The 56,213-nt window shown below is 65.9% G+C and carries 52 protein-coding genes, 1 tRNA gene and 1 riboswitch (1 of these 54 running past the window's edge); of the genes, 29 read left to right on the forward strand and 24 right to left on the reverse strand.

All coding sequences use genetic code 11. The features are described from left to right. Positions 1-101 precede the first annotated feature (101 nt). Positions 102-178, reverse strand: a tRNA-Met gene (locus tag JDO7802_RS09140). A 101-nt stretch (positions 179-279) separates the two neighbouring features. Between JDO7802_RS09140 and JDO7802_RS09145 the strand changes: the two genes are divergently transcribed. Beyond that, a complete protein-coding gene (locus tag JDO7802_RS09145; protein ID WP_055084879.1) occupies positions 280-1,680 on the forward strand; it encodes an FAD-binding oxidoreductase in 1,401 nt (466 codons plus the stop codon). Between the two features lie 3 nt (positions 1,681-1,683). On the opposite strand, the gene JDO7802_RS09150 is transcribed toward JDO7802_RS09145, so the two are convergent. The 4 genes from JDO7802_RS09150 to trhO form a co-directional block, all read right to left on the reverse strand. Then, a complete protein-coding gene (locus JDO7802_RS09150) occupies positions 1,684-3,018 on the reverse strand; it encodes a short-chain fatty acid transporter (protein WP_306455372.1) in 1,335 nt (444 codons plus the stop codon). Positions 3,019-3,074: 56 nt separating this feature from the next. Further along, positions 3,075-3,518, reverse strand: a complete 444-nt coding sequence (locus JDO7802_RS09155) for a DMT family transporter (protein ID WP_083481116.1) — start codon at positions 3,516-3,518, stop codon at positions 3,075-3,077. Beyond that, the gene (locus JDO7802_RS09160) at positions 3,515-4,231 is read right to left on the reverse strand and encodes an alpha/beta fold hydrolase (RefSeq protein ID WP_055084883.1); all 717 of its coding nucleotides are present in this window, start codon (positions 4,229-4,231) and stop codon (positions 3,515-3,517) included. The genes JDO7802_RS09155 and JDO7802_RS09160 overlap by 4 nt, the downstream gene beginning before the upstream one ends. Before the next feature lie 243 nt (positions 4,232-4,474). Further along, on the reverse strand, positions 4,475-5,374 hold the full coding sequence (trhO, locus tag JDO7802_RS09165; protein ID WP_055084885.1) for an oxygen-dependent tRNA uridine(34) hydroxylase TrhO: 900 nt from the start codon (positions 5,372-5,374) through the stop codon (positions 4,475-4,477). A 67-nt stretch (positions 5,375-5,441) separates the two neighbouring features. Here trhO and pncA point away from each other — a divergent pair, with 67 nt between their 5' ends. The 3 genes from pncA to pncB all read left to right on the forward strand — a co-directional run bounded on the left by pncA (position 5,442) and on the right by pncB (position 9,429). Next, positions 5,442-6,038: a bifunctional nicotinamidase/pyrazinamidase gene (pncA, locus tag JDO7802_RS09170; protein WP_055084887.1), complete on the forward strand. Its 597-nt coding sequence runs from the start codon at positions 5,442-5,444 to the stop codon at positions 6,036-6,038. Between the two features lie 242 nt (positions 6,039-6,280). Next, complete coding sequence (locus tag JDO7802_RS09175) at positions 6,281-8,029, forward strand: BCCT family transporter (protein ID WP_055084889.1); 1,749 nt, start codon at positions 6,281-6,283, stop codon at positions 8,027-8,029. 107 nt (positions 8,030-8,136) lie between these two features. After that, a complete protein-coding gene (gene pncB, locus JDO7802_RS09180; RefSeq protein WP_055084891.1) occupies positions 8,137-9,429 on the forward strand; it encodes a nicotinate phosphoribosyltransferase in 1,293 nt (430 codons plus the stop codon). On the opposite strand, the gene JDO7802_RS17960 is transcribed toward pncB, so the two are convergent. Both JDO7802_RS17960 and JDO7802_RS09185 read right to left on the reverse strand, forming a co-directional pair. Further along, entirely contained in the window at positions 9,426-9,944 is a 519-nt protein-coding gene (locus tag JDO7802_RS17960; protein WP_144430582.1) for a cysteine--tRNA ligase, read from the reverse strand. The genes pncB and JDO7802_RS17960 overlap by 4 nt on opposite strands. Continuing rightward, the gene (locus JDO7802_RS09185) at positions 9,944-11,002 is read right to left on the reverse strand and encodes an AAA family ATPase (protein WP_055084893.1); all 1,059 of its coding nucleotides are present in this window, start codon (positions 11,000-11,002) and stop codon (positions 9,944-9,946) included. The genes JDO7802_RS17960 and JDO7802_RS09185 overlap by 1 nt, the downstream gene beginning before the upstream one ends. A gap of 54 nt (positions 11,003-11,056) precedes the next feature. Here JDO7802_RS09185 and JDO7802_RS18930 point away from each other — a divergent pair, with 54 nt between their 5' ends. Continuing rightward, positions 11,057-11,308: a hypothetical protein gene (locus tag JDO7802_RS18930; RefSeq protein WP_187298119.1), complete on the forward strand. Its 252-nt coding sequence runs from the start codon at positions 11,057-11,059 to the stop codon at positions 11,306-11,308. A 12-nt stretch (positions 11,309-11,320) separates the two neighbouring features. Here JDO7802_RS18930 and JDO7802_RS09195 read toward each other — a convergent pair whose 3' ends face one another. The 4 genes from JDO7802_RS09195 to JDO7802_RS09210 form a co-directional block, all read right to left on the reverse strand. Continuing rightward, positions 11,321-11,617 carry a PRC-barrel domain-containing protein gene (locus tag JDO7802_RS09195; RefSeq protein WP_055084896.1) on the reverse strand — a complete coding sequence of 99 codons (297 nt, stop codon included), beginning with the start codon at positions 11,615-11,617 and terminating at the stop codon, positions 11,321-11,323. Positions 11,618-11,715: 98 nt separating this feature from the next. After that, the gene (gene arfB, locus JDO7802_RS09200; RefSeq protein ID WP_055084898.1) at positions 11,716-12,138 is read right to left on the reverse strand and encodes an alternative ribosome rescue aminoacyl-tRNA hydrolase ArfB; all 423 of its coding nucleotides are present in this window, start codon (positions 12,136-12,138) and stop codon (positions 11,716-11,718) included. 329 nt (positions 12,139-12,467) lie between these two features. Then, positions 12,468-13,070: a queuosine precursor transporter gene (locus tag JDO7802_RS09205; protein ID WP_144430583.1), complete on the reverse strand. Its 603-nt coding sequence runs from the start codon at positions 13,068-13,070 to the stop codon at positions 12,468-12,470. A gap of 71 nt (positions 13,071-13,141) precedes the next feature. Next, on the reverse strand, positions 13,142-14,176 hold the full coding sequence (locus tag JDO7802_RS09210) for an NAD(P)/FAD-dependent oxidoreductase (protein WP_438501646.1): 1,035 nt from the start codon (positions 14,174-14,176) through the stop codon (positions 13,142-13,144). Between the two features lie 52 nt (positions 14,177-14,228). Between JDO7802_RS09210 and mnmC2 the strand changes: the two genes are divergently transcribed. Further along, a complete protein-coding gene (gene mnmC2 / locus JDO7802_RS09215) occupies positions 14,229-14,882 on the forward strand; it encodes a tRNA (5-methylaminomethyl-2-thiouridine)(34)-methyltransferase MnmC2 (RefSeq protein ID WP_055084903.1) in 654 nt (217 codons plus the stop codon). Next, positions 14,879-15,739, forward strand: a complete 861-nt coding sequence (locus JDO7802_RS09220; RefSeq protein ID WP_055084905.1) for a DMT family transporter — start codon at positions 14,879-14,881, stop codon at positions 15,737-15,739. The genes mnmC2 and JDO7802_RS09220 overlap by 4 nt, the downstream gene beginning before the upstream one ends. On the opposite strand, the gene JDO7802_RS09225 is transcribed toward JDO7802_RS09220, so the two are convergent. Then, positions 15,736-17,706 carry a transglycosylase SLT domain-containing protein gene (locus tag JDO7802_RS09225; protein WP_187298120.1) on the reverse strand — a complete coding sequence of 657 codons (1,971 nt, stop codon included), beginning with the start codon at positions 17,704-17,706 and terminating at the stop codon, positions 15,736-15,738. The two genes, JDO7802_RS09220 and JDO7802_RS09225, sit on opposite strands and share 4 nt — an antisense overlap. Positions 17,707-17,845: 139 nt before the next feature. Here JDO7802_RS09225 and dapA point away from each other — a divergent pair, with 139 nt between their 5' ends. From dapA to JDO7802_RS09250, 5 genes are all read left to right on the forward strand, one after another. Next, positions 17,846-18,718: a 4-hydroxy-tetrahydrodipicolinate synthase gene (gene dapA / locus JDO7802_RS09230; protein WP_055084909.1), complete on the forward strand. Its 873-nt coding sequence runs from the start codon at positions 17,846-17,848 to the stop codon at positions 18,716-18,718. Further along, on the forward strand, positions 18,715-19,902 hold the full coding sequence (locus tag JDO7802_RS09235; RefSeq protein WP_055084911.1) for an MFS transporter: 1,188 nt from the start codon (positions 18,715-18,717) through the stop codon (positions 19,900-19,902). Before dapA ends, JDO7802_RS09235 begins: the two co-directional genes overlap by 4 nt. A gap of 9 nt (positions 19,903-19,911) precedes the next feature. Further along, positions 19,912-20,388, forward strand: coding sequence for an SsrA-binding protein SmpB (smpB, locus tag JDO7802_RS09240; protein ID WP_055084913.1), 477 nt, complete (start codon positions 19,912-19,914; stop codon positions 20,386-20,388). Between the two features lie 72 nt (positions 20,389-20,460). Beyond that, positions 20,461-21,129 carry a TIGR02453 family protein gene (locus tag JDO7802_RS09245; RefSeq protein ID WP_055084915.1) on the forward strand — a complete coding sequence of 223 codons (669 nt, stop codon included), beginning with the start codon at positions 20,461-20,463 and terminating at the stop codon, positions 21,127-21,129. 43 nt (positions 21,130-21,172) lie between these two features. Further along, on the forward strand, positions 21,173-22,315 hold the full coding sequence (locus JDO7802_RS09250) for an MFS transporter (protein WP_055084917.1): 1,143 nt from the start codon (positions 21,173-21,175) through the stop codon (positions 22,313-22,315). Here JDO7802_RS09250 and JDO7802_RS09255 read toward each other — a convergent pair. After that, on the reverse strand, positions 22,278-23,459 hold the full coding sequence (locus JDO7802_RS09255; RefSeq protein WP_055084919.1) for an alpha-hydroxy acid oxidase: 1,182 nt from the start codon (positions 23,457-23,459) through the stop codon (positions 22,278-22,280). The two genes, JDO7802_RS09250 and JDO7802_RS09255, sit on opposite strands and share 38 nt — an antisense overlap. Positions 23,460-23,598: 139 nt before the next feature. Here JDO7802_RS09255 and JDO7802_RS09260 point away from each other — a divergent pair, with 139 nt between their 5' ends. After that, entirely contained in the window at positions 23,599-24,702 is a 1,104-nt protein-coding gene (locus JDO7802_RS09260; RefSeq protein WP_187298121.1) for an Acg family FMN-binding oxidoreductase, read from the forward strand. After that, complete coding sequence (locus JDO7802_RS09265) at positions 24,695-25,180, forward strand: MarR family winged helix-turn-helix transcriptional regulator (protein WP_055084921.1); 486 nt, start codon at positions 24,695-24,697, stop codon at positions 25,178-25,180. The genes JDO7802_RS09260 and JDO7802_RS09265 overlap by 8 nt, the downstream gene beginning before the upstream one ends. On the opposite strand, the gene truA is transcribed toward JDO7802_RS09265, so the two are convergent. Continuing rightward, the gene (gene truA / locus JDO7802_RS09270) at positions 25,147-25,923 is read right to left on the reverse strand and encodes a tRNA pseudouridine(38-40) synthase TruA (protein WP_055084923.1); all 777 of its coding nucleotides are present in this window, start codon (positions 25,921-25,923) and stop codon (positions 25,147-25,149) included. The genes JDO7802_RS09265 and truA overlap by 34 nt on opposite strands. Before the next feature lie 131 nt (positions 25,924-26,054). Here truA and JDO7802_RS09275 point away from each other — a divergent pair, with 131 nt between their 5' ends. The 7 genes from JDO7802_RS09275 (at position 26,055) to JDO7802_RS09305 (ending at position 37,501) form a co-directional block, all read left to right on the forward strand. After that, entirely contained in the window at positions 26,055-27,464 is a 1,410-nt protein-coding gene (locus tag JDO7802_RS09275) for a YcjX family GTP-binding protein (RefSeq protein WP_055084925.1), read from the forward strand. A 64-nt stretch (positions 27,465-27,528) separates the two neighbouring features. Next, positions 27,529-28,575 carry a YcjF family protein gene (locus JDO7802_RS09280; RefSeq protein ID WP_055084927.1) on the forward strand — a complete coding sequence of 349 codons (1,047 nt, stop codon included), beginning with the start codon at positions 27,529-27,531 and terminating at the stop codon, positions 28,573-28,575. Then, positions 28,575-30,209, forward strand: a complete 1,635-nt coding sequence (locus JDO7802_RS09285; RefSeq protein ID WP_055084930.1) for an FAD-dependent oxidoreductase — start codon at positions 28,575-28,577, stop codon at positions 30,207-30,209. Before JDO7802_RS09280 ends, JDO7802_RS09285 begins: the two co-directional genes overlap by 1 nt. Positions 30,210-30,331: 122 nt before the next feature. Further along, positions 30,332-33,076, forward strand: a complete 2,745-nt coding sequence (locus JDO7802_RS09290; protein ID WP_055084931.1) for a DUF2339 domain-containing protein — start codon at positions 30,332-30,334, stop codon at positions 33,074-33,076. 379 nt (positions 33,077-33,455) lie between these two features. After that, positions 33,456-36,365 (forward strand): isoleucine--tRNA ligase, encoded by a 2,910-nt coding sequence (gene ileS / locus JDO7802_RS09295; RefSeq protein WP_055084933.1) that lies wholly within the window; start codon positions 33,456-33,458, stop codon positions 36,363-36,365. A gap of 2 nt (positions 36,366-36,367) precedes the next feature. Continuing rightward, a complete protein-coding gene (locus tag JDO7802_RS09300) occupies positions 36,368-37,210 on the forward strand; it encodes an aminoglycoside phosphotransferase family protein (protein WP_055084935.1) in 843 nt (280 codons plus the stop codon). Between the two features lie 60 nt (positions 37,211-37,270). Beyond that, positions 37,271-37,501, forward strand: a complete 231-nt coding sequence (locus tag JDO7802_RS09305; protein WP_083481224.1) for a DUF3253 domain-containing protein — start codon at positions 37,271-37,273, stop codon at positions 37,499-37,501. Between the two features lie 1,111 nt (positions 37,502-38,612). On the opposite strand, the gene cobO is transcribed toward JDO7802_RS09305, so the two are convergent. Next, positions 38,613-39,236, reverse strand: coding sequence for a cob(I)yrinic acid a,c-diamide adenosyltransferase (cobO, locus tag JDO7802_RS09310; protein ID WP_055084937.1), 624 nt, complete (start codon positions 39,234-39,236; stop codon positions 38,613-38,615). 172 nt (positions 39,237-39,408) lie between these two features. Between cobO and JDO7802_RS09315 the strand changes: the two genes are divergently transcribed. The 3 genes from JDO7802_RS09315 to JDO7802_RS09325 all read left to right on the forward strand — a co-directional run bounded on the left by JDO7802_RS09315 (position 39,409) and on the right by JDO7802_RS09325 (position 40,323). Next, positions 39,409-39,708: a hypothetical protein gene (locus JDO7802_RS09315; protein ID WP_055084939.1), complete on the forward strand. Its 300-nt coding sequence runs from the start codon at positions 39,409-39,411 to the stop codon at positions 39,706-39,708. 123 nt (positions 39,709-39,831) lie between these two features. Next, a complete protein-coding gene (locus JDO7802_RS09320) occupies positions 39,832-40,080 on the forward strand; it encodes a hypothetical protein (RefSeq protein WP_055084941.1) in 249 nt (82 codons plus the stop codon). Positions 40,081-40,143: 63 nt separating this feature from the next. Next, positions 40,144-40,323 (forward strand): hypothetical protein, encoded by a 180-nt coding sequence (locus JDO7802_RS09325; protein WP_055084943.1) that lies wholly within the window; start codon positions 40,144-40,146, stop codon positions 40,321-40,323. Positions 40,324-40,359: 36 nt separating this feature from the next. Here the strand turns inward: JDO7802_RS09325 and JDO7802_RS09330 are convergent, their stop codons facing one another. Then, positions 40,360-40,845 (reverse strand): hypothetical protein, encoded by a 486-nt coding sequence (locus JDO7802_RS09330; RefSeq protein ID WP_055084945.1) that lies wholly within the window; start codon positions 40,843-40,845, stop codon positions 40,360-40,362. 100 nt (positions 40,846-40,945) lie between these two features. After that, entirely contained in the window at positions 40,946-44,575 is a 3,630-nt protein-coding gene (gene cobN, locus JDO7802_RS09335) for a cobaltochelatase subunit CobN (RefSeq protein WP_055084947.1), read from the reverse strand. 86 nt (positions 44,576-44,661) lie between these two features. On the opposite strand from cobN, the gene JDO7802_RS09340 reads away from it, so the two are divergent. After that, positions 44,662-45,561, forward strand: a complete 900-nt coding sequence (locus JDO7802_RS09340; RefSeq protein ID WP_055087181.1) for a pseudouridine-5'-phosphate glycosidase — start codon at positions 44,662-44,664, stop codon at positions 45,559-45,561. Here JDO7802_RS09340 and JDO7802_RS09345 read toward each other — a convergent pair. The 3 genes from JDO7802_RS09345 to JDO7802_RS09355 all read right to left on the reverse strand — a co-directional run bounded on the left by JDO7802_RS09345 (position 45,558) and on the right by JDO7802_RS09355 (position 47,771). After that, positions 45,558-46,004, reverse strand: coding sequence for a GNAT family N-acetyltransferase (locus tag JDO7802_RS09345; RefSeq protein WP_055084949.1), 447 nt, complete (start codon positions 46,002-46,004; stop codon positions 45,558-45,560). The two genes, JDO7802_RS09340 and JDO7802_RS09345, sit on opposite strands and share 4 nt — an antisense overlap. Then, positions 46,001-47,062: a cobalamin biosynthesis protein CobW gene (cobW, locus tag JDO7802_RS09350; protein WP_055084951.1), complete on the reverse strand. Its 1,062-nt coding sequence runs from the start codon at positions 47,060-47,062 to the stop codon at positions 46,001-46,003. The genes JDO7802_RS09345 and cobW overlap by 4 nt, the downstream gene beginning before the upstream one ends. Before the next feature lie 64 nt (positions 47,063-47,126). Next, positions 47,127-47,771 (reverse strand): HupE/UreJ family protein, encoded by a 645-nt coding sequence (locus tag JDO7802_RS09355; RefSeq protein WP_055084953.1) that lies wholly within the window; start codon positions 47,769-47,771, stop codon positions 47,127-47,129. Positions 47,772-47,878: 107 nt separating this feature from the next. After that, a riboswitch (cobalamin riboswitch) is annotated at positions 47,879-48,095 on the reverse strand. A gap of 196 nt (positions 48,096-48,291) precedes the next feature. Between JDO7802_RS09355 and smc the strand changes: the two genes are divergently transcribed. From smc to JDO7802_RS09370, 3 genes are all read left to right on the forward strand, one after another. Beyond that, on the forward strand, positions 48,292-51,753 hold the full coding sequence (gene smc / locus JDO7802_RS09360) for a chromosome segregation protein SMC (protein ID WP_055084955.1): 3,462 nt from the start codon (positions 48,292-48,294) through the stop codon (positions 51,751-51,753). Between the two features lie 76 nt (positions 51,754-51,829). Beyond that, positions 51,830-52,294, forward strand: coding sequence for a YbjN domain-containing protein (locus tag JDO7802_RS09365; protein WP_055084957.1), 465 nt, complete (start codon positions 51,830-51,832; stop codon positions 52,292-52,294). 43 nt (positions 52,295-52,337) lie between these two features. Continuing rightward, positions 52,338-53,114, forward strand: coding sequence for a transglutaminase-like domain-containing protein (locus JDO7802_RS09370; protein WP_055084959.1), 777 nt, complete (start codon positions 52,338-52,340; stop codon positions 53,112-53,114). A 14-nt stretch (positions 53,115-53,128) separates the two neighbouring features. Here JDO7802_RS09370 and cbiB read toward each other — a convergent pair whose 3' ends face one another. The 3 genes from cbiB to JDO7802_RS09385 are packed head-to-tail and all read right to left on the reverse strand — an operon-like array spanning position 53,129 to position 55,372. Further along, positions 53,129-54,070: an adenosylcobinamide-phosphate synthase CbiB gene (cbiB, locus tag JDO7802_RS09375; protein ID WP_055084961.1), complete on the reverse strand. Its 942-nt coding sequence runs from the start codon at positions 54,068-54,070 to the stop codon at positions 53,129-53,131. Next, positions 54,067-55,002: a threonine-phosphate decarboxylase gene (locus JDO7802_RS09380; RefSeq protein ID WP_055084963.1), complete on the reverse strand. Its 936-nt coding sequence runs from the start codon at positions 55,000-55,002 to the stop codon at positions 54,067-54,069. The genes cbiB and JDO7802_RS09380 overlap by 4 nt, the downstream gene beginning before the upstream one ends. A 4-nt stretch (positions 55,003-55,006) precedes the next feature. Next, a complete protein-coding gene (locus JDO7802_RS09385) occupies positions 55,007-55,372 on the reverse strand; it encodes a DUF1636 family protein (RefSeq protein ID WP_055087182.1) in 366 nt (121 codons plus the stop codon). Positions 55,373-55,556: 184 nt separating this feature from the next. On the opposite strand from JDO7802_RS09385, the gene JDO7802_RS09390 reads away from it, so the two are divergent. Beyond that, entirely contained in the window at positions 55,557-55,955 is a 399-nt protein-coding gene (locus JDO7802_RS09390; protein WP_055084965.1) for a hypothetical protein, read from the forward strand. Between the two features lie 10 nt (positions 55,956-55,965). Here JDO7802_RS09390 and JDO7802_RS09395 read toward each other — a convergent pair whose 3' ends face one another. Then, on the reverse strand, positions 55,966-56,213 hold the 3' end of the coding sequence (locus JDO7802_RS09395; protein WP_055084967.1) for a glutathione S-transferase family protein. It continues 727 nt past the right edge of the window; the window shows 248 of its 975 coding nt (coding positions 728-975); the start codon falls outside the window, past its right edge; its stop codon occupies positions 55,966-55,968.

Raw genomic sequence — 56,213 nt, forward strand, 5'->3', positions numbered from 1 at the left:
CTTTGTCCGGGCCCTGTTCCGTAAGACGACCTGAAAGAGCGGACGAATGGCCGATCCGTGCTCAAAGCCAGCTAACGCAACAGTCCCGGTTATTGAGATAGTGGTGGCGGTGCAGGGACTTGAACCCCGGACACGCGGATTATGATTCCGCTGCTCTAACCAACTGAGCTACACCGCCATCGCGCGCCGGATACGGCCATGGGGCCGAGGCGTCAAGACCGTCCGCACGGCTTTTCTTCCGGCGCGCCCCGTGGCAGCGTTTCGCCCGGAGGTGTCGCCATGAAAGACCAGTCCGATCCGGCCACGACGCAGGGGGCCCTTGCCGACCTGCGCGCCCTTCTGGGCGACGACCATGTGCTGACGGGATCGGACACCGACCGCTTCGCCCGCGACTGGACGGGCAAGTGGCGCGCCGATCCGCTGGCGGTCGTGCGCCCCGCGGGGACCGCGCAGGTGGCGCAGGTGGTGAAGATCGCCGCGCGCGCCGATCTTGCCATCGTGCCGGTGGGCGGCAACACCGGCCTTGTGGGCGGCACGGCGAACACAGGCGCGCTGATGGTGTCGCTGGAACGGATGACCGCCATCCGCGATCTGCGCCCGCAGGCCGGCGTCATGGTGGTCGAGGCGGGGGTGATCCTGGCCGACATCCACGCCGCCGCAGAGGCGCATGACCTGATGTTTCCGCTGACCTTCGGGGCGCGCGGCTCGGCCCGCGTGGGCGGGTTCCTGTCGACCAACGCGGGCGGGTCCAACGTCGTGCGCTACGGCCCCACGCGCGGATTGGTGCTGGGGCTGGAGGTCGTGCTGGCCGACGGCCGCATCCTCGATCTGATGAGCGAGCTGCGCAAAGACAACTCCGGCCTGGATCTGCGCGATCTGTTCATCGGGGGCGAAGGCACGTTGGGCATCATCACCGCCGCCGTCCTGCGCCTGTCGCCCAAGCCGCGCCATCACGCCGCCGCGCTGGTGGCGGTGCGCGACCTGCCCGCATCGCTCGCCCTGCTGCGCCGGTTGCAGGCGGCCAGCGACGGGGCCGTCGAAGCGTTCGAGTATATGCCGCGCAGCTATATGGTCGAACTGGCCAAGCACCGGCCCGATCTGCGACAGCCTTTCGCCCTCCACGACCACGCCGTGATGATCGACATGGGCGGCCTGTCACGCCCCCTGATCGAAACCTTGGAGGAGGCCCTGTCGGACGCGATGGACGCCGGGGAAGTTCTGGACGCGATGATCGCGCAAAACGACGCGCAGCGGCAGCACATCTGGGACATGCGCGAAGCCGCGGCCGAGATCACCTTCACCCGCCTGCCCATCGTCGACAACGACGTCGCCCTGCCGCTGGACCGGGTAGAGGCCTTCATCGACGACATGCACGCCCGGCTGACCGCCATCGATCCGGACGCCGACACCCTGATCGTATCGCATCTGGGCGACGGCAACGTGCATTTGACGGTCTATCCGACCGATGACAAACAGCTCGAGACCATCCGCGAAATGGTGGAGGACGTGACCGTGACCCTTGGCGGGTCGATCAGCGCGGAACACGGCATCGGCCTGTCGAAGCTGACCACGATGACCCGCCGCAAGGACCCGGTCGCCCTGGATGTCATGCGCGCCATCAAAACCGCCCTGGACCCCGACAACCGCATGAACCCCGGCAAGGTCATTCCCGAACGGTGAACGTCAGGGCAGGAACGTCAGCCCCAGCATCAGCACCGCGCCCGTCGCAATCAGGACCAGCACGCAGAACCCCATGATGTCGCGCGCATTCAGGCCCGCGACCGCCAGTGCGGGCAGGGCCCAGAACGGCTGGATCATGTTGGTCCAGGCATCGCCCCAGGCAATCGCCATCAGGACGCGGGCCTTGTCCGCGCCCAGCACGTCTGCCGCCGGCATGATGATCGGGCCCTGCACGGCCCATTGCCCGCCGCCCGACGGGACCAGCACATTGACGAACCCCGCCGACAAAAAGGCCAGCACCGGCAGGATCGTCGCATTGGCCCCGCCGACGAACAGATCGGTCAGCGATGCGGCCAGGCCCGATCCGACCATCATGCCCATGACGCCGGCATAGAACGGAAACTGGATCAGGATGCCGCCCACCCCCTTCACCGCGTCGTCCACCGCGCGCAGGAAGTTGTGCGCCGACCCGTGCAGCAGCAAGCCCGCGAACAGGAACCCGAAGTTCACCGTATTCAACGTCAGCGCGAACTCCCCGCGCACGATCTGCAAGGCGACGAACGACAGGCCGAAGGCGCCCACCAGCCAGCCCAGCCACGGCGAATGCTCCAGCTTCGAGGCGGGCGTCGCCGGCGCGACCTCCGGGTGATCCTCGTCCCGGTCGTCCAGCTGGATGTCGCCGGCGCGCACCACTTTGCCGCCATGGTTCAGCATCATGCGGTTCAGGAACGGCAAGCCGCAAGCAATGGCGGTCAGAAGGATCAGGTTGAACGGCGCAAAGATCGTCTGGCTTGCCGGGATCAGCCCGATCTCGTCCTCCAGAAAATTGCCGGGCGTCGCCGCCGTCAGCGGGATCGAGCCCGAAAGACCGGCGTGCCAGATCACGAACCCGGAATATCCCGCCGCGATCAGAACGCGGTAATCCACCTCGGGCACCTCCCGCGCCAATCGCTTGGCGAAGAGCGCGCCGATCACCAGACCGAACCCCCAGTTCACGAACGACGCGGCCAGCGACACGAGCGTCACCAGAACGATCGCCTGGCCCGGCGTCGACGCGCGGCGCGCCAGCGACCCCAGGATCCGCCCGAACAGCGGGGTGGAGGCAAAGACGAACCCCGTCACAAGGACCAGTGCCATCTGCATCGCAAAGGTCAGAAGGTTCCAGAACCCGTCCCCGAAGTGACCCACCATCGCGGCAGGGGTCGCCCCCTCGACGACGATGCCGAGCGCGAAGACGAACAGCGTCAGCAGGATCACGATCACCAGGGGATCGGGCAGATACTTCTGAATGAACGAATCAAGCGCGCCTGTCAGGCGGCCGACGAAACCGGGGAGGATGTTTGCTGTGTCATGGGCGCGGACCTACGTTACCGCGCGCCCACGTCAACCGCCCGTCACTCCCGCGGGGCAAACTGCGTCGCCGCCAAACCCACGGCCATCATCGCCAGTCCGCCGACGCGCAGCGGCGAAAGCGCCACCTGCCGCGCCCCGAACAGGCCGAACTGATCGATCAGCGCGGCCGACGCCAGCTGACCCATCAATACGAAGAACACCGCGTTGCCGACGCCGAACACCGGCGCGATCCAGGTGATCGACAGCACGTAGAACGCGATCAGCGCGCCTGCGCCGAACAGATGCAGCGGTTGACCGGGCAGACGGGTCAGCGCGCCCGGTCCGGTCAGGACCATCGCAACCGCCGCACAAGCCAGCGCCACGACGAACAGCACGAACGCCGCCGCGGCGGGGCCGCCGATGTTGGCACCCAGCCGCGCGTTCAGCGCCGCCAGAACCGGAATGCCGAACCCCGCCGCCAGCATGATGGCCGCGTGATGCGTCACGCCAGGGCATCCGCATGGTCCACATGTTCCAGCCAGTGTCGCACGGCGCGCGTCGTCACCTCGGGCTGTTCCAGCGTCGGCAGGTGCCCCGCGCCCTCTACAACCACCAACTCCGACCCTTCGATCAGGCGGTGCATCGTTTCGTGTCGGTGCAGCGGGCAAAGCGTATCCTCGCGCCCGCACAGGATCAGCGATGGCACAGTCACGGACGCCAGCACGTCCTGCCGGTCGGCCCGCGTCTGCAGCGCCCGCGACTGGCGCACGAAGCTGACCGGACCCATGGTTTCGGCCATGGCCATGCAGGTGTCCAGGATCGCGCCCACATGCGGCCCGTCGGCCAGGTAGTTCGGCTTCATCTCCTCGCGCATCACCCGGCGCAGATCGCCGTCGCGCACCGCCTGGATCTGCGGCTCCCGCGCTTCGGCGATCTTGGGGTGTTCGGCCTTGGGGTTAGTGTCCATCAGGCACAGGCCGGCGATCCGCTCGGGCGCGATGGCCATCACCTCCATCGCGACGATCCCGCCCATGCTCAGACCCGCCAAGGCAAAGCGCGGGGGGGCCGCGTCCAGCACGATCCGGGCCAGCGCTTGGGTGGTATCGGCGGCGGCGATGGGGCTGACCATGACGGCGCGATCATGGATCGCCGCCAGCTGGGGGGCGAAAAGCCGCGCATCGCACATCATGCCCGGCAACAGCAGCAATGGTGTGGTCATGGTGTCCTCCGGGTCGGGTCCGACCCCGACTGTGACGCCGGTTCGCCCATCCCGCAACGGGGGCCTTTGCCGACATTCGCCCACGTGATACGTTTTCGCATCGTCCGTCGTTTTCGGGAGGAACGAATGACCGATTTCTTCATGCTCGCCGCCGCCGTCTTCGCAGCCGTCGTGGCCGTCCGCCTGCTTACCCTGCACTGGACGCGCGTGGACGACGACAGCCAGCCAGACACCGAAATCTGATCATCCCAGGTGCCGCGCCCCCCGCGCGCGGGCCAGGCCGATTTGCTTCATCCGTTCGCGGAACCGCGCGCGGTCGCCGTTGTCGAACTGGGAAACGCAGCGGTGACATTGCACGCCCGCTTCGTATTCCGGTCGCCCCGTGTCATCCGCGGCCAGCGGGCGGCGGCAGGCGTGGCACAGCACGTGGTCCCCGGGCACCAGGCCATGGCCCACGCTGACGCGGTCGTCGAAGACGAAGCAGGCCCCTTGCCACAGGCTCTCGCCTTCCGGCACGTCCTCCAGGTATTTCAGGATGCCACCCTGAAGGTGCACCACGTCCTCCACCCCCTGCTGGCGCAGATAGGCGGTCGATTTCTCGCACCGGATCCCCCCGGTGCAGAACATCGCGATCCGCTTGCCCGCCAATCGGTCCGCATTTTGCGCCCACCACACCGGAAACTCTCCGAAGGCCTGCGTCTGCGGATCAACGGCACCGTGAAACGTGCCGATCGCCACTTCGTAATCGTTGCGCGTGTCGATCACGACCGTCTCCGGGTCCGCGACCACCGCGTTCCAATCCTGCGGTGTCACGTATCGACCGGTGCCCGCGCGCGGGTCGATATCGGGCTGCCCCATCGTCACGATCTCGCGCTTGAGGCGCACTTTCATCTTGCCGAACGGCATCTCTTGGGCTGGCGCATACTTCGGTTCCAGATCGGCGCAGTCGGGCAGGGCGCGCAGATGGGCCACGACCGCCGCGATCCCGGCCCGTGGCCCCGCGATCGTCCCGTTGATCCCTTCGGGGGCCAGCAGGATCGTCCCCGCGACCCCCCGTGCCAGACACAGGTCCAGCAGCGGCACGCGCAGGGCGGCGGGGTCGGGAAGCGGCGTGAACCGATAGAAGGCGGCGACGGTGAACATGGGGCAGGGGCATAAGCCGTTGCCCCCGCCGCCTCAAGCGATAGGGTTCGACGGAGAGGAGACGCCAATGACCGCAGCCCTGATCGTGATCGACGTGCAGACCGGCTTCTGCCCCGGCGGCACCCTGGCCGTGCCGGACGGCGACGCGATCGTGCCCGGCATCAACGCCCGGATGGACGCCTTCGACCATGTGATCCTGACGCAGGACTGGCACCCCGCGGGCCATTCCAGTTTCGCGTCCAGCCACGCCGGCAAATCTCCCTACGATGTGATCGAAATGCCTTATGGCCCGCAGGTCCTGTGGCCCGACCACTGCATTCAGGGCACGGCGGACGCCGCGTTCCACCGCAACCTGAACGCTGACCGCGCCCGCGCCATCGTGCGCAAGGGGATGAATCGGTCCGTCGACAGTTATTCCGCGTTCTTCGAAAATGACCACGCGACGCCCACCGGCCTCGATGGTCTGCTACGCACGCTGGGCGTGACCGATCTGACGCTGGTCGGACTTGCGCTGGATTTCTGCGTCAATTTCTCGGCCGTGGATGCCGCAAAACTGGGTTACGTGGTAACGGTGGAGCAGGCGCTGACCCGCGCCATCGACCTGGGTGGCAGCCTCGATGCGGCCCGCACCGGGATGGTCGCCGCTGGCGTCACACTGGTCTGATCGGCGGAATATCGCGGGATTCGCTCCGCCATCTACGGAAATCGGGTCTTTCGGCTAAGCCATTGATCTGACGTCGGGGCGGGGTTGTCGTGGTCGGATCGCCATCTTAATGGATCGCACCGAAACATCACAAATCAGGCCAAAACCGTCGCTTTTTGGCCGCGTGGGAAAGATTCCGCCTAGGAATTGGGCGTCTTCCGCCGCAGCATAGACGCATAAAATAATAATCGGGGACCAAGGATATGTCGAACATCGAACCACCGCTTACGGATCTGTCGATCCGGACGACGGAGGGGGGCTTCTACAACGGCTTCGCCACTTCCGTCGCGGTCCCGGCCAAGATCATCATCAGCATCCTGTGCGTCTGGGCGATTTTCTGGCCGGTGCAATCCGGAACCGTTCTGAACGGTTGGAACCAATTCATCCTGGGCAACTTTGCCGCCTGGTACATCTGGGTCGTCGCTTTCTTCATCATCGTCTGCCTGGGCCTCGCGGTTTGGCCGACGGCCGGCAAGATGAACCTCGGCCTTGAGGGCGAGAAACCGGAGTTCGATAATTTTTCGTGGTTTTCCATGATGTTCGGTGCCGGTATCGGCGTCGGCATGCTGACCTGGGCCGTCGCTGAACCGATTTCTCATTTTCAAAACAACCCATCGGTCATCCAGGGCATCACCGGTGCCGGGGCGGAAGATAACATCCTGACTGCCTACAAGTGGTCGTATATGCACTGGGGTCTGTCGGCCTGGTCGACCTATGCCATCTGCGGCCTGTCGCTGGCCTTCTTCAGCTATCGGCGGGGCCTGCCCCTGACGATCCGCTCCGCGCTCACCCCGCTGTTCGGACGTGCACTGGCGGGGACGCTGGGCCATGTCATCGACATCGTCGCCGTCGTCGCCACGATCCTGGGCGTGGCGCAGACGCTGGGCTTCGGCGTCGATCAATTCGCGGCCGGTCTCACGCGAATCGGCGTCGGCGGCCTGTCCTACGGTCCGGACGCGGTGAACGACGCGGGCGAAAGCATCGCCGGTACCGTCACGACCTTCGGCATCATCGTGGCCCTTCTGGTCATCATGGGCGCATCGACGCTGTCCGCGCTGTCGGGCGTGGGCAAGGGCATCAAGTGGCTGTCGAACATCAACATGATCCTGTCGATCGTGCTTCTGGGGTTCTTCATCATATTCGGGGCGACGTTCTTCGGCTTCTACGCCTTCTTCGTGGGCATCTGGGAATACGTGATCGCCCTGCCGGGGATGAGCGTCAACGTCTGGAAATCCGACGGCGTCGACGGGTCCCAAGCCTTCCTGCTGTCGCAGTGGCAAGGCTGGTGGCCGGTGTTCTACTGGGCTTGGTGGATCGCCTTCGCGCCCTTCGTGGGCCTGTTCCTGGCGCGCATCTCGCGCGGTCGGACGATCCGCGAATTCGTGCTGGGCGCGATGATCGTGCCGGCGCTGATGTGCTTCGTCTGGTTCGCGTGGGCCGGCGGCACCGCCATCGACCTGGAACTCAACGGCGACGCGAACGGCGTGATCTTCGACGCGGGCAACGGCGACAAGATCTTCGCCATGACCGCCTTCATGCTGGAGCCGATTTCGCAGCTTCTGTCCTGGGGCATGGCCGTGATGATCGTCGTCCTTTTGATGACGTTCCTCGTGACCTCCGCCGACTCCGCGGTGCTGATCGTCAACACGATCAACGCGGCGGGCGACGAAGGGCCCAAGGCGCGCCCGCACATCATCTTCTGGGGCGTCGCCTTGGGCACGGTGGTGGCGGGGCTGCTGATCTCGGGGGGGACCTCGGCGATCCAGACGGCCATGGTCATCGGCGCGCTGCCGTTCTCGATCGTGATGGTCCTGATGTGCATCTCGCTCATCAAGGCGATCTACAACGACGGGCGCCGCGAAAAGGCCGGCGTGCCCACCACCTTCGACGAGATTCCGGGCGCCACCGCGCCCGATATCCCGAACGCGCCCGGCCTCCAGCCCGGCGAATAAGCCGCGCGATGATCCGACAGGGGGGGGCTGCGCACGCGGCCCCCTTCTTCGTTCCCGCTTCCCCTCCGACCGCGCCTTTGCTCTAACGACCTGCGGAGGGCCTGCCCATGAACGACATCGCCACGCGCGTCTGGAACCACAAATGGAAGATCGACCCGATCGTCCGGTCCCTGATCGACACCGACTTCTATAAACTGCTGATGTGTCAGTCCGTCTTCCGCAATCACCCGACCACGCAGGTGCGCTTCTCGCTCATCAACCGCTCCACCCACATTCCGCTGGCCGACCTCATCGACGAGGGCGAGCTGCGCGAACAACTCGACCACGTGCGCACCCTGTCGCTCACCCGCGGCGAATCCACTTGGCTGCGCGGCAACACCTTCTACGGCAAACGCCAGATGTTTCGCCCCGACTTCATGGAATGGTTCGAAGGCCTGCGCCTGCCCCCCTACGATCTCCAACGCGTCGGCGATCAATACGAACTCACCTTCGAAGGCACCTGGCCCGAAGTCATGCTGTGGGAAATTCCCGCCCTCGCCATCCTCATGGAACTGCGCTCCCGCGCGGTCCTGCGCGACATGGGCCGGTTCGAGCTTCAGGTCCTCTACGCCCGCGCCATGACCCGCGTGTGGGAAAAGGTCGAACGCCTGCGTCCGCTCGAAAACCTGCGCCTGGCCGACTTCGGCACCCGGCGCCGCCACTCCTTCCTCTGGCAGGACTGGTGCGTGCAGGCCCTGCGGGAGGGGCTGGGCGAGAACTTCGCGGGCACCTCCAACTGCCTCATCGCCAAGAACCGCGACCTGGAGGCGATCGGCACCAACGCCCACGAACTCCCCATGGTCTACGCCGCCCTGGCCGACGGCGACGCCGCGCTGGCGCAGGCCCCCTACACCGTGCTGGCCGACTGGCAGGAGGAGCATGACGGCAACCTGCGCATCATCCTGCCCGACACCTATGGGACGCAGGGCTTCCTCGACAACGCGCCCGACTGGCTGGCCGGGTGGACGGGCATCCGCGTCGATTCCGGCGACCCGGCGGCGGGGGCGGAAACCGCGATCCGCTGGTGGAAAGCACGGGGGGAGGATCCGACGACCAAACTCATCATCTTCTCCGACGGGCTGGACGTCGAAAAGATCGCCGAACTCCACACGCAGTTTGCGGGCCGCGTCCGCACGTCCTTCGGCTGGGGCACGCTTTTGACGAACGACTTCCGGGGGTTGGTGGCGGACGACGCGCTGGCTCCGTTTTCGCTAGTGTGCAAAGCTGTGGAGGCCGACGGCCGCGCGACGGTCAAACTGTCGGACAATCCGCGGAAGGCCATGGGGCCGGAGGACGAGCTCGCCCGGTACAAGCGAGTGTTCGGGGTGGGCGAGCAAGTTGGGGTTGAGGTGGTGGTTTAGTGCCCAATCTTCGAAGGCTCAATGATGCCGATGGAAGAGCCTGTTTCACAAATCAGAAGTTTATTTACTACGCCGCGAGTTTTCTGCTCTATTTTTATCTTTAAATTTGCTAAATTTGGCTTTTGTAATTTCGGATTTTTCTTGGGGTCGTATGGTTCTATGTGCGCTACGAAGCGAAACTCACTGCATTTAAGCGCCGCCGCTGAATATATTTTTTCGTCGTCATCCTTTGAATTTAGTTTTGCCGCCTGCAGTAGCGCTAAAGAGTCACGAAATTTTTTAGCGAATGTTAATGCAATTTCTTCTATCATCGGTGATGCATCTAACCGATAGTCCTTGCATTCAATCAGCCAGCAGGTGTGTCCTTTGACTGCGATAAAATCAACAGCACGAGACCCACCCGCCACAGATTGAAAGTTTTTTTTGTGGAAATTCCAATCATCTAACTTATTTACCCAGTCCACATCGGTGAACTTATAATTAAAACTTCCTTCCTTCAAGGTAACGTCAGTCATCAAGATCTCAAAAATATATCGGCTTGAGAAATTTCTTCGTCAAGCGCAACGATCGGTTCAATATCATATAGATAACCTCCTTCTGATAGTGAATTGTCTTCTCCAGAAATCTTCTCAATTGAGAAAAATCTTACCAATTTCTCGCGGCTTGAATCCTCTCTCTGCAAAATCTCAATCTCCTTTAGTAAAATAAGGGAGTGACTTGCAATAAATATCTGGATTCCCTCCTCAGCCAATTTCATGATAGTCCTAGCTAATACTCTGATAAGTTTTGGATTCAAGTTTGTTTCCGGCTCATCCCAAAATAAATATCCGTGCTCCAAAAGGACCCCGGCGCTAATCATTCTAGCGAGCATTGCAAACTTTCTAAGACCCTCGGCGACTAGCGGCATCTCCATTCTGCCAGCGGGACTGCGCAAATAGAATCGACCAGTGCGCTGATCGACCTCGACTTTGCCGTCCATCGCCACCTCAATAGGTTCAAGAAGCTCTCTTACCCTCTCTTCCTTCGGTCCGCGGATAGCAGGAGCATTAAGGAGGCTAACTGTATCACGCCAAATCTCTTCGAATTCCAAATGATAGGAGTCATATAGCGATCCAAACCAGCCGCTAAGTGTAATTAATTCGCGAGTCGGAAAAAAAACAGGGAGTTTATCAAGCGGGATCGAGTGCGCTTTATCAATTACAACTTGCGTTGACGCCCGAGTTGCAAAAGATATCCTGAGATTAAGTTTCCCGTTGCTGAATTTGAGGCCAATCTCGGCCTTTCCGGTCCCTTGCCGACGCTTCACCAATCGCCCGAGGGTTTCAGGTCGTAGGTTTGCGACTAGTCGATCCGCGAATTGCTTCTCAAGTACCGAAAGTGGTGGTATTTCATTCGCCCTAGCGATGTGCGATTTCGTCGTTGCTTGAACTTTCATCAGCGAGTAAATCGCCTTCAGTACATGAGATTTTCCCGAACCATTTTCACCTACGATGATGTTCACGCCAGGCGAGAAATGGAAATCTGTACTAGGAACAGACGTAAAGTTCTTAAAGCGGGCGGATTTTAAGGGCACTTCGGACCTACTTTTTACGGAGTTTTAAGCGATTAGTATTCTGGGAGCAACAGATTGACCTACACATCCTATCGGCGATCGAATTTGTTACTGTTCCGCAACGCCTTGACCTCCCCCCGCTTCTTCTTCGCCTCCACCCGCTTGCGCTTCTGGTTGAGCGACACCTTCGTCTTCACCCGCCGTTTCGGCACCACAGTCGCCCGGACCAACTCCACCAGCCACGCCCGCGCGACCTTCGGCCAGCACCCATCGCGGCCCACCCCAAACAAAAAGGCCCGACGCTCGCGCGCCGGGCCCTTCCGATGACATCCCGAACAATCAGTCCGTGTGTTCGGGCAGGTTCTTCAGCTGGTCCTTGGTCATCGTCGTCGTCGCATGGGCGGTGCCGCTCTCGTCGCGCATGAAGTTCAGGCTCGACAGGGGCAGGGCAACGGTCTTGGCGCCGATCCCGAGGAACCCGCCGACGTCGAGCACGACCTGTGCGTTGGGCGGGGTGCCGTGGAGGTGGGAAATGTCGCCGATGTTCTCATCTCCGGGCCCGTAGACGTTGGCCCCCTTGAGGTTCTGCGCCGTCAGTTCGGCGTCCGTCATCGGGATGTGTTTGGAATGGTCCATGAAAATATCCTTTCAAAAGCGTTTCGCTTCACAGGGTTAACAAGGACGTGGCATCGAAGGTTCCCGGCTTGTTCTTGCCAGAGCGGAATTCCGCGCGCTCAGCCTGGATCGACCGGGCCGCGCAGGGCCTTGACCGTGCTGCGCTGCCGCTTGGCCTCCACCCGCTTTCGCTTCTGGTTGAGCGACACCTTCGTCTTCACCCGCCGTTTCGGCACCACCGTCGCCGCCCGCACCAGCTCCGCCAGACGCTCCCGCGCGATCTCCCGGTTGCGGGCCTGCGAGCGTTCTTCGGAGACCTGGAGCACCACCGCCCCCTCCTTCGTCCACCGCCGTCCCGCCAGCCGCCGCAACCGCGCCTTGACCGGGCCGGGCAGGTTGGGCGACCGCTCCGCCTCGAACCGCAACTCGACCGCCGACGACACCTTGTTGACGTTCTGCCCGCCGGGGCCCGACGCGCGCACGAAACTCTCGGTGATTTCCCAGTCCTGAATTTCGATTTTGGGGGTCACGGTCAGCGGCATGGCCAAGATCCTGCTTTCAAACGATATCCGCTCTATATCACCCGTAGATCACCCGTGCATCACCCGCGGATCCGCCACACATTTTTCAGGGTTTTCCCACGAAGAAGCCCGCCCCGTGCAACCGGGGCGGGCTTCCGAAAGTATCAGGAGGTGTGGTCGGTTAGACGCATCAACCCCAACGGATCAAGTGCTTAGGGGTTGCCCTAGACACGCTCCCCCGAAATTGTCCCGACCATCTTCTCCACTATCTTTCTTGACACTGGATCACCTCCTTTCAATGAGTTGCACTGGCTGGAGATTGGCACACATCTGGCGCCCGTCAACCCCCCTTACGCAACCCTTTGTGCAAAATTCCGCGTGATGACACGGAAGGGCACCAAGGCCAGCAAGGCAATGCCGATCTTCACCCCCCAATCCGCCAACGCCAACCCGACCCAAAGCGGCCCCACCGCCGTCGCATCCTGCGCCCAGGACACGTCGCCCCAAGCGGTTGGAAAGGCGAGGAAACCGGCGAACGCGATCGTGAAGAACAGCGCCGTGTCCACGATCGACCCCAGCACCGAAGACGTCAGCGGCGCCACCCACCAGTCACGATTGCGGAGCTTGGAAAAGATCGCAAGGTCAAGCAGTTGCGCCACCAGAAACGCCGTACCGGACGCCAGCGCGATGCGCAGTGTGACCAGCGGCCCGAACTCCCCCATGATCTGCGTCCCCACCAGCGAACACAGCAGCCCGACGGCAAACCCGAATAGCACCACTTTGCGCGCCGTGTCGGACCCATACAGACGGTTCGTGACGTCCGTGACTAGGAAGGCCAGCGGATAGGTGAACGCCCCCCAAGTCAGCCAGCCATCGGCGATGAGGAATTGAACGCCGATGTTGGACGCGACGACGATGGCGGCCATCGCAAGGATGGCGGGAAGAATGTTCATCAGGTTAACCCGTTTTGACATGGTGGTCGGAGACATGGCCCAGCAAGAAGCAAGGCGGCAGATGCGGGCGTTTAGCCCCGCGCGTCCCATGGCGCAAGGGTATCGCTGCGAAACGCCTCGGGGATGGCGTCGCGTTCGTCCAGCATCAGGTCCGCCATCGTCTCGGCGATCTTGGGGGCCACGCCGAACCCGATCTTGAAGCCGCCGTTGGCGATGAAATGCCCCGGACGGTTCGGCCAGGCCCCCATCAGCGGCGCGCGGGATCGGGCGCGCGGACGTATGCCGGCCCACCGCTGCAGGACGGGTCCATCGGCCAGGGCCGGGACGGCAGTGCGTGCGCGGATCAGAATATCATCGAGCAATTCGTCCGGACCGGCATCGTCGAAATCACGCTCGGATGTCGACCCGATGGCGACGGTCCCGTCGGCGTGCGGCACGATGTGCAAGCCGTCGGCATAGAGTTGCGGCATGTCGCGGCGGTCAAGGTCCAGAAGGGCGGCCTGACCCTTGACGCCGTTGCCTGCGGCCCGCCCGCGATCGTCCTGCATCGCGGCCAGACCCTGCCATCCCGTGGCGTGCAGAACCTGACCTTCGGGGGTCGCCTGCGCGTCGATCGTTCCGCCCAATGCAACGATCGCAGCCGCCAGCGCGTCGCAGGCGCGGCGGGGGTGGATACGGGCCGACAGCGTGTCCCGGATGACCAGCGGCGTTCCGGGGGTCCAGCCGCCGGGCGCTTTCTCCACCGTCCAGATGGCACGACCCTGCCAAAGCGACGCGGCACCGGCGGCGCGTTCGACGGCGCGGATCTGCGCGGCATCGTCGGGAATGGGTTGCAGGCGGCCGGTCCGGGCATATCCGGGATCACCGCCGCCGATCTGCGCGACCGCATGCCACCAGTCTTCAGCCATCAGCAGACTGTCGAGTTGGAAGGCCTTCTTGTCGTTCCACTGCTCGGGGACATGGGGCGCCAGGGCTCCGACGATGCCGCCCGACGCCCCCGCGCCGACGCCGGCGGGATCGACGACGCGCACGCGCGCCCCGCGCCGGGCCAGCGCAAAGGCGCAGCCCAGTCCGAACACGCCGGCCCCCAAGATGGTTACGTCGATTGCCAAGGCCGCGCCTTTCCTATCCTGTCGCGGCTGATCCATAGGGCAGACGATGCGCCACGAAAACCTCCCTCCTGACCTCGACTGGCGCGACGGCACCCCGGTCGCGACCCGTTTCGACGATCCGTATTTCAGCATGGGCAATGGGCCGGAGGAGACGCGGCATACCTTCCTGGGCGGCAACGACCTGCCGGGGCGGATGACCGACGGGTTTCATATCGCGGAGCTGGGCTTCGGCACTGGTCTCAACGCGCTGGTGACGGCGGCGGCCTGGCGGGGCACGGGACGGCTGCGCTTCACGTCTTTCGAAGCCTATCCGATGGCCCGCGCCGATATGGCCCGCGCGCTCTCCGCGTTTCCGGACATCGACGCGGGCCCATTGCTTGAGAAATGGCCCGCCACGCAAATCACCCTTCCGACGATGGATGTGAACATCGTCTTGGGCGACGTGCGCCAGACCCTGCCGATTTGGACGGGCCGTGCCGATGCATGGTTCCTCGATGGTTTCTCTCCGGCGAAGAACCCGCAGATGTGGAATGCGGACCTGATGACACAGGTGGCACGCCACACCGCGCCGGGCGGCACCTTCGCGACCTATACCGCCGCCGGTCACGTGCGGCAGGCGCTGACGGTGGCGGGCTTCGACGTCGACCGGGTGCCGGGCTATGGGCGCAAACGACACATGAGCCGGGGCGTGCTGCGATGACCGGCGATCGTCTTGGCATCTGGCTGATGGTCGCGACGACCTTCATCTTCGCCGTGCAGGACGGATTCTCGCGGCATCTGGCCGGGGAATACAACGTCCTGATGGTGGTGATGATCCGCTATTGGTTCTTCGCCGCCTTCGTGATTGCCATCGCGCGGCGCAAGGCGGGGGGGCTGCGCGCGGCGGCGGCCACATCGCAGCCTTGGGTGCAGGGATTTCGCGGCCTTCTGTTGGCGGCCGAAATTTGCGTGATGGTGGGCGGTTTCGTCCTGCTCGGTCTGGTTGAAAGTCATGCGATCTTCGCTGTCTATCCCCTGCTGGTGGCGATGCTGTCCGGGCCCGTTCTGGGCGAACGGGTCGGTTGGCGGCGGTGGGTGGCGATCGCGGTCGGGTTCATCGGGGTTCTGGTGATCCTGCAACCGGGCGCTGGCGTGTTTTCACCCCAAGCGCTGATCCCGCTGACGGCGGCGCTGATGTTCGCGCTCTATGGGTTGCTGACGCGCTACGTCGCGCGGCGCGACACGACGGCAACCAGCTTCTTCTGGACGGGCACGGTCGGCGCGGTGGCGATTACCCTGGTGGGGATCTGGTTCTGGGAGCCGATGACCCTGCCGGACTGGGGCTGGATGGCCGCGTTGTGCGTGTCGGGCGCGGCGGGACACTGGCTCCTGATCCGCTGCTACGAAGTGGCGGAGGCCAGCGTGGTGCAGCCCTTCGCCTATCTGCAACTGGTGTTCGCCTCGCTGATCGGGATCACGATCTTCGACGAGGTGTTGGAGATGCACGTCCTGCTGGGCGCGGGGATCGTGCTGTCGGCCGGGCTTTTCACGCTGTGGCGGGCGCGGGTGGCAGGCTAGCCGCCGTTGCCGGGCACCAGATCGCCGTAGCCGGTCTTCAGCCAGTCCAGAAGCCGAACTTCGCCGACCTCTCCGGTCAAACGGGCGTTATAGGGCAGCAGGCTTTCGGACACGCGCATGATGTAATTCCGCGTCTCGGAAAACGGGACATCCTCGATCCAGTCGACGATGTCGACGCTTTCGTCCGACGGGTTACCGAACGCCCCGGACCAGCGCCGCGCGCGGCTTGGCCCGGCGTTATAGGCGGCGGGCACCAAAACGGGGGAGTACCCGAATTCCTGTTCCAGCTCGCCCAGATAGGTCGTGCCCAACCGCGCATTGTAGAGCGGGTCTGTGGTCAATGCCGACTGGCGATACGGCATGCGGATCAGGTTCGACATTTCCCGCGCGGTGCCGGGCATCAGCTGCATCAGCCCCGCGGCCCCCGCGCCCGAGACGACGACCGGATCGAATTCCGATTCGCGCCGCGCGATGGCGAGGGCAAGTTCGGGGGCGACGGGGCTGTCGAGCGTCGCAAGCTCGGTGATCGGAAAATAACCGCGATGCAGTTCGTGCCCCGCCCGCGCGGCGCGCTTGGCGATCAGCAGCGCGATATGTGGATCCTCCAGATCGTCCAGCGTCAGGTCGATCAGGCTGCCGACTTCGGCGCGTGGCAAGATCTCGGCCAGATGGCTCAGGAATCGTTCGGCCAGGTTGCGCTCGTCGATGGCATTCAAGAGCCGCGCCGCCCGCACGACCGTACCGTCGGCAAAGCTGGTTTCGCCGGCGTCCGGGAAAACCTCGTTGCCCGCCAGCAGGGGGTCGGCGGGCAGCTCGCCGCGTTGGGCGGCCAACTGACCGTAGAAGCTGGTCTGGTATTTTCCGCCAAGGCGGTAGGCCCGCGCCGCATCCTCGGGCTGACCCGCCGCCTCCAGCGCGCGGCCCAGCCAGTATCCCGCCCGCCCCTTCGATATCGGAGAGAGCACATTGGCGTCGAACGTGCGGAAATGCGCGGCGGCGTCTTCGGCGCGATCCAGGAACCGCAGCGCGACATAGCCGGCCAGCCATTCGTTGCCCGCAATGTCGCCGTCGCCGTTCGGCAGGTGGTGATTGGCCGCGACGCGGTATGCATCCTCGGGGCGGCCATCCTGCATCAGCCCGCGGGCCAACCGCTCCCGGTGCTGACCCCAGGCGGCCGGGTCGCCCAGCGTGTCGGCGCTTTCGTCGTAGGCATACAGAAGCTCCAGCGCTTCCTCGGTGCGGCCCTTGTTCAAACGCCAGCGGAACCGCTCGTAGGCCAAACCGGGGTGGGCGCGCAGGTCCTCGGGCACGGATTCGATGAAGATATCGACACCGGGACGATCGTCACGCAGCGCGATCCGCGCCGCCGCCAGCAGCGCTTCTGGACCGTCGACGCGGGTCAGCGTGCGATCCGCAGATTGAATGTCGCCCGACCAGATCATCGCATCCAGACGCGCCGGATCGAAGGGGCGCAGGATGTCGCCAAAAACCTCCAGGAAGCCATCTTCCGACGATGCGGGCATCGGCTTGGTCAGCCAGGCGTCGATTGCCGTGATCTCGGCCTCGGCCAGATCGCCCAACGTGCGGTGCGCAATGGCCAGCATCAGCGCGCCCCGCGACGTGCGCGGCGGATCTTCGGCAAAGAACGCCACGATGTCCGCGGGCGGCAGGATGAACGGCATGTCCAGTTCGGTGCGCGCCCGCAGCAAGGGCAGGCCCGGCCAGTCGGGGTTGCGCGCCAGGAAATCCGACGCCTCCCGGAAGGTGCCCTTTCGGTCGCGCAAAAGGTGCCAGAGCAGGATATCGGCGACCACCGGATCGCGCGCGATCGCCATGGCCGAGCGCGTCGCGTCTTCGTCTCCCGATCGGACGGCCCGCAGACCGTCGATCAGGGCAGGGGTGGCACGGGCCGTGGCGGCCAGGGACAGGGCAAGCAGCAGCGCTGCGGCAAACACTCGAAACATCATTCTTCGCATATAGGGCGGCCATCCGCGAATGACGACTAACGCTTATGCGATCTATCACGAACCATCGGCTTGTGGGGCCAAGCCGCCGCGGATAGGTTCCGCGCGACGTCTCGACAGCCCGCGACAGAAGGATGCGATCATGTTCAAAGGTTCGATGCCCGCACTGGTCACGCCCTTCAAGGACGGGGCCGTCGACTTCGACGCGCTGGACGATCTTGTCGATTGGCAGATCGCCGAAGGATCGCACGGTCTGGTTCCCGTGGGCACGACAGGCGAAAGCCCGACCCTGACCCATGAGGAGCACGAGGCCGTCATCGCCGCCGTCGTCCGACGCGCCGCCGGACGGGTCAAGGTCATCGCCGGGGCCGGGTCCAACAACACCGCCGAAGCGCTGCGCCTGGTGCAATTCGCCAAGGATGCCGGCGCCGATGGCGCGCTGGTCGTCACGCCGTATTACAACAAGCCGACGCAGGCGGGGCTGATCGCGCATTTCACCGCCTTGGCCGACGTCGGCATCCCGATCATCATCTACAACATTCCCGGCCGGTCGGTCGTGGACATGACCCCCGCCACGATGGGGGAGCTTGCAAAGCTGCCCATGATCGTGGGCGTCAAGGATGCGACCGGCGATCTGGCCCGCGTGTCCGCGCAGCGCATGACCTGCGGCAAGGATTTCGTGCAACTGTCCGGAGAGGATGGCACGGCCCACGGATTCAACGCGCAAGGCGGGGTCGGGTGCATTTCGGTCACCTGCAACGTCGCGCCCAAGATGCTGTCGGACATGCAGGAGGCGACGCTGGCGGGCGATTACGCGACCGCGCTGGACATTCAGGACCGGTTGATGCCGCTGCACCACGCGATCTTTGCCGAACCCGGCGTCGTCGGGGCCAAGACCGCGCTTGCGATGCTGGGCAAATGCTCGGACGAGGTGCGCCTGCCGATCACACCCGCCACCGAAGACACGCGCGCCCGGATCGGCTATGCGCTGCGCCACGCCGGCCTTTTGAATTGAGCGATACCGCCCCGGGTCTGCCCCGGGGTCTGGTCCCCGTCCTGTCGGCGGCGAACTTCGTGGTCGGCATGGGTGCATTCGTGATCGTCGGGATGCTGGGACCATTGTCCCGCGACTTGGCCATGACACCATCGCAGGCAGGTTGGGTCCTGACGAGCTATGCGATCGCCTACGCCCTGTTGTCGCCGATCCTGGTCTCGGGGACCGGGCGCTTCGGTCGTCGTCGCGTCATGGCGATCGGCATGACTGTCTTCGGGTTGGGGGCAGTGGCGTCGGCCCTGGCCCCGACACCGGGATGGCTTTTCGCGGCGCGGGTGCTGGCCGCGGCGGGGGCCGGTATGACCACGCCGGTCGGTGCGGCCGTCGCGGCCGGCCTGGCCCCGCCGCAGGATCGCGGCAAGGTGCTGGCGCAGGTGTTTCTGGGTCTGACGTTGGCGGGCGTCTTCGGCGTGCCTGCGGGAACCTGGGTCGCGTACACCTACGGTTGGCGCGCTGCTTTTGGCATCGTCGCGGTCCTGGCCGGTGTCAGCGCGGCGGTCCTGTGGGTGCGCGTGCCGGCCGGCCTGTCGTTCCAACCTGTCCGCCTGTCCGATCTGGGGTCGGTCCTGCGCAACGGTCGGCTGATGCTGGCCATCGGATTTACGGCCATGTTCCTGGGGGCCATCTATGTCCCGTTTACCTATCTCGCCCCTTTGCTCGAAGCGCGAATGGGCCTTGGCCGCGACGGGGTAACGGCCGCATTGGTAGTGTGTGGCCTGGGGGCGGTGACGGGAAACCTTGCGTTTGGTTGGCTGTCGGACCGGCTGGGCCCGTTCCGCACGCTGGTGGCGTTGGCCTGCGGTCAGGTGGCGATCATGCCGCTGCTGTCGCTTCTTCCGTTCCCGCTGGGGCTGGCCATGGCGCTATTCTTCGTGTGGAACGCCGTCGGTTTCGGCTTCAACGCCGCTCAGCAGTTGCGGCTCGTGACGATGGCGGGGGTGCAGGCCCCGGTCGCGCTGGCGCTGAATGCGGCGTGCATCTACGTCGGGGCGGCGGTCGGCTCGGTCATCGGCGGACAGGTCGTGGCGACCGCCGGATTGGGGGCCCTCGGCCTCGCCGGCGGGGGGACCGCCCTCATCGCGGTCGGTGCGATCATCCTGTCGAACCGCCTGTCGCCCGTGGACAGCGGGCCATCGCGTCCTTAAGTGGCAGCCATGGCCAAGGACGACAAAGACAAGAACTACAAAGTCATCGCCGAGAACCGGCGGGCGCGGTACGATTACGCGATCGAGGACGACCTCGAATGCGGCATCATGCTGGAGGGGTCGGAGGTCAAAAGCCTGCGACAAGGTGGCGCGAATGTCGCCGAGAGTTACGCCGAAGTGAAGGACGGGGAACTGTGGCTGGTGAACGGCTACATCGCCCCGTATTCCCAAGCCAAGACCTTCGGTCACGAGGAGCGTCGCCGCCGCAAGCTTCTGGTGTCCCGCAAGGAGATGTCGCGCCTGTGGAATGCAACCGCACGAGAGGGTTACACCATCGTGCCGCTGGTGATGTACTTCAATCACCGCGGGATGGTGAAGCTCAAGATCGGGGTCGGCAAGGGCAAGAAGAACCATGACAAACGCGAAGCGTCGGCCAAGCGCGATTGGCAGCGCCAGAAGTCGCGATTGATGAAGGACCACGGCTGAGGCCCGCGTTTCCATGGACCTTGCGGCGGCGCTTCGCGTTGGGATCGGACATCAAAACGACCCGAGGCTCCCATGACCGGAGACGACGTACCCCGTTTCACCGACGCGAGCTTTGCTTTCTTCAAAGATCTTGCGGCGAACAACCGGACCGATTGGTTCGATGCGCATCGCTCGGATTTCGATGAAAGCGTCGACGCGCCGTTCCAGGCCGTGCTCGTCGCGTTAAGCGACCGGCTGGCGTACGTGCCGGTGTCCCTGCGCGGCTCCAAGGAGACGTGCTTTCGGATGCGCCGCGATGTGCGGTTCACGCAAGACAAGACGCCCTATGTCCTCAATCGGTCGGCCCTTTTGACGCGGTCGGGGCGCAAGACCGAAGCCGGGCCCGTCTTCTATCTGCAATTCGCGTCGGGCGGCGGTATGATGTTCTGCGGGTTCCACGCGCTTGACACCGCCAGCCTGAATCCGATGCGCCGCCGCATCGTCGAGCGCGCGGACAGCTTTGACGACGCGCTGGTCGTCTTGGGCGACGCCGGCTTCAGCCTGACGCGGGAAGATCAGCTGAGCACGATGCCCAGCGGGTTCGAGGCCGAAAAGGATCATCGCCACGCCGATATCCTGAAGCTGAAGACGCTGGGGGTCCGGCAAGTTCTGCCCCGAACCGCCTGGACATCCGGCGATGTGGTCGGCCGGGCCGAAACGATGGCCAAGGCGACCATGCCGCTTCTGGCGTTTTTCGACTGACGGCAGGGTTGCGCCCTCTTCGGGGCGGTGGCACGTCCCGGCGATGTCGATCTTCTCCGCTCTCCGTCTCAGCCGCGCGCCGGTTGCCGCCTTCATGGCGGTCGGCTTCACCTGGGGGTGCATCGCCGCGATGGCCCCGGTCCTCAAGGCCCGGATCGGGGTGGATGACGCGACCTTCGGCCTGATCCTGTTGGGAACGGCGATCGGCCTTTCGACGACGCTCTACGTGGCACCCCGGTGGGACCAGATGCTGGGCAAATGGGCGTTGCCGCTGGGCACGGTGATGCTGGCCTGCGGCGCGGTTCTTCCGGCCGTGGCCTATACCGTGCCGTTGCTGTTCGTGATCCTGATGGTTTTGGGCGGCGTGTCCGGCCTCACGGACGTGGTGATGAATTCCCGCGTGGCGGAGGTGGAGGCGCGGACGGGGCGCAGCCTGATGAATGTGAACCACGCGATGTTCTCGGTCGCCTACGCCATTTCGGCACTGTTGACCGGTGCGATGCGCGAAGCGGGCTGGGGGCCGCCCCTGATCTTTGCGGCAATCGCCGTCCTGGTGCTGTGCACCGCGCCGTTTCAGGTCATGCCGGTGCAAAAGGTCAGCCCGGAGGAGACCGCAACGCCGCGCCTGCCCCTCGGTCTGATCGCGATGTGCGGATTGATCGTGCTCGTCGGGTTCATGGCCGAAGCGACGGTGGAGGCCTGGTCGGCCCTTCATATTGAACGCACGCTGGGCGGGGGCGCGGCCGAAGGCGCGTTCGGCCCCGCCATGCTGGGTCTGACCATGGCGATGGGTCGATTTTCGGGGCAGGCGGTCGCGGCGCGGCTATCGGAGATCGCGGTGATCCAGATCGCCACGGGTCTTGCCATCGTCGGCGTGCTGATCGCCGCCGTGGCCCCGGTTCCTGCCGTCGCCTATCTCGGGTTCGGCCTCATGGGGCTCGGGATTTCCGTCATCGGCCCGATGGGCCTGGCCCTGACGGGGCGGTTGGCGGCCCCGCGGCTGCGCACGGCGGCCATCGCGCGGGTCGCCGTCATTGGCTTTCTGGGGTTTTTCATCGCGCCCGCCCTGATGGGACTGGGCGCGCAGACCTTCGGCCTGCGCTGGGCCTTCGCCTGCGTCGCGCTGCTGCTGGCGGTGATCTGGCCGCTCACGCGTTTCGCTGAACGGTCTCCCACTCCCCGGTGAAGCCTTTGGGCACCAGAAGGTTGTGCGGGCCAAGGTCGTGGATGTTCTTCTCGCCGCACAGCGCCATGGTCGTGTCCAATTCCTTGTGGATCACTTCCAGCGCCTCCTCCACGCCCTTCTGACCGCGCGCGCCCAGGCCATAGATAAAGGCTCGGCCGATATAGGTGCCGCGCGCGCCCAAGGCGATCGCCTTGAGCACGTCCTGACCCGAGCGGATGCCGCCATCCATATGGACCTCGATCTCGCTGCCGACGGCCTGCATGATTTTCGGCAACATCCGGATCGACGACAGCGCGCCATCCAACTGCCGGCCGCCGTGGTTCGACACGATGATCGCATCGGCCCCGACCTGCAGCGCCATCTTCGCGTCTTCGGCATCCAGTATGCCCTTGAGGATCAGCTTGCCGTCCCATTTCTCCTTGATGCGCGCGATCTTTGACCAGTCGAGCGCGGGGTCGAATTGCTCCGCCGTCCATGACGACAGTGAAGACGTGTCGGTCACCCCCTTGGCGTGGCCCACGATATTGCCGAAGGTGCGGCGCGTGGTCTTGGACATCTCCAGGCCCCAACCGACTTTGGTGGCCAGGTTGGCAAGGGTCGCCGGCGTCAATTTGGGTGGGGCGGACAACCCGTTCTTGAGGTCCTTATGCCGCTGACCCAAAATCTGAAGGTCCAGCGTCAACACCAGCGCATCGCAGCCCGCCGCCTTGGCCCGCCCTATCAGATTGTCGACGAAATCCTCGTCCTTCATCACGTAGAGCTGGAACCAGAACGGAGCCTTGGTCCGGGCCGCGACGTCCTCGATCGAACAGATCGACATCGTCGAGAGCGTGAAGGGCACGCCGACCTTCTCGGCCGCCTTGGCCGCAAGGATCTCCCCGTCGGCATGCTGCATCCCGGTCAGGCCCACGGGGGCCAGCGCCACCGGCATCGCGACATCGCGGCCGATCATGGTGGAGCGGACCGACCGACCCTCCATGTCGACCGCCACGCGTTGCCGCAGGCGGATCAGGTCGAAGTCGGCTTCATTGTCCTTGAAGGTCTGCTCGGTCCAGCTGCCCGACTGGCAGTAATCGTAGAACATCTTGGGCACGCGACGTTTGTAGATCCGGTGCAGGTCTTCGATTTCGGTGATGACGGGCATGGGCGAACTCCGCGAATTGGTAAGGGTTTCTAACCAATCGGTCGGCGGCACGCAATCTTCCGCCATGCCGCACACACGTGTTTGACTTTAGTTCGATATTGTATCAAGTAGTGCGGTATCGAACTAAAAGGAGATTTCCATGACCCTGTCCCGACGCAAGACCCTCGCTCTTATCGGGGGTGGCACGCTATTGGCTGCCGGTGGCCTTGGCACCGGTTGGGCGATGACCCGCACGCCGACCGCGGCACTTGTCCCGTGGGAGCGGGCCGGCACCTACGGCGATCCGCGCCTGCGCGCGCTCAGCTATGCGCTGCTGGCCCCGAATCCGCACAATCGGCAGCCTTGGCTTGCCGAACTGCGTGGGGCCGACACCGTCATCCTGACCCGCGATCCCGCCCGCGACCTGCCGGTGACCGACCCCTTTGCCCGCCAGCTGACGATCGGGATGGGGTGCTTCATCGACCTGATGCGCATGGCCGCCGCCGAGGAGGGGGACGCCGTCGCTGTCGATCTGTTCCCCGAGGGGGAGGATGGACCGGTCGCGGTTTGCCGTTGGGACGGAACGGCACCGTCCGACCCGCTTTTCGCGCATGTCATGGACCGCAGGTCCCATAAGGAGGCATTCGAGGACCAGGCCGTCAGCGCCGAGGCCGCTGCACCATTGATGCGCTACGCGGACATCTACCGTGGCGGGGATGAACTTCAGGTGTTGCGCGACATGGCCCACGATGCCTGGCTGACCGAAGCCGCGACGCCCGAAGCGTTTCAGGAAAGCGTCGACCTGATCCGGATCGGCAAGGCCGAGATCGAGGCGAACCCCGACGGGATCGACGTCGGCGGCCCGATGATGGAAGGTCTGTCGCTGATGGGATTGCTGACGCACGCGGCCGCGGCCGACCCCGACAACCCCGGATCGCGCATGGTGATCGAAGGGACGGCCGCCGCAATCGAAGGCATCACCGCCATGACGGTCGGGCACACGCCCGGCAACACCCGGCGCGACCAGATCGCGGCCGGGGCCGACTGGCTGCGGTTGAACCTTGCCGCGACGGGGGCCGGGCTGGCGCTGCGCCCCGTAAGCCAGGCCTTGCAGGAGGCAGAGGTCTTCGCCCCGATGTACCGCGCGGTGCAGACCTTCGCCCCGGACGGCGGGACGGTTCAAATGCTTGGACTTCTAGGCTATGCCCCCAGAACGCCCCGCACCCCGCGCTGGCCCCTGGAGACCCGCCTGAGGAATGCCTGAAACGCCCCCCGCCACAGCCCCCGACCCGCGCCTGACCTTCGGCATCTTCAACGAAATCGGCATCATCGCGCAGTTGTCGCGCACGATGTTCGAGGCGCATTTGCCCAAGGGCGCGGGCCTGCCGCATTTTTCGCTGGTCAATCATCTGGTCCGGGTGCGCGACGGGCAGACGCCGCTGACACTGGCCCGCGCGTTTCAGGTGCCCAAGACGACGATGACCCATACGGTGTCGGGGGCGGTCGCGCGGGGCTGGGTCGATCTGCGCCCGAACCCTGACGACGGACGGTCCAAGACGGTCTGGCTGACCGATGCTGGCCGTGCCTTCCGGGAGGCGGCGATCGCGTCCCTTGCGCCGGACATGACGCAGGTGGGTGCGGCGCTGGATGCTGCGACACAGGCCGAACTTCTGGAAAAACTGACGCAGTTGCGCGTCTTCCTGGACGCTTACCGCGACCCGCCGAAGGGATCGTCGGCATAGCCGACACCCGTCAGGGTTAAACCGTCGGGTGGGGCGACGGGGCCGCAGTGCGCCCGGTCGCATGCCTTCAAGGCGGCGCGAACGCGGTCCGGCGGCCATGATCCGGCCCCGACCCGCTCCAATGTGCCCGCGATTGACCGGACCTGATTGTGCAGGAACGACCGCGCCCGCAGGTGCATCCGCACGTCCTGGCCCGCGGGATAGGGTCGCTCTTCCAACGTGATCTCGGCCATGGTCTTCACCGGCGACTTCGCCTGGCAGATCGATGCGCGGAACGTCGTGAAATCGTGATGGCCGACCAGATGAGCCGCTCCGGCCCGCATGGCGTCCACGTCCAGCGGCCCGATCACACGCCACGCCTGTCCTGCGTCGAGGGCCAGCGGCGCGCGCCGGGCAATGATCCGAAAAGTATAGCGCCGCTCGCCGGCCGAAAATCGCGCGTGCCAGTCGTCGGACACCCGCGCGCAGGCCGTGATGGCCACGGGCGCGGGCTTCAGATGCCAATTCACGGCCTCCGACAGGCGGAACGGCGACCATTGCTTCGTCATATCCGCGTGCGCCACCTGTCCGGTGGCATGAACGCCTGCATCCGTCCGGCCCGCGGCGGCGATCGACGGCACGTCCGGCTCCAACGCGCGCAGGGCTTCCTCCAACCGCTGCTGCACCGAATCCGGGCCGTCCTGGCGTTGCCAACCCGCGAAGGGGCGGCCGTCGTATTCGATGCGGAACGCGTAACGTGGCATGACCCCGTGATAAGATGGCGCTCGCAGCGGGGCCAGCCCTCCCCTCCAAGGTATTTATCGCCGGAGGACGCAGTGACCTTTCCCTGCGTGTCCCGCGGGCTTAGGTTCTGCGGACACGAAGGGGACGCGCGATGATCGGACGGTTTGCGGATGCGGTGACCCGCGGTGTGGGGGACGTCGCGGCGTCGGTCACGGATGTGTTCGACCCGACAATCCGGCTTGGCGTTACCGGGCTCAGCCGTGCGGGCAAGACGGTCTTCATCACCTCGTTGGTCGCCAATCTGATCGACCGGGGCCGGATGCCCGGTTTTTCGGCCGGCGACCGGATCGAGACGGCGTTCTTGCAGCCGCAACCCGACGACACCGTGCCGCGCTTCGACTACGAGGCGCATTTGGCGGCCCTGACATCGCGCACGCCGCATTGGCCGGACGGCACGCGGGCGGTGTCGGAGTTGCGCCTGTCGCTGAAGGTCCGGCCCGCTGGCCTGCTGGCCGGTCTGCGCGCGGCGCGAACGGTACATCTGGATATCGTGGATTATCCCGGTGAATGGCTGCTTGACCTGGGCCTGATGGAGAAATCCTATGACGAATGGTCTGCTCGCGCCCTGACGCGGTTGGCGTCTTGGGATGTGACGGATTATGCGACGGCGATGGCGACGGTCGACGGCACCGCCAAGTTGGAGGAGCCTGTCGCGCAGACCCTTGCCCGCAGTTATACCGCAGCGTTGCAGGCCGCACGGAAAGCCGGGGCCTACGATCTGACGCCCGGTCGTTTCCTGCTGCCCGGAGATCTGGAAGGATCGCCCGCCCTGACCTTTGCGCCGCTGCCCCCCGGAGACGCACCGCGCGGGTCCCTGCGCCGGGAAATGGAGCGGCGGTTCGAGGCGTACAAGCGACAGGTCGTGCAGCCGTTCTTCCGCGATCATTTCGCCCGCCTGGACCGGCAGGTCGTCTTGCTTGACGTTTTGGGCGCGCTGCGCCGCGGACCCCGCGCGTTGGAGGAGATGCGCGCCGCCCTGGCCGATATCCTGACCGCGTTTCGGCCGGGGGCCCTTGGCTGGCTGATGCAATTCCTGGGCGCGCGCCGGGTCGACCGGCTGTTGTTCGCCGCCACCAAGGCCGATCACCTGCATCATACGCAGCACGCCCGCCTGACCGCCCTGACCGAAGCGATGGTGCGCGACGCGCGCAGCCGTGCCGATTTCGCCGGCGCGCGCACCAAGGCGATCTCCTTGGCCGCGCTGCGCGCCACGGTCGAGGAAATGCGCGAACACAACGGCACTGACCTGCCCGTCGTGCGCGGGCGGCTGCTGGCCGATGACGGCACCGCGGGACGCGAGGCGGCGCTCTATCCCGGAGAGATGCCGGAAGATCCGTCGCACGTCCTGACCCCGGCACGGCAGGGGGCGCAGGCCTGGCTGGACGGAGAGTACGATCTGATGGAATTCGCCCCCGCCCCCCTGACGTTGCGCCCCGGCGAAGGGCCGCCGCATATCAGGCTGGACCGCGCGGTGGAATTCCTGATCGCGGACCGGCTGTGACGGGGGCGGTGCAAATCGGGCCGGCCGTCCCTATGTCTGATGCCATGTCAGGCAGGATCACCCCATGACCGACCCGCGCCGCCGCGCCATCGTGTTCGACCTAGAGGAGGACGCCAGCACCCCCCGCCGCGCGTCAGTGGACCTTGGGGATGCGCCCGGGCCGTTCGACCCAGCCACCGCGCCACCCGTTCCCGACGACGACGTGGCCCCCCCGGTGTCGGGCCGCGCGATGCAGACGGTTGCCTTGCTCGCCACGAAGCGGGACAGGGGCTTGGCCGGTTGGTTTTTCGGCCTTCTGGGTGCGCTTCTGACATTTGCCGTCTCGGTCGCGTTGTGGGATTTCGTGACGGGACTCATTGCGTCGAACCCGCTGCTCGGTTGGTTCGCGGCGGCGCTGGTCGCCGCGTTCCTCGGCATCTGCATGATCATCATCCTGCGCGAACTGACGGCGTTGGCGCGGCTCAAACGGATCGATGGCTTTCACCGCGATGCGGCTGCCGTGACGGATCTGACGTCGGCGCGGGTCTTCGCGGACCGGCTTGCCGCGTTCTATGCAGGGCGGCCTGACACACGTTGGGGGCGCGAAGACCTGACCGCGCGAAAGGGCGACGTCTTCGACGCGGACGCCATGATGGCCCTGACCGAGCATAGCCTTCTGGCCCCCTTGGATGCTGCCGCTGCGCGAGAGGTGGAGGCCGCCGCCCGGCAGGTCGCGCTGGTCACCGCCGTCGTGCCACTTGCTTTGGCCGACGTGGTCGCGGCCCTGACGTCGAACCTGCGCATGATCCGACGGATTGCGCTGATCTATGGCGGTCGCGGCGGCACCCTCGGCAGCTGGCGTCTGGCGAAAACGGTTCTGACCCATCTTGCGGCAACGGGCGCGGTCGCGGTGGGCGACGATATGATTCAGTCGGTTGCGGGCGGTGGCGTCCTGTCGAAGCTGTCGCGCCGCTTTGGCGAGGGCATCGTCAACGGGGCGCTGACCGCCCGCGTGGGCCTGGCCGCGATGGAAGTCTGTCGTCCGCTACCGTTCACCCACGAAAAGCCCCCGCGGATCACCGCCCTCGTGCAACGCGCCTTGACCGGCTTGTTCGGACGGAAGGAAACCTGATGGAAAGTCTTGCCGACGATCTGCGCACCATGGTGCGCACGCCCTTGACCGAAGATCACGTGGCCCGCCTGCGAGATGTGGGGCGGGAAATGCGATACGCCGCCGGTGACACGCTGGTGGATCTGGGCGGGCCGATGGACCGCTTCTTCTATCTGCTGGACGGGGAGGCGGAGGCCGTCGATCCGGTCACCGGCGGGCGCTACGGCGAAAACGGGGCAAGCCTGGGTCCGGGGCAATTCGTCGGCGACATCAGCTTCCTGACGGGGGGCAATTCGATGCTGGAGATGCGGGTGGTGCAGGACAGCCGCTTCCTCGTGGTCGATCGGCAGCCGATGCTTGATCTGATGTCGCAGGTCCCCGAGATGTCGGACATCGTCGTCACCGTTTTCGCCGCCCGTCGTCGGCGACTACTGGAGTCGAACGATGCCAGCCTGACCCTGATCGGGATGGACCGGGATCGAAACATCCGCGCCATCGCCGCCTTTGCAGGGCGCAACCGCATCCCGTTCCGGACGCTGGACATCGACGACCAGGAGGTTGGGGAGATTGCCCAGGTCTGCAGCCTGGCCCCCAAACACCCGGCGGTCCTGTTCGGGCGCGATCAGGTGATCGAGGATCCAACCCCGAAAAAGATCGCGCGGCTGTTCGGCATGGACCTCGATCTGGACGAGGATGTGGCCCACGACGTTCTGATCGTCGGGGGCGGGCCGGGCGGTATCGCCGCGGCCGTCTATGCGGGGGCCGAGGGGCTATCGGCATTGGTGGTCGAGGATTCGACGATCGGCGGGCAGGCCGGCACGTCCAGCCGGATCGAAAATTACATGGGGTTCCCAACGGGCATTTCGGGCGCGGATCTGTGCTGGCGGGGCGAGGTGCAGGCGATGAAGTTCGGCACGCGCTTTGCAGTGCCGCGCCGCGCGACGGCGCTGACGCGGGAAGAGGACGGGACGTTCTGCGTCACGCTGGACGACTACACCCGGACCTGCGCCCGCGCCCTCGTGATCGCGACGGGGGTGCAATATCGCCGGATGCCGCTGGACCGGCTGGAAGAGATGGAGGGTGCCGGCGTCTATTACGCCGCGACCGATATCGAGGCGCGGTTCTGTCGCAACACCGAAGTCGTCATCATCGGAGGCGGCAATTCGGCGGGGCAGGCGGCGATGTTCCTGTCGCGCTACGGCACCATGGTTCACCTTCTGGTGCGCGGCGACAGCCTGGCCGCCAGCATGTCGTCCTATCTATCCGAACGGTTGGAGGCGAGCGACCGGATCCGCATCCGCTACAACACCGAAGTGGCGGAACTGCTGGGCGACGATCATCTTTCGGCCGTGAAGCTGAAGGGGGACGGGGTGACGCCCGACGACGAGGAGGTTGCGACCCGCGCCTTGTTCATCATGGTTGGCGCGGCCCCGAACACCGATTGGCTGGACGATCAGATTGCCTGCGATGGCAAGGGGTTCGTGCTGACCGGAGATGCCGTCGGAATGGATAGCCCCTATGCCACGTCTCTGCCGGGCGTCTTTGCAGTTGGAGATGTGCGGGCCGGATCGGTCAAGCGGGTGGCCAGTTCCGTCGGCGAAGGCTCCGTCGTGATTTCAAAGGTGTGGGAACACGTGGCCGCGACACAGGAGTGACACCATCTTAGGCGCGCCTGCCACGCATATCGGCCAAGCGCGGACCCTTGGGCCAAACCGTCTGACCCCAGGGTCGCGCCTGTCCTATGCTGGGCGCGCCTGTCCCGAACCGGAGCCGTCCTGTGGAAGCCCTTTTCATCCTGCTGGCCATCGTCCTGGTGATCGGCGTTCCGGTGTCGATCATCGTTCTTCTGGTCTGGGTATCGGGGCACGGACGCCGCCTGCGCGATGCGGAGGCCCGGATCGCGGAGTTGCACGCGCGCCTGGGCGAGGCAGGAGCCGTCCAAGAGGCGGCGACCAGTCAGACGCCCGAACCGTCGGCACCGGCCTTCTCGCCACTCGCTACCTCGGATGCGACCGGGACGTCCGACATCGCCGGGCCGTCCACCGATCGGATGCAACGCGATCCGTCCGGACGCGGCGCGCCGGCCTTCGTGCCGCCCGATCCGACCGCATTTCGGGCACCGGCCAAGGCCACGCGCAGCGGGCCGACACTGGTCGACCGCGCGCTGTCCTGGTTGCAGATCAATTGGTTTTACGTCGTCGCCGCCCTTGCCCTGACGTTGGCGGGGATCTTTCTGGTTCAATACGGTGCGGAGCAAGGGCTGTTGCCGCCCCGGCTTCGGATCATCGCGGCCCTTGTCTTCGGCAGTGCGCTCATCGCGGGTGGCGAATGGATCCGGCGGCGCTTCGGCGACGGGGAGGATGCGACGACCGTCTATCTGCCATCGATCCTGTCAGGGGCGGGCATCGTCACGCTGTTCGGGGCCATCCTGGGGGCGCGGCATCTCTACGACATGATCGGGCAGGGCACGGCCCTGGGCGGTTTGTCCATCGTCGCGGTCGGGGCGATCGTCTTGGGCTGGTTCCACGGACCGTTTCTGGTGGCGATCGGTCTGATCGGCGGCGCGGTGGCCCCGTTCGTGGTGGGCGGTGACCGGGGGGCGAACCTGAGCCCGCTGCACGGCTATTTCCTGCTGCTGACACTCGTCGGCCTGTCCGTCGATGCGGTCCGCCGCTGGACCCGGCGCTGGGTCAGTGCGCTGGCGCTTGTTTGCGGATTGGGGGCGTCGACGCTTCTGGTGGTGGGGGCCGATGCAACGATGCTCTGGCACCAGATCGCGGTCACGCTGATGGCGCTTGCCGCGATGACATTGCCGGTCGGTCGCTTGCGGCCCGACCATTCCGGACCGATGACCCTGGCCGCGCTGGCGAAACTGCATCCCTCCATCGAAACCATCCTTGCATTCGCTGCCGTCGTCGTGGTGTCGGGGTTGGCCGTCGTGTCGGCATCGGCCCACCTTTGGCCCGCCGTTTGCATGGTGCTGATCCTCTTTGCGGCACTGTCCGTCTGGGCCAAGGACGCCTGGGCGCTTCAGGATGCGGCCCTTGTCCCGATCGCCGCCCTTCTGGGAATTATCGCGGTGACCGCGCCCCCTCCGGGCGGTGCCTCGATCACGCTGATGCTGATCGCGGGCGGCGTGATGTCGGCCCTGGCGCTGATCCGGTCGGTCCAGACGGCGGCGACGCATACGCTGGGCTGGTCCCTCGCCGCCACGCTGATCGCGCCGGCGACCGGTCTGGCCCTAGATCTTTCCTGGGGCGCGCCGGATGGTCTGGGGGTCTATCCCTGGGCGCTTCACGCGCTCGCGGTCGCGGCGGGGCTGACCTTTGCCGCCACCGCCTGGGCCCACCGGGATGGGCAGGATCGGCTGCGTCCGTCATTGGCCGCGCTGATCGCTGTCACCCTGATTGCCTATGCCTTGGGCCAGGTTCTGGGCGAAGCGGCGCTGACGGCGTCGGTCGCGTTGATGGCGGCGGGGGCGGCGTGGTTGGATCGCCGGTTCATATTGCCGCTTCTGTCATGGTTCGTGATACTTGCGGTTCCATTCGTCTTTTGGCGGCTGATGGCGGTGCCGGGCCTGTTCTGGCACGTCGAAGCACCGTTCCTGCCGGTGCTGGTGTCGATGGGTGGGGCCGTCCTGGGTTTCAGCCTGGCGGCGCTGTGGCTGCGTCGAACGGCGGGGGAGTCACCGCGCCTTGAACCGCTTGCGGTGTCGGAGATGGCGGCGCTTGGGGCCTCGGGCTACGTCGTGACGGTTCTCACGTGGCGCATCCTGATCGCACTGAATGCCGACACGCCGCACATGGCGGCGGGTCTGACGGCGACGATCTGGTTGATGCTGGGCTGGGCGCAGCTGATCGTCTGGGATCGCAGCAGGCGGATGCCATGGCTGCGTCTGGGACTTGCCCTGATGTTCGGCGGACTGGGTCTGGTGGCGCTTCTTTTCGGGTTCACCTTGGCGAATCCGCTGTTCAACGATTGGGGGGACAACGCCGTCGCGGGCTGGCCCCTGATCAACACGCTGATCCCCGCTTATCTGCTGCCGGCGCTGGTTCTTCTGGTCGCCTGGCGCGATCAGGTGCGACGGCATCCGGCTGCGGGTTGGCCGCTGTTCGGCGGGGCCTTGGGGCTGGCGATGATCGTCGGCTGGGCCGTCCTTGTGATCCGGCATTTTTGGCAGGGTCCGCAGGACATGCAATTCTGGAACGGGCTGAGGCAGCCCGAGATGACGACCTATACCATCGCGATGATCGTCCTTGGCGCGGGATTGTTCTATCAGGGCGTCGCGACGCGATCGGATCTGTGGCGACGGGCGGGCACGGGCGTGCTGGCCGTCACGATGCTCAAGGTCTTTCTGATCGACGTCTGGCAACTGGACGGGTTGCTTCGGGTGGGCGCGCTGATCGCGCTGGCCGGGGCGATGGGCGGGCTGGCCTGGCTTTACCGCTGGGCGGGCGGAGCGGCCGGTTCGAAGGACGACGACGGGCCGCAGACCGCACCGGGCGACGCCGGACCGCCCTAAAGACATTGTGGTGCTAGTCGATGCGCACGCGATGCGCGCGGCGGGGCAGCGGCAGGCAAAGCGGGAAAAGCACCAGGAAGGCCGTTCCGAGAAACGCCAAGAGCAGGGACAGGGTCATGGGACACTCCTTTGACGTCCGATGCTGCCCGAAGTTTATGAAGTTTCGATTAATCCGGCGGGCCTGCCGTCAACCCGTGGCGTGATGGGTTACGCGCCTTGCCGTTTCCTTGGGCAAGGGCCTATAACGCGCGCGATGACGGGACGAGCGCTCATATCGATGCGAATTATTCCCCCGGCGCCCTGACCCACGGGGCGGCCGGGCAAAAGGTGCGGGCCGCCGCACCGACCAGACCGAAATTTCCCGACGAAGGACGCATTGATGAGCGCCGAGACCCCCGACTACAAAGCCACGCTGAACCTGCCGGTCACCGATTTTCCGATGCGCGCGGGCCTGCCCAAGCGCGAACCCGAATGGATCGACCGTTGGAACCGGCTGGGCGTCTATGACCGCCTGCGCGACAAGGCGGTGGACGGCAGCCGCACGCCCTTCACGTTGCACGACGGGCCGCCCTATGCGAATGGCAACCTGCACATCGGTCATGCGCTCAACAAGACGCTCAAGGACATGGTGGTTCGGTCGCGGCAGATGATGGGCCACGATGCGCGTTACGTGCCCGGCTGGGATTGTCACGGCCTGCCGATCGAATGGAAGATCGAGGAAGCCTATCGCAAGAAGGGCCGCGACAAGGACGCGGTCGATGTGGTCGAGTTCCGCCAGGAATGCCGCGAGTTTGCGGCCGGCTGGGTCGACATCCAGCGCGAGGAGTTCAAGCGCCTTGGCATCACCGGCAACTGGTCCGATCCGTATCTGACGATGAACTTCCACGCCGAAGCCGTCATCGCGGCGGAGTTCCAGAAATTCCTGATGAACGGGCTGGTTTATCAGGGGTCGAAGCCCGTGATGTGGTCACCGGTTGAGAAGACCGCGCTGGCCGAGGCGGAGGTGGAGTACCACGACCGGCAAGTCGATGCGATCTGGGTGAAGTTTCCGGTGGTTGCTGGTCTCGACGGTGCGGAGGTCATCATCTGGACGACGACGCCTTGGACCATCCCCCAGAACCGCGCGATCTGCTTTGGACCGGGCATCGGCTATGGCCTCTATAAGGTCACGGGCACGCCTGAGGAAAGCTGGGCCTCGGTCGGTGACACCTATCTTATGGCTGATGGCTTAGCCGAAGCGACACTGACCGCCGCCCGTCTGGAGCCGGGCATGTGGACGCGCGTTCGCGACGTGACACCCGATGAACTCGGTGCCCTCACCTGCGCCCACCCCCTGCGCGGCGCGCCCGAGGCGAACGGAGAATGGGACTTCGACGTGCCCCTTCTCCCCGGCGAGCACGTCACCGATGATGCGGGAACGGGTTTCGTACACACGGCCCCCAGTCACGGTGACGACGACTACAAGATCGGGGTCGAGCACGGCCTGCCGATGACCTACAACATCGAGGCCGACGGCTCCTATCGCACGGATCTGCCGCTGTTCGGGGGCGAGCAGATCCTGAAGCCCAACGGCAAGCCCGGCGGAGCAAATGCGGCGGTGATCGCCAAGTTGCAGCCCAAGAGCGAAAAAAATCCCGACGGGCACGGCGGTCTTCTGGCCCGTGCGCGCATCACCATCAGCGATGCGCATTCCTGGCGCTCCAAGGCCCCGGTGATCCGCCTGAACCGGCCCCAATGGTTCGCGGCCATCGACAAGCCGGTGGGCGACGGACAGGACACCTACGGCGATACGGTGCGGAAGCGCGCGCTTACGTCGATCGATGAACTGGTGACATGGACACCGAAGACGGGCCGCAACCGCCTGTATTCGATGATCGAGAACCGGCCCGACTGGGTGCTGTCGCGGCAGCGGGCCTGGGGTGTGCCGCTGACGTGTTTCACCAAGGTCGGGGCCAAGGCCACGGACGAGGATTTCATCCTCCGCGATCCGGCGGTGAACGCGCGCGTGATCGAGGCCTTCGAAGCCGAAGGTGCGGACGCCTGGTACAACGACGGTGCCAAGGCGCGGTTCCTGGGCAACGATTACGACCCCGAGGACTGGGACCAGGTCTTCGACATCCTGGATGTTTGGTTCGATAGCGGGTCGACCCATGCCTTCGTCCTGCGCGACAGGGCGGACGGCACCGACGACGGCATCGCCGACGTCTATCTGGAAGGCACCGACCAGCATCGTGGCTGGTTCCATTCGTCGATGTTGCAGGCCTGCGGTACCAAGGGACGCGCGCCCTACAACGCAGTCGTCACCCATGGCTTCACCCTGGACGAGAAGGGCGTGAAGATGTCCAAGTCGCTGGGCAATATCATCGCCCCGCAGACCATCGTGGATCAATACGGTGCCGATATCCTGCGGCTTTGGGTGGCGCAGGTCGATTACACCAACGACCACCGCATCGGGCCGGAAATCCTCAAGGGCGTCGCAGATGGGTATCGCCGCCTTCGCAACACCATGCGCTTCATGCTGGGGTCGATGACCGACGACGCGCCGATGGACACGCTGGAAATGCCGGAGCTGGAGCGTCTGGTCCTGCACCGCCTGTCGGAACTCGATGACAAGGTGCGCGACGGCTATGCCCGCTACGATTTCGCCGAGGTCTTCCAGTCGATCTTCCAGTTCGCCACGGTCGATCTTTCGGCGTTCTATTTCGACATCCGCAAGGACGCGCTCTACTGCGACGGCGACACGCAGCGCCGGGCGGCGGCGCGTACGGTTCTGGGTCTGGTGCACGAACGCCTGACCACATGGCTGGCCCCGATCTTGCCGTTCACGATGGAGGAAGTCTGGCTGGAGGTGCATCCGGGCGACGAATCTTCGGTTCATTTGCAGGACTTTCCTGCCCTGCGACCCGGCTGGCGCGACGATGCGTTGGCCGCAAAGTGGGCCCGCATCCGGGCGGTACGCCGCGTCGTGCTGGGTGCGTTGGAAGCGCAGCGCCGCGACAAGGTCATCGGATCGTCGCTGGAAGCCGCGCCGATCGTACACGTGGATGCGGAGACGGCAGCGTTGCTGGAGGATGTCGCCTTCGATGACATCTGCATCACCAGCGGCCTTCTGCTGTCGACCGAGCCGGCCCCGTCCGGCGCGTTCACACTGGACGACACCCCCGGTGTCGCCGTGGTCTTTGCGCAGGCGCAGGGTGGAAAATGCCAGCGATGCTGGAAGATCCTGCCGGACGTCGGCCACCACGGCCATGACGGCGTCTGCGCGCGGTGCGACGCCGCGCTGAGCTAGGTTTGAACCAGATCGGAGCGCCGCCGCCGACGGAAATTCTGTCGGACTTCGGCGTCTTCGATCCGGTCGCCGTGTCCAGCAACCGTTCGGCGCAAATCTGGAAGGTCAGGCTCGACGCGGGTGGTTTCGGGGCGCTCAAGATCTATGCCGTGCCAGACATGGGGAACGAGCGGTCGGGTTTTGCCTATTTGGCGGCCTTGCCGGACGGCGCGGCGGCGAAAGTGGTCCGAACCCGGAGGAACGTGGCACTCCTCCGCTGGCTGGAGGAGCCGTCATTGGGGGACCGATTCCGCGACGGGCATTGTGCAGACGCCGACGGTGCATTGGGTCGCATCGCGCGGCGTCTGGGTCAGGACATCCCACAATCTTTGGTGCTGCCGCCGCTGGCACCGTGGTTTGCGGATCTGACAGGGCTGCGCCTGTCGACGGCGCGGTCGGCCGCGTTTCGGCAGGCCATCGCCCGCGCGGTCCGGCTGGCGGACGACCTGATCAACACGCAAACAGCGATCGGCCCGCTTCACGGGGATTTGCACCACGATAACGTCATCGCAACGCCGGACGGCGACATGGCCTTCGACGCAAAAGGCATCTTGGGGGAGCGCACGTTCGAGCTGGCAAATGCTTTTCGAAATCCGAAAGGAGTACCAAAGTTGCGCGGAGACCGGCAGCTGATCGAGCAGCGGGCCGATAGGTGGCACAGGGATCTCGACGTCGATCGGGGACGGCTTCTGGCGTGGGCTGCTGCCAAATGTGCCCTCTCCATCGTCTGGACTCTGGACGGCAGTTCATCGGACGAGGCGGATCTGCCGCATCTGCGTGCATTGCTCGATGCGGCTGAGCGGTGATCGGATGACGTGGCGTGCGCCTTGTTCGACACCACCGTCCGCTCCCCCGGTATCGCAATGATGTCGGACACGAAAATCGCAGCTGAGATGCTGGCGCAGGTGACCGCGCGTGCGCCGGCCACGATCTGCCCGTCCGAGGTGGCGCGGGCGCTGTCGGACGACTGGCGCGTTCTGATGCCGCGCGTGCGCGCGGTCGCAAAGGACCTGACGGAGGTCGAGGCCACGCAGGGCGGTGCCAAGGTCGACCCCGTCACGGCCCGTGGTACGATCCGGCTGCGTCTGATCGTCTAGCCCGGCTGCGCCGCTGACGCCGCAGTTTGCGTCCCGGCGCCCTGGCGCATCTGGGCGAGCGGTCGCGGTGCAGATCGGCCCAGGGGGCCAACACGCCGATCCGATCGCACAACAGGATCGACCGCTCCAGCAGAAATGGCTGGTCCCTGATCGCGTCCCCGCCCGCCCCCACACGTTCCGCCGTGAAGACCTCGAAGCCGTGGGTCGCGAGGTCTGTCCGCAGCACCTCCCCCCAAATCAGACGCACACGTTTGGATTTGCGCCCACCCAAAAGCGGCGGGGCAGATGCCTCCATTCTTGTCCCTCGATCAACCTCAGCGCCGTTTCCCGCAGGCGTAGCGGCATCGCGCGGGCGGAGTTCATGGCCAGAACCATCGGTCCGGTTTACCACCGCCCTGTGCAGTAATGGCTGTCGGTCGCGTCCTCGTCGATGCCGTCCATGACCGTTGGGCCTGTCCGGTACCACGGCTGCCGTGCGCTGAGGGCTGATAGGCCGCGTCGGCAGCTGTGGGTTCGGGAACGGAAGTGGCCCCGGTCTTTCAGACGTCGAAAAAAATGTCATTTACCAATGCTTTGATAAGAGGTTTTACGTCGGCCCAGTCGCAATGCGTATGGACTTGGCCGGTGAAATCCTCGCGGTTGACAAGGCTCAGGTGGCCAGGCGTTTCCATGGCGGAATGGTAGGAGTTGAACCCGTTGCGCGCGTCGACGACGAAACCCAGATCCGATAGTTGTTCTTCTAGACGGGCACCACTGGATCGCGGGTATTTGCCATCGACCGCCGGACAATGCCTTACGATTCCAAGATCTTACAGGGCCAGGGGCACCGTTTCCAACACCAGCCCCGGTCGGAATGATTGGCGACGAAAATGGGTGGCGACGTGGCTTTCGATCGCGTCCCGAAATCTGTCGAAGTCGCTGACCGATGCCCCTGCAATCCAGCCCTTGGCGGTGTTCTACAACATCTGACGCAAGGGGTCTGCTTGGACAGGTCGGGGGCGAAGAAGACGTCTTTGGGCGGTTGGTCCCACTTCGGGACGATATGCGATTTTCGGTTGGGCCTTGCAGGGGCCGTTTTCCGATCAGATGCGTGGCAAGCCGTTGCTCTGGTTCAGAATTCCACCCCGGCCTGCGCCTTAACGCCGGACCGGAAGGGATGCTTCAAAAGCTCCATCTCGGTGGCGAGGTCGGCAAGCTCCAGAAGCTCCTCCTTGGCGTTGCGACCTGTGCAGACGACATGGGTCATCGGCGGCTTCCGGTCGCGCAGAAAGGCCACCACCTCGGCCACGTCGACATAATCGTAGCGCAGCGCGATGTTGATTTCATCGAGCAATACCATGCGGTTGCGTGGATCCAGGATCAGCTCTTTGGCCTTGGCCCATGCGGCCTGCGCCATTTCAATGTCGCGCGATTTGTCCTGCGTTTCCCAGGTGAAGCCCTCGCCCATGGTGTGAAATTCGCACAAATCACTGAAATTATTGACGATCAGATCGCGTTCGCCGGTGCCCATGCCGCCTTTGATGAACTGCACCACGGCGCAGGGCATGTCATGGGCGATGCAGCGGAAAATCATGCCGAAGGCACTGGAAGATTTACCTTTTCCCTTGCCGGTGTGGACGATCACGAGGCCCTTTTCTTCGGTCTTGGTGGCCATGATCTTGTCGCGGGCGGCCTTTTTCTTGGCCATCTTGGAGTTGTGGCGGTCGGTGTCTGCGGGCGTGGCAGGATCGGTCATCTGGGGCCTCCGGGGGCGGCATTCCGGGGGACAATCCGGGACCGGGGCGGGCGCGTCAAGGCAGCAACACGGCAGCGGATTTTAGGGGTGATCCGCGGGTGATCTACGGGTGATCTGCGTCGGACGTCGAAACCTTAAGCCTTCGTTAACCGATCCGGGGCAGGGTCGGCGCATGCTGCGATTTCTTCTACCGCTCCTCCTTCTCGTGTCGGCCTGCAATTCGGCCCATCCCCTGGACGGGTTGAACCGGTCGGGCACCGCCAGCGCGGGGGGGCATGATTTCCGCGTGAACTGGAACCTGGAGACGGCGCAGGCCACGCGCACCAATCCGACCTGGCGGCCCGGTCTGGCGGAGGTCGTGCTGGCCGCGATCCAGGCCACCGAGACGGTGACGGGGTGCAAGGTCAAACCGGCGACGGCGGTGGGGGACATCGCGCTGATCAACATGTCGCTGGATTGCCGCGTGGAATGACGCGGGCCAGACCGGCGCCATGCCAAACCGCAGCGCGAGCGTTGTCGAGGCGATGATTTCGCGGTAGGGGAGGCATGTCAGAACGCCGGGTTCACGGCGCTGGCATCCTGAAAGTTTCAACAGATGAGTGTTTCGGTTCTTGCCGCCTGGGAACAGCGGCTGAAGTGGATTGCGTTCGCGCTGGGCATCGCGAGCACGATTTGCATCGTCCAGGGCTGGCATCTGGCGTCGATGGTGCTGGGCCTGCCATTCTGCCTGATCTGGGTGGCCTGCGGCTGGCTGCGCACGGAGCCGCAGCTGAAATATGTGAACATCCTGTTCTCGGCGCTCTATGTTTACGGCATCGCCCGGTACATGGTCCAGCAGGGGTGAGCCCGCAGTTCGGTCGGGGAAGGCGCGTGACAAGGCGGGCTCGGTGCCTGTAGGTCTGGTGCCATGAAACACGTACCCAAGAAGACCACCGACGATGATCTGATCCAGGCGTTCCTGAAGAAGGGCGGCGAGGTGAAGAAAGGCAAGACGAAGCCGCCCAAGCCCGAGTTGGGGCTGAGCAACAACCAGTGGAACAATCCGCTGACCCGCGACGAGAAGGCGGCGCGCGACAAGAAGGACTAGGTAGCGGTCCTGTCTCGCTTCGATACTGCTATGGGCCTAAGCCGCTTCGATGGATTGGAAATCGTTCCAATCGCCTTTGGAAAGCCAGTCGGCAATCACAGATTTGGACGTCTCGGCATCGGCAGACATGAAGGCGACTTCCATCGTTCCCATGCCGGAACTCGCTCCATCAACGAAGCCTTGACCCGTCAGTGCAAGAAACTCATCGAGACTGTCTACCAGTTCGTTTCGCTTCTGAAATTCCGCATCGTCGGCAAAGTCTCCGGCGACCGGGAAAACGATCTCCATGAAAGTCATACCTTCTTCGTCCACCTCGGAAAAACCGTCACCCGTCATCGCCTGAACGAATAGTGCGATCTTCTCACGCTCGGTGGCCGGCACTTGCTTGCGGTCAGCCATCTTTCCGCACAGGCCGGAGTCGATGTGGATGTTTCCATTCTCGAAGCCGTAGACCCAGATGAATTGAAGGCCCTCAGGCGAACGGCGGTAAAGACGAAGCGTCCGGTCCATGAAATTCGTCATCTCGAGCTCCTTCGTTTGTTTGATCCGATGTGGTTCGTCTAACGGCGGATATTGACCCCAATATGGTAGGGGGGGGTGGAGTAGCGTCATTTGAATGGCATCAGGTCCGCCCGAACCGCTCCACCAACCCGCGGATCGAGTTGGAACGCGGCGTCCAGAGGCCCCGGTCGATGGCTTCCTGCAACCGGTCGGCGATGTCGGCCAGCGCGGGGGCGTTGGCGTTTTCGATGAAGTCGCGGGTGTCGTCGTCCTCCAGCACGGCCTGCGCCACGAGGTCGAAGTGGTGGTCGCGCACGGCCCCGGTCGTGGCGGCGAAGGCGAAGAGGTAGTCGACCGTCGCCGCGATCTCGAACGCGCCCTTGTAGCCGTGGCGTTTGACGCCCGCGATCCATTTTGGGTTCACCACGCGGGAGCGGACAACGCGGCCGATTTCGTCCTCCAGGGTGCGGATGACGGGGCGTTCGGGGCGCGAATGGTCGTTGTGGTAAACGGGGCGTTTCTTGTCCTGGAGCATTTCGACGGCGGCGGCGGCCCCGCCTTCGAATTGGTAATAGTCGTCGGAATCGAGGATGTCGTGTTCGCGGTTGTCCTGGTTCTGGACGATGGCCTCGACCTGAGTGAGGCGCTGGCGCAGGCCGTCGTGGTCGGCGGTTCCTTCGCCCGAACCGTAGGCGTAGCCGCCCCATTCGACGTAAGCCTTGCCCAGATCGGCGGTGTCGGCCCAGAGTTTCTCGTCGATCATGGCTTGCAGGCCGGCACCGTAGGCCCCGGGTTTGGAGCCATAGACGCGGGAGGGCGATTGTCCGGCGCGGAACCTTGCAGCGGCCGGATTGTCCGCTTCGGGTTCATCAAGCTTTTGAACGGCGCGGGCGGCGGCGTCGACCAATGCCATCTGCTGCGGGAAGGCGTCGCGGAAGAAGCCCGACACACGCAGGGTGATGTCGACGCGGGGGCGGCCTAGGGCGGTCGCGGGGATGATCTCGAACCCGACGACGCGGCGGTTGGCGGCGTCCCACCGGGGTTTGACGCCCATGAGCGCCAGCGCCTGCGCGATGTCGTCGCCGCCGGTGCGCATGTTGGCCGTGCCCCACGCGGTGACCAGCATGGCGCGCGGCCAGTCGCCGTGGTCCTGCAGGTGGCGGTCGAGCAGGAGGGAGGCGGATTTCCAGCCGAGTTTCCACGCGGTCGGTGTCGGCACCGCGCGGCTGTCGACGGAGTAGAAATTGCGGCCCGTGGGCAGGACGTCGGGCCGCCCGCGGGTCGGCGCGCCGGAGGGGGCGGGGGGCACGAACCGACCGGCGAGGCCCGTGAGAAGGCCGTCGATTTCGGCGGGACCACAGGCGCGGAGGGTCGCGCGGAGGGTGCGCGCCTCGGCCAGGACGGCGGTTGTGGCGGGGCCGGGGGAGGGGGTGTCGGCGCGCAGAAGGCGGGCCGAGTAGTCTTCGATGCGCTCGACAGTGTCGCCCATCGTGCGCCAAGGGTCATCGCCGGTCAGGACGTCGGGGCGCGGGCCTTGCCACGCTTCGGCCATGTCGCAGTCGAGCGGGTCGAAGGGCAGGGCAAGGTCGGCGGCGATGGCGCGGGGCAGGGAAGCATCGTCGCCGCGCGGGAGACGCAGGAGGGCTTGGAGCAGATCGTCCTGAAGGCGGCCCTCGGGGGATTGGCCGAAGATGTGCAGACCGTCGCGGATCTGCGCCTCCTTGAGGTCGCAGAGGTAGGCGTCGAGCTTGGCCAGGTCGCCCTCGTCGCCCGCGAATCCTGCGTCGATATCGAGGCCCGTGACGGCGGCCAGCGAGAGGATTTCGGTGCGCAGCAGGTCGATGCGGCGGGGATCGACGCCGGCGGCTTCGTAGTATTCGTCGACCAGCGCCTCCAGGTCGCGCATCGGGCCGTAGGATTCCGCGCGGGTCAGCGGCGGGGTCAGGTGATCGACGATGACGGCCTGCGCCCGGCGCTTGGCCTGCGTGCCCTCGCCGGGGTCGTTGACGATGAACGGGTAGAGGTGAGGCAGGGGGCCGAGCGCGATTTCAGGCCAGTCGGTGTCGCCCAAGGCGACGGCGCGCCCCGGCAGCCATTCGAGATTGCCGTGTTTGCCCATGTGGACGATGGCGTCCGATTGCGCGCGCAGCCAGGCGTAGAACGCGAGGTAGTTGTGAGGCGGAACCAGGTCGGGGGAATGGTAGCTGTCGGTGGGATCGACGTTATAGCCGCGTGCCGGTTGGAGCGCGATGTGGACGTTGCCGAAGCGGTGGATCGACAGGGCGAAGTGATCGTCGGCGAGGAAGGGATCGGCGTCGGGCAGACCCCAGCGGTCTTCGATCTGTTGGCGGGCGGCCAGGGGGAGGGTGGCATAGAAATCGCGGTAGTCGGCCAGGGAAAGGCGTTCGCCGCCTTGGCGGTCGGCGCGATCGGTCAGCCAATTGGTCGGGCCGGCCATGATCTGCGCCATGAGGGCCGCGCTGTCGGGCGGGGGGGCCGTGTCGTAGCCTTCGCGGGCCAGTTCGCGCATGACGTGAAGGGTCGCGGCGGGCGTGTCGAGGCCGACGCCGTTGGCCAATCGCCCGTCGCGGTTGGGGTAGTTGGCGAGGACGAGCGCGACGCGGCGGTCGGCGGGCGCGGTGCGGCGCAGGGCGCACCAATTGGCCATCAGGTCGGCGACGAAGGCGATGCGGTCGCCGGCGGCCTTCCACGTCGCGATCGGGCATTCGGTGGCGTCGTCGAAGAAGGCTTCGCCCTTGAAGCCGATGGCGCGGGTCAGGACGCGACCGTCGAGTTCGGGCAGGCTGACGTTCATGGCGATGTCGCGCGCCGACAGGCCGGTCAGGCCATCTTCCCAAGCCGTCTCCGTCCCGCCCGACAGGACGGCCTGGAAGACGGGGGCGGCGTTGGCGAAGGTCGCGGAAAGGGGGTTCTGCGCCGGGTCGCCGACGGCGAAGGACGTCAGATTGACGATTGCGTCGGGCGGCGTGTCGGTGAACAGCGATTGCAGGGTCGCCTGGCTGACCGGATCCTTGAGCGAGGCGACGAAGACCGGCAGCGGGTTCAGCCCCTTGCGCACAAGCGCCTTCACCAGCCGGTTGACCGGGTTGAGACCCGCGCCCTGCAACAGCGCGCGGTAGAACACGACCGGGACGGTGGGGGCCCCGTCGGTCCAGCCCGCGCGCAGGTCGGTCATCGACGTGTCGGATTGACCGGGCCAGTAGAGGCCCGCGCGCAGCAGGGGACGGGCTGGGGCGGGGCGGTCGGTGCCGTCGATCATCGCGCGGGCATGGGCCAGGAAGGTCGTGGCGTTTTGCGGCCCGCCTTCGACCAGACAGGACCACAGCGCGTCGTAATCCGTGTCCGAGACGGTCGACAGGTCGCGCAATTCGGCGTCGGGTTTGTCGTCACCGGGGAGGGCGGCGAAGGGCACGCCGGATTCAAACAGGCGGGCGGCATATTGCTCCAACCCGTAGGTCCAGTAACCGCGCCCGCCAAGGATGCGGGCGACGACGAGTTTGGATTTCGTCGCGCAGGCGTCGAGGTGCAGATCGACGGACATCGGGTGGCGCAGATGCATCAGCGAGGCAAGGCGCAAGGACGGGGCCGCGTCCATCGCGGCGCGGGCCTGCGACAGGGCGGCGAGTTCGGTATCGGCGGCGGTGATGACCACCAGATCGGCGGGCGTCTGACCCAGGTCGACGGGTTCGCCATCGTCGATGGCGCCGGGCTGTGCGGCAAGCAGATGCATGGGCGGTCTCCTGTCGCGTCGGGGTTTGCGGGACCGGGGCTTTGGGTGCAAGAGGGGGCAAATTCAGGAGCGATGCCGTGACCCAGATGACCGATGTTTCGATGAGCGATGAAGTGGCGACGGCCCTGGCGCAGGGGCGCGCCGTGGTCGCGCTGGAATCGACGATCATCAGCCATGGAATGCCCTGGCCGCGCAACGCCGACGTCGCGATGCAGGTCGAACAGGCGGTGCGCGACCAGGGTGCCGTGCCCGCGACGATCGCGGTGATCGAAGGGCAGCTGTGCGCCGGTCTGACCCCCGATCAGGTGGAGCGGCTGGCCAAGGATACTGGCGTGGTGAAGGCCGCGTCGCGCGATCTGGGGGCCTGCATCGTCAAGGGGCTGACGGCCGGGACGACGGTATCGGCCACGATGCGGATCGCCGCATTGGCCGGGATCGGGGTGTTCGCGACGGGCGGCATCGGCGGGGTGCACCGGGGCGACGGGATGGATGTGTCGGCGGATCTGACGGAGCTGGCCTGCACGGATGTTCTGGTGGTCTGCGCTGGGGTGAAGTCGATCCTGGACATTCCGCGCACCATCGAGGCGTTGGAGACGTTGCGGGTGCCCGTCGCCGTGTACGGCGCGGATGAATTCCCCGCGTTCTATACCGCCCAGTCCGGCGTGACAGCCGGGGAGCGGTTCGACGACGCGCGCGACATCGCCGCCGTCTGGGCGGCGAACCGGGCGGTGGGACTGGGCACGGGGATGCTGGTCGCCAACCCGATTCCGGCGGAGCACGCGCTGGATGCGCGCGAAATCGGCGCGACGATCGACGCGGCGCTGGCGGCGGCGGACGCGCAGGGCGTGTCGGGCAAGGATGTCACGCCGTTCCTGCTGGGCCGGTTGAACGCGGTCACAGAGGGCAAGGCGCTGGGGGCGAATATCGAGCTGGTGCTGAACAACGCGCGTCTTGCGGGGCGGATCGCTGTGGCGGCGGTGGGCTAGGGCAGGCGTTCGAAGAACAGGCTGAACGGGGCGTCTTCGTAGTCGCCGAAAGGGCCGCGTTCGGTGAAGCCGTGGCGACGGTAGAGGCGGTGCGCGGCGTCGAGGCCGGTGCCGGTTTCAAGGCGCAGGATCGGGGCGCCTTCGCGGGCGGCAAGCGCGATGAGGTGGCGCAGGATCGCGTCGCCGACGCCAAGGCCGCGGGCGTTAGGATCGGTGAACATGCTTTTTACCTCGGCGTAGCCGTCGCGCAGCGCGATGGCCCCGGTGCCCAGCGTCGAATCGCCGTCGGTGGCTGCGACGAAGCGGATATCGGGCGCGGCAAGGGCGACGGTGTCGAGGACGTGGTTCGCCTCGGCCGGGAAGAGGCGGCCCATCAGCGCGTGGCTTTGCGCCAGCAGCGCGGCGGGGCCCGGCGACGCGGGGTCGGCGGGCCCGATTTTCACTGAAGCGCGGCGGTGATGGCGGCCCGGTCGAGCCCGGCCTGACCGATCACGACCAGGCGCGCGCCGCGTGTGTCGGTGCCCAGGGGCCGGTCGAAGTAGTGATCGACGCGGGGGCCGACGGCCTGCACCGTCAGGCGCATGGGCTTACCTGCGACGCTGGCGAAACCCTTGAGGCGCAGAATGTCGTGGCTGCGGATGACGTCCGACACCTTGGTCGCGAATTGCGCCGGATCGGTGACTTCGGGGGCATCGACGATGAAACTCTCGAAGGCGTCGTGGCCGTGTTCGTGTTCGTGGTGATGGTCGTCGTGGCCGTCGTCGTGATCATCGTCGTCATGGTGGTGATGGACCTCGTGGCGGGCGGAGATGTCGTCTTCCGCGCCTTGACCCCGGCCCAGCAGGACGTCGACCGGGAGGGCCCCTTGCGTGGCCGAGATGACCTGCACGCCGTCGCGAGATTCGCCCTTGAGGCGGGCTACGAGGGCGGCGGTGCCGTCGCCCAGCAGGTCGGCCTTGTTCACCACGATCATGTCGGCGCAGGCGACCTGATCGGCGTAGAGGTCCGACAGCGGCGTTTCGTGGTCGAGGCCGTCGTCGGCGGCCCGCTGCGCGTCGACGGCCGCGACGTTCGACGCGAAGGTCCCTGCGGCGACGGCGGGTCCATCGAGGACGGTGACGACGCCGTCGACGGTCACCTTGGTCTTCAGACCGGGCCAGTTGAAGGCGCGGACGAGGGGCTGGGGCAGGGCCAGGCCGGAGGTTTCGATGACGATATGGTCAGGGGGTGTTTCGCGCGCCAGCAGCGCCTCCATCGTGGGGATGAAGTCGTCGGCGACGGTGCAGCAGATGCAGCCGTTCGACAGCTCCACCACGTCGTCGTCGGAGCAATTTTCGATGCCGCAGCCCTTGAGGATGCCGCCGTCGACGCCCAGATCCCCGAATTCGTTGATGATGAGGGCAATGCGGCGCCCATCGGCGTTTTGCAGCAAATGCCGGATGAGGGTGGTTTTGCCAGCCCCGAGGAAGCCGGTGACGATAGTGGCGGGGATCTTGGCCATGGGGCGCTCCGAAAAGAAAAGGGCCGCCGCGGGGTGTCGCGGCGGCCCGTGTGGCATGGGTCGATCAGCCGACGAGGGCGGCGACGATCGGGCCTTCGAGGATTTCGAGGCTGAGGAAGATGCCGACGCCGGCGACCATGGCCCCGGCAAGGCGGGCGTTGATCGACGCCGCACCGGGGGCCGACAGGACGCGGCGCATCAGCAGGCCCGCACCGATGGCGATGGCGTATTGGATCGCCGCGAGGCCGATGAGATAGCCCGCGAGGACCGAACCGCCGAGCGCGCCTTCCTGCCCCGTCAGGGCACCGCCGAAGGCCGAGCCGTGGAACAGACCGAAGCCCGCGAAGAGCGCGGTGGCAACGGTGGGCGAAAGCGCGCGACCGGACGCGACGAGCGCGCCCAGCGTGACGAGGGACGCGACGATGGCGACTTCGGCCAGCGGCAGTGCGACGCCCGCAGCCATCAACGCGCAGCCCGCCAGCATGGCGGCGATATACGCGAGCGGCCCCTTGAGGGCTTGACCGGAATAGGCGGCGGCGATGCCCATCAGGGCCACGAAGAACAGGTGGTCGAAGCCGAGGACCGGGTGGCCGACGCCCGACAGAAGCCCCTGGGAAAAGGAGGTCATCGGTAGGCCGCCCAGCGGGTGGTGCGCCAGGGCGGGTGTGGCGGCGAGCGCGGCGGTCGCGGCGATCAGGAAGCGTTTCATCTGTGGTCCCCTTCAAGGTCCTGTCTGAAGGGGTCGTGGCGGGAATACGGGCGTGTTCGGCCCAGCATCGCCCGTTCACGGAACACCCCGTCCGTTGTCATCGGTCCGCCGGTTGGCGGTGCAGGGCTGGTCTCCTGGCTTGCGGGTCGTGGCTTGGTGCCGCCTTCCCGGGATGTGGTCCCAGTGGCCTGTGGCACCGCGCTCACCGCTTACAGTCGCGGGGGCGGCTGCGGCATCGGGGTCCTGATTGGATCCCCCTCACCGCATTCCCATTTCATCCCCGTATGTGCGTTTAGCCGGGGAACCTTGCCCGTCTTTGATGCGCCCGGACGTCGCAGCGGTCAAGCGCGATTGCGCCGTGTTGGCGCGGGGGAACGACGTCTGCGGGGGTAATGCCGCAAACGTCGCGGCGGTGACGGTCGGGCGTGAGACGGACGATATGTTGTGGATAAAGCGCCTGTCTCCGCGAGATGATGCGTGTTGCCCTTGACCTGTGCGTCGGCGCGGCGACACTGCCCAGATGCGGTTCTCTCGCCTACGCCTGCAAGGGTTCAAATCCTTCGTGGACCCGACCGACCTTGTCATTGCCGACGGGCTGACGGGGGTCGTGGGGCCGAACGGCTGCGGCAAGTCCAACCTGTTGGAGGCGTTGCGCTGGGTCATGGGCGAAAACCGCCCCACCGCGATGCGCGGCGGGGGGATGGAGGATGTGATCTTTGCCGGGGCCGCATCGCGCCCGGCGCGCAACTTCGCCGAAGTCACGCTGGCGTTGGATAATTCGGAACGCACGGCCCCGGCGGCGTTCAACGACGCCGATGCGCTGGACGTCGTGCGACGCATCACGCGGGATGCGGGTTCCGCCTATAAGCTGAACGGGACGGACGTGCGGGCGCGGGATGTGCAGATGCTGTTCGCGGATGCATCGACCGGCGCGCATTCCCCGGCGCTGGTCCGGCAGGGTCAGATTTCGGAGCTGATCAACGCCAAGCCACAGAAACGACGTCGGATTCTGGAAGAAGCGGCGGGCATCTCGGGGCTGTATCAACGACGGCACGAGGCGGAGCTGAAGCTGAACGCGACGGTCGCGAACCTGACGCGGGTCGACGACGTGGTCGAGCAATTGGCCACGCAGCTTGCCACGTTGGCCCGGCAGGCGCGGCAGGCCGCGCGGTACCGCGAGATCGGGACGAAACTGCGCCATGCGGAAGGATTGCTGCTGTACCGGCGGTGGCGCGAAGCGGAGGAGGCGCGGGCCGCCGCCGAAGCGACGTTGCGCGCGCGTTTTACCGATGCCGCGACGGCGGAGCGTCTGGCCGTCGCGGCTGAAACAGCACGGGCCGCAGCCGAGGCGGCGATGCCCCCCCTGCGCGAGGAGGAGGCGGTCGCGGGTGCGGTGCTGCAGCGGCTGAATGTGCAGCGCGACACCCTGACCGAACGCGAGACGCAGGCCCGCGAGGCGATTCGCCGACTGGAGGCGCGGTTGGCGCAACTGGCGACCGACGCGGCGCGGGAAGGCACGCTGAACACGGACGCCGGGGAGACGATCGCTCGTTTGGCGGCCGAAGAAATGGACCTGACGGAGGCTGATGCCGGGCAAGACGCCGCGCTGGCCGAAGCGCAGGCAGCGGCGGTCGAGGCCGGTGCCGTCCTTGCCACGCGGGAGGAGGAGTTGTCGACGCTGACCGAAGATCTGGCCCGGTTGTCGGCGCGCCACCAGTCGGTCACCCGGATGGCGCAGGACGCCGATGCGCGGCTGATCAAGATCGAAGACCAGGCCGCCGCGGCGCGCGATCAGGCAAAGGCGGCGCAGGTCACACTGGGCGAGGTGGACGGGCAGGCGGCGGAGGCCTTGGCCGCACAGACCCTTGCGCAGGATGCGGCAACGGCGGCGGAGGCGGGGATGGTCGCGGCCGAGGCGGCGCGCGAAGCCGCCCAGGATGACGAGGGCAGGGCGCGCACCGAGCGGGCCGAGGCCGAGGGCGTGGCGAACACCCTTGGGGCGGAGGCGACGGCGCTGGCCAAGCTGCTGGCGCGCGATTCTGCGGAAGGGGAGCCGCTGCTGGACCGGGTCACGGTCGCGCCGGGGTTCGAAGCGGCGCTGGGCGCGGCTTACGGCGACGATCTGCGTGCGTCCGAAGTGGGCGTGTCGGAGACGGAGGAGACCGGTTGGGCGCAGATGCCGCCCTATGACCGGGTGCCGCCGTTGCCCGACGGGATCGACCCGATCGGGCCGTTCGTCGAAGCCCCGGACGTCATGGGCCGGCGCCTGTCGCAGATCGGGCTGGTAGACGCGGAGCAGGCCGCACAGATGCAGCCGCGCCTGCAACCGGGTCAGGTGCTGGTGTCGACCGAGGGCGATTTGTGGCGGTGGGACGGGTACCGGGTGTCGGCGGATGCCGCGCCGTCGTCCGCGGCGCTGCGCCTGCAACAGGTGAACCGGCTGGCATCGCTGCGTCAGGATCTGGAGGAGGCGACGAGCCGGGCCGACGGCACGCGCGCCGCGCACGAGGCGCTGGTCCTGACCCTGACCCGGCGCAAGACGGCCGAGGCGGATGCGCGGGAGGCGCGGCGCGCGGCCGACCGCGCGCTGACCGAGGCGGGGCGCCGGCTGGCACAGGCCGAGGGGGCCAAGGGCACGGCGGCGTCCCGGCTTGAATCGGCGCAGATGGCCGTCGCGCGCTACGAGAGCGAGATGCTGGAGGCGCGGGAGGCGCAGCGCGAGGCCGAGGCGGCGCGTCGCGCGCTGGCCCCGCTGGAGGCGGCGCGTGCGGCGTTGGAGACGATCCGCACGACGGTGGAAGCGGCCCGCATGGCGATGATGGCGCGCCGCGCGCAGGCCGACGAGGTCAAGCGCGACGCGGAGGCGCGGGGGCGGCGGATGGGTCAGGTCGTCAAGGACCTGGCATCTTGGCGCGCGCGGCTGGACAGCGCCGACAGGCGGCTGGCGGAATTGACCGAACAGCGCGGCGCGGCGCAGGCGGAGCTGGACGCGGCAAGGGTGGTGCCCGCGGACCTTGCCGCGCAGCGCGACGCATTGGCCGGAGAGATCGACCGGGCGCAGACGCGGCGGGCGGCCGCATCGGACGCCTTGGCAACCGCAGAGACGACGCTGCGCGAGACCACGCAGGCCACGCGCGACGCGGAGCGGACGGCCGGCGAGGCGCGGGAGGCGCGGGCGCGGGCCGAGGCACGGATGGACGCGGCGCGCGAAACGCTCGCCTATGCCGAAGGGCGCATCGAGGAGGCGCTGGATTGCACGCCGGCAGCCCTGTTGGAGGTTCTGGACGTCGACCCCGAAAGCCTGCCTGCGGCGGAAGCGATCGAGGGACAGGTCAATGCGCTCAAGCGGCAACGCGACGCACTGGGGGCGGTCAATCTGCGCGCCGAGGAAGACGCGGCGGAGGTGGCGGCGGAGCACGATCTGCTGGTGTCCGAAAAGGCCGATCTGGATCAGGCCGTGGCGGAATTGCGCGCCGGAATCGCCACCCTGAACAAGGAGGGGCGTCAGCGTCTGCTGGATGCGTTCGATACGGTAAACGCGAACTTCGGCACGCTGTTCAAGCATTTGTTCCAGGGCGGCGAGGCGCAGCTGGAGCTGGTGGAATCGGACGATCCGCTGGAAGCGGGGCTGGAGATCATGTGCCAGCCGCCGGGCAAGAAGCTTTCGACGCTTAGCCTGTTGTCGGGGGGGGAGCAGACCTTGACGGCGCTGGCGCTGATCTTTGCGGTGTTTTTGGCCAATCCGGCGCCGATCTGCGTGCTGGACGAAGTGGATGCGCCGCTGGACGATGCCAACGTAACGCGGTTCTGCGACATGCTGGACGAGATGACGCGGCGCACGGATACGCGGTTTTTGATCATCACGCACCACGCGGTGACCATGGCGCGGATGGACCGGTTGTTCGGGGTGACGATGGTGGAGCAGGGGGTCAGCCAGTTGGTGTCGGTGGATCTGAAGCGGGCCGAGGCGCTGGTCGCGTGATGCCGCCGACCCCGCGGCGGTTGACGCAAACCGGGCTGCTGGGCCACGCTGGCCCGACATCAGAAGGAACCGCGTGATGAAGATGCTGTCGATCGCCGCCGTCGCGGTCTGTGCCGCCCGGATATCGTTTGCCCAGGATTTCGTTGCGGCGTCCGACCCCGAAGGCGTGATGCGTGCGATGCAGCAGGAAGGCTATCTCGCCACGATGGGGACCGATGACCTGGGCGATCCGAAAATCAGCTCCAAGGTTTCGGAGTCGAACTTTTCGGTGTTCTTCTATGGCTGCAACAACGCGACCGATTGCACGTCGATCCAGTTCTCCTCGGGGTATGACCTCGATATTCCGATGAATGCCAAGCGCATCAACGACTGGAACCGCGAAAACCGGTTTGGCCGGGCTTTCGTCGACGATGAGGGCGACCCGTTCATCCGCATGGACATCGTATTGGCCGAGGCGGGCAACAGCACCGGCAGCTTTTCCTATAATCTGGATTTCTGGCGACTGCTGATCGAGGATTTCGAGGATTTCATCGACTGGTGAATGCGGGTTGGGTCCGGGGCCAGAACCGGATAGCTGCTGTCAGATGAAATTGAACATAACCTCCCGCCTGTCGTATGTCCTGGAACGGCCTACCGATCTGTTGTTGCAGGTCGAATTGGCGCGAATCGCAGGTCAGACCGTCCTGAGCGATGCCCTGTCGACGACGCCGGTGCGCGACTTTGCCCGCATTCCGGCCGAAGGAGCGCTGGGCACCCGCGCCTGGATGGAGGCGGAGGGGCAGCTGGATGTCACCTACGAAGCGCAGGTGGAGGTGACGCGGCCCGACATCGACCTGACCGCCCTGGGGACGACATCCGTCAGATACCTGGGGGCGGAAGCGACTTCGTATCTGATGCCGTCGCGGTACGTGCCGTCGGACGAGTTCGAGGCGCTGGTGACGGATGAATACAGTGGCCTGTCGGGCGGGGCGCTGATCGTGGCGGTCAGCGATTGGATCAGGGAGAGTTTCGTCTATGACGGCGAGGCCAGCACCAACACCACCACGGCGCGCGACAGCTACTTCGCGCGGCGCGGGGTTTGCCGGGATTATGCCCATGTGCTGATTGCGTTCGCGCGGGCGTCGGGCATCCCCGCGCGGATCGCGTCGGTCTATGCGCCCGATGTCGATCCGCCCGATTTCCATGCGGTGGCCGAAGTCTGGCTGGAAGGCGCGTGGCATTTGGTGGATGCGACCGGGATGGCCAAGCCGTCGCAGATGGCCGTGATCGGCGCGGGGCGCGACGCGGCGGAGGTGTCGTTCTTGTCGTCCTTCGGCTTTGCCGAATTCCTGCACCAATCGGTCGACGTCAGCCGCGCCTGAGAAGCACCTGATGCTCAGAACGTGAAAAAGTCGAACAGGGCGCGCGCGGCGGGTTGCAACAGCGCGGCACCACCCGCCAAGATCAGCGCGCCCGCCCAAGTCCGCCACAGGATTGCGCAGGCCCCGTCGATGTCGTCCGGTCCCGCATCCTTGCGCCCCGTCGGGTTCACCCACGGAAATTCGGTCGGCGTCCCGTCGTAGCTGCGCGGTCCGGCCAGCGACAAATCCAGCAACGGCGCGATCGCCGCTTCGGGCCAGCCGGCGTTCGGGGACCGGTGCTGGGCCGCGTCGTTCGGGACCCGGTGCCAATGCCGCAAGGCGAAATGCGACGCCAGCATGACGACCGCGGTCAGGCGGGCGGGGATCCAGTTGAGACCGTCGTCCAGACGGGCGGCGGCCCAGCCGAAATCGGCGTATCGTTCAGTGCGATAGCCGATCATGCTGTCGGCGGTATTGACCAGTTTGTAGGCCAGCATCGCGGGCAGGCCGCCGATGGCGAACCAGAAGGCGGGGGCAATGACGCCGTCCGACAGGTTTTCGGCCGCGCTTTCCACGGCGGCGCGCGCGACCTGCGCTTGGGTCATGTCGGCGGTGTCGCGGCCCACGATCATGGCGACGCTGGCGCGACCTTCCGCGAGGGAGCGGCGCAGAGCATCCGCCACGGCGCGCACGTGATCCACCAGACTGCGCTGCGCCAACAGGATCGCCGCGCCCAGGATTTCGAGGAGGCCGAAATCGGGCACCAGCGCGATCAGCCAGCCAATCGCCAGCGCGGCGCACACCAGAACCGCAACGACCGCGATGCCGCGCGCCCGCCGGTGCGTGCCGGTGTTGAATCGTACGTCGAGGGCGGCGATCGCTTCGCCCATCACGACGGCGGGGTGTTTGACGCGCGACCAGAGCCAATCCGGCTCGCCCAGAGCGGCGTCGAGGATCATGGCGATGATCAGCATCATGTCAGCGCCTCCTCCAACTGCGTCCAACGGTCGGGATGTGGCAGACCCAGGCGGAGCCAGCGGGTCGAATACGGAAAGATGCGCGACCAGATGCGGGCGCGGGCCAGCCGGTCCTGGAACGTGGCGGCATCGTCCACATCGTAGAGCCGAAACAGGGTCGTGCCGCCCACGACATGCCCGTGCGGGGCCATCAGCGCATCCAGGCGCTTCGCATCTGCGGCAAGGCGCGTGCGGGCGGCGTCGGCCCAACCCGGATCCGACAGGGCGGCGGCACCGATCCGAAGGGCGGGGCCGGAGACGGGCCAGGGACCGATGGCGTCGCGCAGCGGCGCGATCATATCGGGGTGGCCGATGGCGAACCCCAGACGAAGGCCGGCCAGACCCCAGAACTTGCCGATACCGCGCAGGACGATGGTGCCGGGCGACGTCGCGCGATCAGTGAACGGGCGATAGCCGCCGACGTCGAAGAAGCTCTCGTCGATGACGTTGAACTGCGTCTCGTCGAAATGGCTGTGCCCGTCGCGCCCATCGGGGTTGTTGGGATGGACGACGACCTGCGTTGCAGCCGGGCCGTTCGTGACCACCTGAAACCCGGCCTGCGAAAAGGCGGCGGCGTGTTCGTTGTAAGTCGGGCCGGCGATGCGGACGGGTCCGTGCGGGGCCAGCACCGGCACGCGTGCGATCAGGGCGGACGTGCCGGGCGCGGCCAGGAGTGCGGCCCCGTCGGGCACATCCCAGAACGTGCGCGCGGCGCCCAGCAGGCGGTCCATCGCGCCGGTGTCGGGCAGGGCGGTCCAGTCCGACAGGGGGATTTCGGGCAACGGATAGGCGACGGGGTTGATACCGGTCGACAGGTCGAGCCAGTCCTCCGGCGGCCCACCCCACCGGGCGCGCGCGGCATCGAGGCCGCCGCCGTGGTCGCGATCCGGCATCGGGTCAGTCGGTAAGCGGTGGATGACGGGTCACGAAATGTCCCTTGATCGGCAGGGGCCATTCACGGAACGGCACCACGCCGGTGTCCGCGGCGGCATGTTTTGCGGCGTAATCGACGATGCCCTGCGCCGCCTCGGCCGTCGGATCGAATCGCCCCAGGGTGTAGTTCATCTTGCCCGCGCCCTGCACCGTGACGTTGCAGGCGTTGGTGCACCCCATCAGGCACGAATGCCGACGCGTCGCGACGCCGGGGGTGTCATGGGCCGCCGCTTCGATCAGCGCGGCCAAGGTCTCTCCGTCGGTCGCGCCAGATGTCGCATCCCAACCGTCGTGCTTGCAGGTGTCGCATATCGTGATCGTGGTGGTCATCGGCTCTCCGGGGAAGATCGGGGTGGCGGTTGCCCACCGATAGACCGGGGTCCGGCGGGGGGCAATCGGCACGAAGTCGCGCGTCATTCGACACAAAAGCGCCTTTAACACTTCGTTAGGTTTTGTGGTGCAAGTTTTGCCCCGGGAAGGGGTTCCTGCGGTGTTACCGCGAAAGGCAATCGATATGATTCGTCCTGGACCAATTGTTCTGGCCGTCGGCAAATGCTTTGTCAGCGAAGCCGAATATGACGCGGCGCGCGCCGCCCTGTCGGCCGAGCGGATGACCCTGATGCGGGCCGCCGATCAACATGGTGCCGCCCTTTGCATCTGCGAAGCGGACCCGGCGGTCGTGGTGATCGACCTGTCGCTGCGCGAGGGCAGCCCCCTCGCGGTCGCTGATTTCTGCAATTACCGCCGACCGCAGACGCCGGTGATCCTGCTGGGGGCTGGCAAGCTGATGGCAGACGGGTCGTTGTTCGGCCATGTCGGCAATGCGGCGGCGCTCATCTCGCACCAGACGCCCCGGCGCGATCTGCTGGCGCTGATCGCCTTCCACGCGGGACATCGAATGACCCTGGCCTGATCGCGGCGCGTCAGCCGCGACCGTGCGGTGCCATCCAGTCGATGACCGGGTTGATGGGGATGATCCGATGCGGATTTATCGTCTCGTGACTGTAGTGATAGTGGCGCACGATATGCTCCATGCCCACCGTGTCGGCGATGCCGGGCATCTGAAACAGCTCCCGCGTGTGACCCCAGAGGTTGGGATAATCGATCAGCCGCTTGCGGTTGCATTTGAAATGCAGGTGATAGACCGGATCGAAGCGGACCATCGTGGTGA

The sequence above is a fragment of the Jannaschia donghaensis genome (genome assembly GCF_001403795.1).
In the GTDB taxonomy this organism is placed as follows: Bacteria; Pseudomonadota; Alphaproteobacteria; order Rhodobacterales; family Rhodobacteraceae; genus Jannaschia; species Jannaschia donghaensis.

Excerpts from the sequence above, each read along its gene's own strand:
- JDO7802_RS09145 (WP_055084879.1), top strand. The coding sequence starts at position 280 with ATGAAAGACCAGTCCGATCCGGCCACGACGCAGGGGGCCCTTGCCGAC.
- JDO7802_RS09160 (WP_055084883.1), bottom strand. The coding sequence starts at position 4,231 with ATGACCACACCATTGCTGCTGTTGCCGGGCATGATGTGCGATGCGCGG.
- trhO (WP_055084885.1), bottom strand. The coding sequence starts at position 5,374 with ATGTTCACCGTCGCCGCCTTCTATCGGTTCACGCCGCTTCCCGACCCC.
- pncA (WP_055084887.1), top strand. The coding sequence starts at position 5,442 with ATGACCGCAGCCCTGATCGTGATCGACGTGCAGACCGGCTTCTGCCCC.
- JDO7802_RS09175 (WP_055084889.1), top strand. The coding sequence starts at position 6,281 with ATGTCGAACATCGAACCACCGCTTACGGATCTGTCGATCCGGACGACG.
- pncB (WP_055084891.1), top strand. The coding sequence starts at position 8,137 with ATGAACGACATCGCCACGCGCGTCTGGAACCACAAATGGAAGATCGAC.
- JDO7802_RS17960 (WP_144430582.1), bottom strand. The coding sequence starts at position 9,944 with ATGACTGACGTTACCTTGAAGGAAGGAAGTTTTAATTATAAGTTCACC.
- JDO7802_RS09195 (WP_055084896.1), bottom strand. The coding sequence starts at position 11,617 with ATGGACCATTCCAAACACATCCCGATGACGGACGCCGAACTGACGGCG.
- arfB (WP_055084898.1), bottom strand. The coding sequence starts at position 12,138 with ATGCCGCTGACCGTGACCCCCAAAATCGAAATTCAGGACTGGGAAATC.
- JDO7802_RS09205 (WP_144430583.1), bottom strand. The coding sequence starts at position 13,070 with ATGAACATTCTTCCCGCCATCCTTGCGATGGCCGCCATCGTCGTCGCG.
- mnmC2 (WP_055084903.1), top strand. The coding sequence starts at position 14,229 with ATGCGCCACGAAAACCTCCCTCCTGACCTCGACTGGCGCGACGGCACC.
- JDO7802_RS09220 (WP_055084905.1), top strand. The coding sequence starts at position 14,879 with ATGACCGGCGATCGTCTTGGCATCTGGCTGATGGTCGCGACGACCTTC.
- JDO7802_RS09225 (WP_187298120.1), bottom strand. The coding sequence starts at position 17,706 with ATGATGTTTCGAGTGTTTGCCGCAGCGCTGCTGCTTGCCCTGTCCCTG.
- dapA (WP_055084909.1), top strand. The coding sequence starts at position 17,846 with ATGTTCAAAGGTTCGATGCCCGCACTGGTCACGCCCTTCAAGGACGGG.
- smpB (WP_055084913.1), top strand. The coding sequence starts at position 19,912 with ATGGCCAAGGACGACAAAGACAAGAACTACAAAGTCATCGCCGAGAAC.
- JDO7802_RS09245 (WP_055084915.1), top strand. The coding sequence starts at position 20,461 with ATGACCGGAGACGACGTACCCCGTTTCACCGACGCGAGCTTTGCTTTC.
- JDO7802_RS09250 (WP_055084917.1), top strand. The coding sequence starts at position 21,173 with ATGTCGATCTTCTCCGCTCTCCGTCTCAGCCGCGCGCCGGTTGCCGCC.
- JDO7802_RS09255 (WP_055084919.1), bottom strand. The coding sequence starts at position 23,459 with ATGCCCGTCATCACCGAAATCGAAGACCTGCACCGGATCTACAAACGT.
- JDO7802_RS09260 (WP_187298121.1), top strand. The coding sequence starts at position 23,599 with ATGACCCTGTCCCGACGCAAGACCCTCGCTCTTATCGGGGGTGGCACG.
- JDO7802_RS09265 (WP_055084921.1), top strand. The coding sequence starts at position 24,695 with ATGCCTGAAACGCCCCCCGCCACAGCCCCCGACCCGCGCCTGACCTTC.
- truA (WP_055084923.1), bottom strand. The coding sequence starts at position 25,923 with ATGCCACGTTACGCGTTCCGCATCGAATACGACGGCCGCCCCTTCGCG.
- JDO7802_RS09275 (WP_055084925.1), top strand. The coding sequence starts at position 26,055 with ATGATCGGACGGTTTGCGGATGCGGTGACCCGCGGTGTGGGGGACGTC.
- JDO7802_RS09280 (WP_055084927.1), top strand. The coding sequence starts at position 27,529 with ATGACCGACCCGCGCCGCCGCGCCATCGTGTTCGACCTAGAGGAGGAC.
- JDO7802_RS09285 (WP_055084930.1), top strand. The coding sequence starts at position 28,575 with ATGGAAAGTCTTGCCGACGATCTGCGCACCATGGTGCGCACGCCCTTG.
- ileS (WP_055084933.1), top strand. The coding sequence starts at position 33,456 with ATGAGCGCCGAGACCCCCGACTACAAAGCCACGCTGAACCTGCCGGTC.
- JDO7802_RS09305 (WP_083481224.1), top strand. The coding sequence starts at position 37,271 with ATGTCGGACACGAAAATCGCAGCTGAGATGCTGGCGCAGGTGACCGCG.
- cobO (WP_055084937.1), bottom strand. The coding sequence starts at position 39,236 with ATGACCGATCCTGCCACGCCCGCAGACACCGACCGCCACAACTCCAAG.
- JDO7802_RS09315 (WP_055084939.1), top strand. The coding sequence starts at position 39,409 with ATGCTGCGATTTCTTCTACCGCTCCTCCTTCTCGTGTCGGCCTGCAAT.
- JDO7802_RS09320 (WP_055084941.1), top strand. The coding sequence starts at position 39,832 with ATGAGTGTTTCGGTTCTTGCCGCCTGGGAACAGCGGCTGAAGTGGATT.
- JDO7802_RS09325 (WP_055084943.1), top strand. The coding sequence starts at position 40,144 with ATGAAACACGTACCCAAGAAGACCACCGACGATGATCTGATCCAGGCG.
- JDO7802_RS09330 (WP_055084945.1), bottom strand. The coding sequence starts at position 40,845 with ATGACGAATTTCATGGACCGGACGCTTCGTCTTTACCGCCGTTCGCCT.
- cobN (WP_055084947.1), bottom strand. The coding sequence starts at position 44,575 with ATGCATCTGCTTGCCGCACAGCCCGGCGCCATCGACGATGGCGAACCC.
- JDO7802_RS09340 (WP_055087181.1), top strand. The coding sequence starts at position 44,662 with ATGACCGATGTTTCGATGAGCGATGAAGTGGCGACGGCCCTGGCGCAG.
- cobW (WP_055084951.1), bottom strand. The coding sequence starts at position 47,062 with ATGGCCAAGATCCCCGCCACTATCGTCACCGGCTTCCTCGGGGCTGGC.
- JDO7802_RS09355 (WP_055084953.1), bottom strand. The coding sequence starts at position 47,771 with ATGAAACGCTTCCTGATCGCCGCGACCGCCGCGCTCGCCGCCACACCC.
- smc (WP_055084955.1), top strand. The coding sequence starts at position 48,292 with ATGCGGTTCTCTCGCCTACGCCTGCAAGGGTTCAAATCCTTCGTGGAC.
- JDO7802_RS09365 (WP_055084957.1), top strand. The coding sequence starts at position 51,830 with ATGAAGATGCTGTCGATCGCCGCCGTCGCGGTCTGTGCCGCCCGGATA.
- JDO7802_RS09370 (WP_055084959.1), top strand. The coding sequence starts at position 52,338 with ATGAAATTGAACATAACCTCCCGCCTGTCGTATGTCCTGGAACGGCCT.
- cbiB (WP_055084961.1), bottom strand. The coding sequence starts at position 54,070 with ATGATGCTGATCATCGCCATGATCCTCGACGCCGCTCTGGGCGAGCCG.
- JDO7802_RS09380 (WP_055084963.1), bottom strand. The coding sequence starts at position 55,002 with ATGCCGGATCGCGACCACGGCGGCGGCCTCGATGCCGCGCGCGCCCGG.
- JDO7802_RS09385 (WP_055087182.1), bottom strand. The coding sequence starts at position 55,372 with ATGACCACCACGATCACGATATGCGACACCTGCAAGCACGACGGTTGG.
- JDO7802_RS09390 (WP_055084965.1), top strand. The coding sequence starts at position 55,557 with ATGATTCGTCCTGGACCAATTGTTCTGGCCGTCGGCAAATGCTTTGTC.